The sequence below is a fragment of the Solidesulfovibrio carbinolicus genome, from assembly GCF_004135975.1.
GTDB classification, from domain to species: Bacteria; Desulfobacterota; Desulfovibrionia; order Desulfovibrionales; family Desulfovibrionaceae; genus Solidesulfovibrio; species Solidesulfovibrio carbinolicus.
The window spans coordinates 4,357,844-4,412,654 of record NZ_CP026538.1 but is presented as its reverse complement, the minus strand read 5'-3'; the positions used below and the strand labels follow the sequence as shown (position 1 = coordinate 4,412,654).

Below are 54,811 nucleotides of genomic sequence, written 5' to 3'. Positions count from 1 at the left end.
TATGCGCTTTACCTCGCGGTTCGCTGTATTCGGCTGCCAAGACTGCAAGGCGCGTACCCGCTCCTGGTCCTGTTGCTGGCGCATCACCCTTTTGGCGGCGCTCGTCCCGATGAAACGAATCTCCATGCCTATCACAATTGGTTTCGTGAGGAGCGCGAGGCGGTCGTCCAAGCCTTTTGCGACAAGCGCCTTTCCTTGCCGCCGCAGGAGACAAGGCATGATTACGTCTTGCCGCGCGAACTTCGGCATCTGTCTGTTGTCGGGAACGGCGCTTACCTGAAGTGCGACTGGAACCGGAATACGGCCGTATTTGCCACGCGCCACGGCTTTCTGGGCTACTGGGAAGGCTTGGTGCACAGTTCTGACGGCACGTATCCCGATGACGACGCATTCGAGAAGCCCATCCTGGTCGAGCGCCTGGGGCAGGGGTGGTTTTACGTGTCCATGTGAGCGCCATTCATTTCGCAGGGCGGGCCTTTGGAGCCATTTCGTCTCTCAGGTTAAACGGGCAGCCCTGTTTTGTGCTGGGGGTGGGCGAACTTTCCGCATGATCGACGCTGGCGCGGATCATCCCTTCGATATATGGTTCCCGTAAGCCGCCGTCGAAACAACGCCTTACGGCGCGGCCATGACGACACGGCAAGGGGAGAAGCGGCATGTTGGAGCTTGGCGTCTGGCTGGCGCGACGTTTGACGGCGAAAGACCCGCCGCCCCCCAGGACGCCGCCTGCGCCGCTGACCGAAGCCGAGAAAAAAGCCCGGGCCATCCGGCATTGCCGCCGCGTGTTGTGGGTTGTCGTGGGGTTGGAACTCGCGAAAATCCCTCTATACTATTTTGAATTTACGGTTTTTGCCTTCCTGCCTGGGGTTTTTTACGACGTCGTTCCCCTCCCGTTTATGCTCATCAGCTTCCTTGCGGAAGCGTATGCCTGCTTCGTCGCCATACGCTATTTTCGGCTTCCCCGCTTCCAGAGCGTGTATCCGCTGCTCGCGGTGCTGCTCATGTATCAGGTCGTCAGCCTGATAAGTCCGACTGCGGTTAATTTTCGGACGTACCACCAGTGGTTTCGCAAGGATCGGGAAACATTCGTGCAGGCGGTCTGCGACAAGCGGATCGTGCCGGAAGGATATCCCGGAAATGCGTGCTTCAAGTTGCCTAAAGGGTTGCAATATCTGGCTGTTGATAACGGATTTTCTTGCGTGTGGTGCGAACCAGGTAGGGCTGAAGCGCTGTTTTATACAAATCGTGTTTTTCCTGATTCTCGGGAATATCTTTTGTATCGTTCTGATGGAGTAGTTCTAGAAGAAGTTAAAGGCAAACGAGCAAGTGGTGTTCTGTCACTCGACGAAAAATGGTCCTATGAATGGCGATAGAATCTTGTTCTTGGTATGAGCTATGGGTCTATCTGCTCGATGAGATGTCGAGCATAAAATCCAAGGGCCGGGTGTTTGTCTACAATTACTTTTTTATACATATTGAGAAGAAAATCTTTTTGCTCGTGGGTGCCGTCCCCAAACCTATTTAGGTATACTTCTTTATAGTATCTGAACCCGTTTTTAATCATGTCCTGGTCTTTTTGCGAATCACCATACGGAGGGCCTTGGAATGACACTTTGAATTCTGAAATACCATTGATGATTTCTCCATTTTCGAACATTTTTTTGCTTTTGTTTGTAAACACATGGACAATGCCAGCTGCGCGTAACGCTACTTTTTCTGGAATTCCAAAGGCGAGAGCCGTTGCGCCATAGTTAAAATTCCCAAAGCCTTCATAATTAAGTGTTTGTGTCTTGAAATCCCATGGGCCTCTAGGTCGAACCATTTCTATAAACCAAAAAGGATTAAGGCTTTCTTGTGCTTGTCGGATGTTCATGTCAATGGCTGTGCCAGGAGGGCTTTGTGGAATAGAAATAATTGGCGCTCGGAAAGTTGAGCTTTGTTTAGTCTCGGGCGCTTGAAAATATGTTCCATTGGCAATTTGCGTGAGCTTGTTTTGTATGGCGTAGAAACTCGCGATTTCCAACGTTGTTTCCGCTTCCATCTGCTCCCAGCGAAGCCTCTGCTCCGGAGTACCGTAATCGCTGTTGCCCATGTCGTGTCCTCCGCTCCCCTTGCGACGGGGCGTTTTCATGTTGCTCTGACCGTAGCCCCTCCCGCCTACTCCCCCGGGCCGTCCTCCGGCTCCTCCGGCGGCGGCGCGTCCGGAAACGGAACCCAGGTGACCACCGTCAGCGGCCGCGCCCCCTCCCCGGACGCCGCGTCCGGCCCGGCGTCGCCGCGCCCGGCCCCCTTGCCGCCGCCCTCGCGCAACCCCAAATGCCGCGCCAAGGCGGCCAGGGCCGGCTGCTTGCCGAAAAGCTTCACCCGCACCCCCTTGCCCGGCGTCTCCACGATCTCCGACACGCAGGCCGCCTGATCCTCGGTCAGCTCCTCCGACGGCCGCAGCCGCACGCAGCCGTCCCCCCAACTGGCAAAATCCCGCATGTCGGCAAACGCCAACCGCGCCAACTCCAACACCACCCGGTCCTGGCTCACCCCCAGCCGGTCGCTGCGCGCCGCCATGGCCGCCTCCAGCGCCCGCCGCACATGGGGCAACGCCCGCAGCCGCGCCCCGGCCTGCCTGGCGCTGCGCGCGCTGTAGCCCGCCCGACCGGCCGCCAAGGTGGCGTTGCAGTCCACCAGATACTCCTCCACAAACCGCCGCTGCTGGTCCGTCAACGTCTGTTCGGCGGCAGCGGGGGTAGCGGCAGGGGAGATGGACGGGGCAGGAGAGGTGGAAGGGGAGGCGGAAGGCGAAGGTGAGGTGGTAGGGGGCGCGGCTTTGTCGGACATGGCGACGGCTCCTTGGCGCAAGGCGGCATGGTTGGCAGGCGGACAGCGAGATCGGTGGACAGAAGAGAAGAGGCCTCCGGCGGCCCAAGGGGGTGACCCCCTTGGGGAACCCCGAATGGGCACGGTCGGGGAAGGGCGTGTTGCGGCGGGCGGTTGGGCGGGAAGACCGCCTGGCGGCGTGCGCCAAGGCGCTGGCGGCTGCGCCGCGTGGGGCGTTGGAATTCCCGGACCGTCGATGCGCCCGGCTACCGCCGGGTGCTCGACGGCCCGGAAATTCCAACGCCCCGGTTCGCCCGGGAAAGGCAAACAGCATGATGAGTGTGTTGGCCCTTGCCCAAAACCCGGTTTGGGGGTCCGGGGGACTAAGTCCCCCGGCGGGCGCGGGCAGAGCCCGCTCTTCGTCTTCCCTCTTCCCTCTTGCCTAGTGCAGCCGGCGCGAGGGGCCGGACCAGTGCCACAGGGCGAGGATATCGGCCAGGGTGAGGTGGGGATTGAGGGCCAGGAGTTTGTCGAGGGACATGGTGCGGCTCCTTGTGGTGGTTAGGCGGCCAGGTCGCGCTCTTCGAGGATGACGAGGCGGGTGGCGTGGTTGTCGAGGCGTTCGGCCAGGCGCAGGGTCTCCTCGCGGGTGGGGTAGCCCTTGGCCAGTTCCAGGCGGCAGTCGATCTGGGCCTTTTCGTAGGCCCGCATCCGTTCTTCGAGCTTGTCGATGGCCCGGGCCACGTCGCTGATCCATTTGCGGGCGAAGAACAGGGCCATGCCGACAAGCAGCGAACTCCAGGCCGGCAGCACGAGGGCGTCGGGATTCATGGCCGGGGCTCCGTGGGCGTTTGGGGTTTGGCCAGAAGCGGCAGGGCTTTTTCGGCCAGATCGATGCCGGCCTGGGAGCCGATGGCCGTGAGCGCAATGTCGGTGATGGCCTGGATCTCGTCCGGGGTCAGCCCCAGGCTGTACTTGCGGCTAAGGGCCACGGCGGCGATGGCCAGGCCGGCGGCCCAGAGCTTGCGCGAGGCGGCGGGGGACGCGGCGTTCATGCCCAGCCCGCCTCGGGCAAGGGCTTTGAGGCCAGGCCCCGGCAAAACGGGCAGGCCGGACCGCCGCCAAAGGCCAGACGGCTGGCCGAGCCGGTAAAAACGGTGCCGCAGTCCGGGCAATTGCGATGCACCTTGTCCGCGACGTAGCACAATGTGCCGTCTTCGCTGAAAGTGGTGTAGTGGGACAGGACCGCGTTTCGCAGGTCGGCCGGCATGGCCGGCAGGGCCGAATGCGTGTTCATGTTGCACCATCCTTGGTTCCAGAAAGACCATGGAAGGCGGACACGTACCAGTCAGTCTATGTCATAAATCTTTTATTTAGTATTGGCGAATAGTTGTGTCGGTTGGCAAATCGCTTTACACGAAGCCGGCTGTTGGGCAGAGTGTTACGCTGCAACCCTTAACGATTGGAGCGGCCATGGCGGTGCGGACGAGTTTTTGGGCGGCGGTGTTGTTGATGCTTCTGGCGGGCTGCGCCGGGCAGGGCGGCGGGCTTGGCGGCGACAAGCCGCCGGTGATGACGGTGACGGACTATTTCGAATACTGTTCGGCCTTGCCCGGGCCCAATGCCTGTCTTTCCGATCCCATCTGCAACCGGTTCAAGCAGGAACTCAGCCAGCCGCCGACGGCGTTGTCGGCCTGTCTGACCATGTGCCGCAAGACCGGCGACGACTTGTACGTGGCCAATCTGACCAACGGCTGCGCCGGCATCCTGGATCGGGCCATCGATTTGTGCGACCAGTTCTGCCGGCGGCGTGACCGGTCGTAGCCGTTTTTTTAAGGCCCGTGTTGCGATGGGCCGCCCTTGGGAGTAGGCTCGGCGGTACGACAACCCGTTCGCATCGAAGCGTTGGAACGGCGAGGGTTAAATGGCCGGAGACGAAACACGCGCGCCGGATGCAGCGGCAGGCGGCCAACAGGAGGACGGGAGTCCTCTGGAGAGTTCCTGCGCGAATCAGTCCTCGTCCCGGAACCCGGATGAGGTGGCCAGCCAAGCCGTAGCGGCGCAGGCACCTCGCCCGACCCTGGCCCAGGCCCTTCGCGAGATGGAGACCATCTTCGAAAACGCCCTGGTCGGCATGGTCCTGGCCCGGGACAACCGGTTCGTCAAGGTCAACGCCCGGGGCGCGGAGCTGCTGGGCTGTCCGGGCGAGCAACTCATCGGCCGCACGGCCGAGGCGCTGTTCGATGCTCCCGAGGCCTATCAGGCCTTCGTGCGCCAGGCCTATGACGACATGCGCCAGCACGGCCTGCATGTCGGCGAGCACCAATTCCTGCGCCCCGACGGTACGCGCCTGATCCTTCGCACCGCCGCCCGGCAGATCAGCCCGGGCAACGCGGCCGAGGGCGTGGTCTGGGCTTTTGACGACATCACCGACCAAAAGCGTCTGGCCGAGGAACTGCTGGCCTCCAAGCGAGCGGCCGAGGCGGCCAGCCGGGCCAAGACCCAGTTTCTGGCCAACATCAGCCACGAACTGCGCACGCCCCTAAACGGCATCCTCGGCATTGCCCAGCTCCTGCTCGACAAGGGCGGCGACGAGGAGACCCGGGAGTATCTGAGCGTCATCCGCCAGTCGGCGGCCACGCTGACCAACATCGTCGGCGAGCTGCTCGATCTCTCCAATGTGGAGGCTGGCCGGCTGCGCCTGGCCCCCCGCGAGTTCGAGCTGGCCGCCGAACTCACGCCCCTTTTGCGCAATTTCATGGCCCAGAGCCTGCCGCGTTCGTTTGAATTTTCCTACTTTTTCGACCCGGGCCTGCCCGAGCGGATCATCGGCGACGCCAACCGCATCAAGCAGATTCTCATCAATCTGGTGGGCAACGCCTTCAAGTACACCCGCCGGGGCCACGTGACGGTGCGCGTCGCGCCGGGGGGCGAGGCCGCCGGCCCGGGGGCGGAGGGCTTTGCCTCGCCGGAGGGGCGCGCGCGGCTGCGTCTGGTGGTGGAAGATACCGGCATCGGTATTGAGCCGGGCCGGGAGCGGTCCATCTTCGAGCCTTTCGGCATCGGCGAGGATTACCTGACCAAGAAGTACAGCGGCGCGGGCCTGGGGCTGGCCATCGCCCGCCGGCTGGCCCGGATGATGGGCGGCGACGTGACGTTTGTGTCTGAGCTAGGCCGGGGCAGCACGTTTACGGTCACCCTGGAATGCGGCCTGCCGCTCCCGGCGCAAAAGCCGCGTCGGACTCGGCCGGCGCGTCGCGGTCTGGAGAGCGAGAAGCCGGCGCAGCCCGGCGGTGGCCTGCGCATCCTTTTGGCCGAGGACGAGCCGGTCAACCGTATTTTCACGGTGCGCGCGCTCCAAAAGCTCGGCCATGCCGTGGACGCGGCGGCCGACGGCCGCGAGGCCCTGGCCATGCTGGAGCGCGGCGCGTACGATCTGGTGCTCATGGACATTCAGATGCCGCGTTTAAACGGCCTGGAGGCCACCCGGCGCATCCGTTCGGGCCAGGTGGAGGGCGTGCCCCCGACCATGCCGGTGGTGGCGCTGACGGCCTACGCCATGGAGGGCGACCGCCAAAAGGGCCTGGAGGCAGGCATGGACGAGTACGTGACCAAGCCTTTCGAGCCGGCCGAGCTGACGGCGGCCATGGAGCGGGCCCTGGCCAAGTAGGGGCAGGCCTCCTGCGGCAAAACGAAAAAAACCGGCCCATGAGCCGGTTTTTTCATGGCCGCGCCGGAGGTGTTCTACCGGCAATGGTCGGCGATGTACCGCTCCAGCCGGGCCAGGCCTTCCTCGATGTTCTCCAGGGAGTTGGCGTAGGAAAACCGCAGATGTCCCTCGCCGCCCGGGCCGAAGTCGATGCCCGGGGTGACGCCCACGTGGGCTTTTTCCAAGATGTCGTAGGCCAGGGCCAGGGAGTTGGGGTGCAGGTGGTCGGCCCGCACGAACACGTAAAACGCGCCGGTGGGTTCCACGCGCGGCGAGAGTCCCAGGCGCGACAGGCCGGCCAAAAGGACCTTGCGCCGGGCGTCGTAAGTCTGGCGCATGGCCTCGGCCGCGGCCAGCCCGTCCGGGGACAGCGCGGCCAGCCCGGCCCATTGGGCCACGGACGAGGCGCAGATGAACAGGTTTTGCTGAAGCTTTTGCAAAAGCGGCATGAGCGAGGCCGGCGCGATGAGATAGCCCAGACGCAGCCCGGTCATGGCGAAACGTTTGGAAAAGCCGTTTAACACCAGGGCGTCGTCGGAAAATTGCAGGGCGCTGCGGGCCGGGCCGGCGTAGGTCAGGCCGTGGTAGATTTCGTCGGACACCACCGGCGCGCCGCAGGCGCAGGCTGCCTCCACGGCGTCGTCGGACAGCAGCGTGCCGGTGGGGTTGGCCGGGGAATTGAGCAGGATGGCGGCGGTGTCTTCGCTCACCGACTCCCAGATACGCTGGGGCGTCCACTGGAAGCCGTCTTCTTCGTCCACGGCCACATAACGCGGCGTCAGTCCGGTGAAGCGCAGGAAATTGGGGTAGCAGGCATAGGCCGGATCGGTGAGCAGCATGTGCTTGCCCGGCCGGGCCAGGACGCCGAAGGCCAGCAGCATGGCCGGCGAGGTGCCGCCGGCGACCAGAATCCGCTCCGGACTGATCTTCACGCCGTATTCGTCGGCGTAAAGGGCGCACAGGGCCTCGCGCAGCTCGCGGATGCCCAGACTATGTGTATAGTGGGTGCGGCCCTCGGCCACGGCCTTTTGCGCCGCGTCCTTGACGCACTCGGGGATGTCAAAGTCCGGTTCGCCGATCTCCAGGTGGATGACGCGGTTGCCGGCCGCCTCGATGGCCTGGGCGCGTTCGAGGATGTCCATGACGAGAAACGAGGTGATGTCCTTGCAGGCGGGGTTCATGGCAGTGGTCCGGTTGGTGGTTGAGGCGCGTTCCCGAACGCTTGGCGCGCAGCCGGCCGTCGTTGGCCACGGCCGCGCCGGTTTCGGCCGCATCCAGGCCGGTGAGGAAAAAAGGCGTCGGGGCAGGAAGATGTAGCCCGGGGGCGGGCGGCAGGCAAGGACGGCGGGCGGCGGAAGCCGAAATTACTTCTTGCCGATGAGGGCGATAACGGCCTGGAAGCACTCTTCCAGGCTTTGCCGTTCGGCCACGTCCTGGCGCAGAAAGGTGTTGATGGGGCCGATCATGTCGATGGCCCGGTCGATTTCCGGGTTGGCCCCCCGGGCGTAGGCCCCGATGTTGACCATGTCTTCCACCCGCCGGTAGGTGGCGAGCAAGCGGATGAGCTCGCGCGAGGCGGCAAGGGCGTCCTTGGGCGTCACGTCGGAGCGCAGGCGGCTGATGCTTTTCAAGACGTCGATGGCCGGGAAATGGCCCTGGTCGGCCAGATCGCGGGTCAGGACGATGTGGCCGTCAAGGATGGAGCGCACGCAGTCGGCGATGGGTTCGTTGAAGTCGTCGCCATCGACCAGCACGGTGTAGATGCCGGTGATGCTGCCCAGGCCGTTTTTTCCGGCCCGCTCCAGCAGCTTGGGCAGCTGGGCGAAGACCGAGGGCGTGTAGCCGCGCGTGGTCGGCGGTTCGCCGGCGGCCAGGCCGACCTCGCGCCCGGCCATGGCGAAGCGGGTGACGGAGTCCATCATGAGGATGACGTCGTTGCCTTCGTCGCGGAAAAATTCGGCCATGGCCGTGGCGGCGTAGGCGGCGCGCATACGGATCAGCGGACTCTGGTCCGAGGTGGCGACCACCACCACCGACCGGGCCATGCCCTCGGGGCCGAGGTCCTTTTCAATAAATTCCCGCAGCTCGCGGCCGCGTTCGCCCACCAGCCCAATGACGTTGACGTCGGCCACGGTGTTGCGGGCGATCATGCCCATGAGCGTGGATTTGCCCACGCCCGAACCGGCCATGATGCCCACGCGCTGGCCCTTGCCCAGGGTCAGGCAGCCGTTTATGGCCCGCACGCCCACGTCCATGGGGTCGCAGATGCGCGGCCGGTCCATGGGCGAGGGGGCCGGGGCGAAGATGGGATTGAAGCGGCGCGGCACGACGGGCTCGCCGTTGTCGATGGGATTGCCGAAGGCGTCCACCACCCGGCCGAGGTAGCGCCGGCCCACCGGAAACAGCGGCGGCGTGCTGGTGTTGCGGATAAGGGTTCCGGGCGCAATGCCGCGCAGGTCGCCGTAGGGCATGAACAGACAGGCCCCGTCGCGAAAGCCCACCACCTCGGCCGGCACTTCCGTGCCCGGGGCTTCGCCCTGGGGCAGCATGTGGCACACCGACCCCACCGGCGCGCGGATGCCGCGTCCCTCGGCGATAAGCCCCACCACCTTGGAGACCTTGCCGTAGGTCTTCATGGGCTGCATGGCCGACAGCAGCGAAATGGCCCCGGCCGCGTCAACCGTGGGCATGATCGTCCCCGGGCGCTCCCGGCCTCACGTCGCCAGGGGCGGCGTCGGGGGCCGCGTCGCCGGCCTCGCCCGGGGCCGGGGCAGCGGCCAGATGGGCGAAAATCGCTTCGACTTCGGCGAACCGGCTGGCGATGGTGTTGTCCACCAGGCCTTCGGGATATTCGAGATAGAGGCTGCCGGGAACAAGGGCGGGGTTGACGCGCACGGACACCCGGTCCAGGGCCGGGCGTTCGGCCTTGGCCCGGGTGAGCAGCTCGCGCAGCAGGGCCTCGTCCTCGGGGTGGACGGTGAGGGTGGGTTCGGCCTTGGCGTCGATGGCTTCCAGGGCTTCGTGCAGCAGCGCCGCGAGAATTTCCTCGCGCCGGGCGTCGATGGCCACGTTGACGGTGCGCTCCACGGCCAGACGCAGCAGCGTCAGAAATTCGTCGCGCTGGAGATCCCACAACCGGACGCGCTCGCCGGTCAGGGCCTCGGCCATGGCCCCGAAGGACGCGCCCAGGTGGTCCAGGGTCGCTTCGTGTTCCGCAGCGGCGGCGGCGGCGGCTTCGGCGGCGGCCGCGTCGGCGTCGGCCCGGCCTTCGGCGTGGCCGGCGGCGTAGCCTTCCTGGCGGGCCGTCTCGCGCAGGCGCTCGGCCTCGGCCATGGCCTCGGCGAGGATGGTCTGGGCCTTGGCCGTGGCCTTGGCCCGCAGGCGTTCCCAGAACCGGAGCTCGACCTTTTCGAGTTCCTCGGGGGAGCGGTGGGCTTCCAGCTCGGCCACGGTGGTCTCGCCCGGGCCGGCCAAACCCGCCCCGAGGATGACCCGGCCAGTCAGGACGCCGGTCGCCTCTTCATCAGACAAAGACATCGCCGCCTCCGCGGCCTATGGCGATCTTGCCCTCGGCTTCCAGGCGCCGCACGGTCTTGACCACGTTTTGCTGGGCGCCTTCGACCTCGGCCAGTCGGATGGGGCCCATGATTTCCAGGTCTTCCTGGATCATGTTGGCGGCGCGTTCGGACAGGTTGCGGAAGAACTTGTCGCGCAGTTCCTCGGAAGCGCCCTTTAAGGCCTGGGTGAGCTCCTCGTTGGAGACTTCCTTGAGCAGTTCGCGGATGGCCCGGTCGTCCAGGGCCTTGATGTCCTCGAAGACGAACATGAGGTTGCGGATGTCCTCGGCCGTCTGGGCGGATTCTTCCTCGATCTCGGAGAGGACTTCCTCTTCGGTGGCCCGGTCCACGGCATTGAGGATTTCGGCCACGGCGGTGATGCCGCCGACCTTCTTGCCTTCCTTGCCGCCCATGGCGATGAGCTGGTTTTGCAGCACCTTGTCCACTTCCATGAGCATGTCCTCGGCCACGGCTTCGAGCTTGGACAGGCGCATGAGCACCTCGGCGCGCACGCCCGAGGGCAGGTTTTGCAGCAGCTCGGCGGCCTGCTCGGGGTGCAGGTGGCCAAGGATCAGGGCCAGGGTCTGGGGATGCTCGTTGCGCAGGATCTGGGCCAGGATGCGCGGCGAGACGTTGCCCAGTTCCTGGAACGGGGTCGGGCCGGTATCGAGTTCGAGGGTTTCCATGATGTACTTGGCCGTGTCCGAGTCCAGGGTCTTGGACAACAGCCGGCGCACCTGGTCCGCGCCGCCCGTGACCATGTCGCGTCCGGTCTGGAGGGCGTCGTTGAACTCGTGGACCACTTCCTCGACCTGTTCCTTGGGCACGGTTTCGATGTCCAGCATGGCCTTGGAGATGGCGGCGATTTCGCGCCGATCCAGGCGTTTGAACACCTCCCCGGCGAACTTTTCGCCCAGGGCCAGACAGAGAACGGCGGTCTTTTGCGGACCGGACATCATGGCGGGCATGGGGGATTAGGCCTCCTGCTTAAGCCAGGTCTTGAGCAGCGAAATGGACTGCTCCATGTTTTCTTCGAACAGTTGCAAGGCCAGGTGCTTGGCCAGCTCGAACTGGCGGCCGGGTTCCAGCATGGCCGCCGCCTCTTCGCTTTCCACAGCCTCGGCCAGGGCCAGCCGGGCTTCGCCTTCGGGCAGTCTTTCCAAGGTTTCGATCTCCTCTTCGGTGACCCGCGGACGAATGAGCGCCAGCACCACCGGCCGCACGACCAGGATAAGGAACAGGAAGATGAGCAGGCCGTTGATGAAGGGCTTGCCCAGCCGCTGGGCGTATTCCAGCATGGTCTGCACCAGGCTCGGCTCGGCCGATCCGTCCGGCGCGCCGAACTCAAAGCTCGACACCTGGATCTCGTCGCCGCGGGCCGGGTCCAGACCGGCGGCCCGGGCCACGATCTGCTTGATGCGTTCCAGTTCCTCGGCCGAGCGGGGCACGAACTTCCAGTTCTTGGTCCCCTCGACCTTCTCGTAGGTCCCGTCCACGATAACCGCTATGGACTGGCGCTTCAAGTCGCCAACGGGGGTGACGACGTTTTGCTCTTCCTTGTTGATTTCGTAGTTGGTGGTCTTGTTTTCCCGGCTGGACTTCTGGGTGGACTCGGTGCCGGAATAGCCTTCGCCCCGGAAATTGGTGTTGGGCACGGCCTGTCCGCCGCCGCGCGGGGTGGTGGTGACGCCCGAGGCGTCCACGGCCGCCGTGCCGGAAGTGGATTCCTCGTTTTTCTGTTCGCTGCGCACCACGGTGGCGTTGGGGTCGTAGAGTTCCTTGCGGATGGTGCGCTGGCTGAAATCGAGTTCCGCGTTGACCTTGGCCAGGGAGCGGCCCGGGCCGAGGATGGGGGTGAGGATCTGTTCGAGGCGGTTTTCGAGGTTGGATTCGAAGGTGTTCTTGTATTCGAACTGGGTGGTGGTCAGGCCGTCGAGGCCGCCTTCGCCGCGCGGCTGGTACAGGGACTGGCCGGTGGTGTCGGTGACGGTGATGTGGTCGGGGGTGAGGCCTTCCACGGACATGGCCACGAGGTTGACGATGCCCTGGAGCTGCTTGGCGTCAAGTTTTTGGCCCTTGCGCAGGGTCAGCACCACCGAGGCGGTGGCCTTCTTTTGTTCCTCGATAAAAAGGCTCTTGTGGGGCAGCACCAGGTGGACCCGGGCCTTTTCGATCTGGGGGAATTCGGAAATGGTGCGGGCCAGTTCGCCTTGCAGCGCCCGGGTGTAGTTGATGCGCTGGACGAAGTCGGTCTGGCCGACCTTGAGTTCGTCAAACAGTTCGAAGCCGATGCCCTGGCCGCGCATGACGCCTTCGCCGGCCACCTTGAGGCGCTGCTCGTAGACGGCCTCGGCCGGCACCAGCACGGTGCCCCCGTTGTCGCGCAGCTCGTAGGGGGTCTTGGAGGCCTTGAGGAGCTCCACCACCCGGGAGGCGTCTTCCTGGGGCATGTTGGTGTAGAGCACGCGCATGTCGGGCTGGTTGAGAATAAACAGCATGACCACGAAGGCGGCGACCAGGGAAGCGGCCAGTCCGGCCAGCATGATGCGCTGGGCGGCGGAACGGTTGGACCAGTACTGGATGAGCTTCTCGAAGTTTTGCTTGAGGAAGTCGGGCATGGCGGGTCTCCTGGCGGTCTTCGTTTACGGTCGCGCGGGCTAGAACTGGATCTTGACGAGTTCGCGGTAGGCCTCGATGACCTTGCCGCGCACGGCCGTGGTCATCTGCATGGCGGAGCTGGCCTTTTGCAGATTGATCATGAGTTCGTGGACGTTTTGGGTCTGGCCCGAGGCAAAGGACTGGACCATGGCGTCCTTGCCGTTTTGCATGTCGTTGACGCGCTTGACGGAGTCGGTGAGCATCTGGCCGAACCCTTCGGCCGGGGCGGCCGGCTTGGCCAGGGAGCGCGACACCTTGGCTTCGATGGCCCCGGACTGGGACAGGGCGTTCTGGTAGGCGGCGAGGGCGAGGGAAGGGATGGCCATGACGCGTCTCCGTTAGCGGCCGATTTCCAGGGCCTTGTTGAACATGTTCTTGACGGTGCCGATGGACGAGCTGGAGGCTTCGTAGCTGCGCATGGCCGTGATCATGTTGGCCATTTCCTCGACCACGTTGATGTCGGGGTAGGCTACGTAGCCGTCGGCGTTGGCGTCGGGGTGGCCGGGCTCGTACTGCATGCGGAACGGGCGGTTGTCGTTGACCAGGCTTGTGACCTTGACGCCGGCCAGGTCGCGGTCCTGGGCCGACTGCATGGCCTTGGAAAACGGGCTGTCCACCGGGGTCGATTCGAGCATGACGGACTTGCGCACGTAAGGGCCGCCGCCGTTGACCGTCCGGGTGGTCTTGATGTTGGCCAGGTTCATGGAGATGGTGTTCATGGTGGTCCGCTGGGCCGACATGCCCGACGAACCGATGTCCATTGCGGTGAAGAGGTCCATATTACTTGCCTCCGTCCATGATGACCTTTTGCAGGCCTTCGAAACTCTTCTTGGTGATGTCGGTCAGGGCGTTGTACATGAGCGTATTCTTGGCCATGACCGCCATTTCCTTATCCATGTCCACGCTGTCCAGGCCCTGGACGACCCGGGGCTTCCAGCCCATCTCCAGGTTGCCCTCGAAGCCGGCGGCATTAAACACCGTGGGCATGTGGCCGCCGCTGGTGCGCGTCATCTTGCCCCGGCCGTCGATATTGAGCGCGGCTTGCAGTTCCTGCTCGAACTCCAGGGTGCGGGCCTTGAAGGCGGGCACGTCCTGGTTGGCCAGGTTGGACATGACGACATTCTGACGCTCCTGGTGCAGGTCCAGAACCTTGCCGAGAAGCCCGAGATTACTTGAAAAAATGGTTTTCATGGTCTTTTTCCTCCGCTTGGGAGAGCTGTCCCCGGGCTGGCCGCCCGTTTTCGCAAGCCTATTGGGCAAAAAGCGTTCCAGCCTGAACGGCCCGGGGCCACGCAGGGGCATTTTTTGCCGCCTATTCGTTTCACTTTCTAATAAAGCCGGACGAATTTCCCAAAAGCGTCATTTGCCGCAGGCCCGTGGAGCCGGCCGGCAGGCGCATCGGAGTGCTTGGCACGAGGATTGCTTGTGAAGAAAACGCCCGGCAGCCCTGGCCGCCGGGACAACCGAGCACCAGCCTGCGCCGTCAAGGCGCGAACCGGCCAGGCCCGAAACCAGCACCCGACGGGCCGCCAACGGAGGGGATGTCATGAGTGGGCAACTCGACTACGAAATCAACAAGGAACTCGGCGAATGCTATCTGTTCATGGGCGACCTGGACAAGGCCGAGGAATATTACGGCAAGGCCATGACCAGCAACGGCGTGCACCCCGACCCCTATCTGGGGTTGGCCACCATCGCCGTGCAGCGCGGCAAGCTTGACGAGGCCATGACGCTGTACCGCAAGGCGTCTTCCATTGAGGCCGACGACCGGTCCCTGTCCGGCATGGCGCTTATTGAGATGGAGCGCGGCCAGTCGGCCGAGGCGTTTACCCATTTCAAGGGCGCGCTGTCCAAGAACCCGGAAAACCTGGTGGCCCTTTTCGGCCTGGTCCGTCTGGCCCATGCCGACGACCGCCTGGACGACGTCCTGCCCTATCTGCAGGACTATCTGGCCCTGGACCCGCTCAAGCACGAGGTCCGCTTCACCCTGGCCGGTTGTCTGGTGAGCCTTGGCCGCCATGGCGAAGCCGGGGCGGAGATCGACCAGATCCTGCTCCAGGACCCGGCCAACGACGCCGCCCGGGAACTGGCCGACGAGCTCAAGCGCATCGCGGCCTAGCCGGCGAAGCGGTCCGGGCCTTGGCCGGACAGCCTTGTCCTGAAAATTTGCTCCTTGGCCAGGCTTTGCCTGGCTTCAGGGAGACGATGCAAGCCGCGTCGATCCGGTCCGTGGACACCCCTCCGCGACGTCCGGCCCGGGCCGCCCAGCCCTGGCCGGACGTTCCGGCCCTGCATTTCGGGTCGTGTTCACGAGAGGCGCGCAGGGCGTTTTGCGCCGCGCGCCCCTTGCACCCTTGCCAAGCTGGCCGCCATGTGGCACCTCGCCTGAAAAAGCGAGGTCCAGCATGGATTTTCTGCCTGTCAAACGGGCGCTTTTAAGCGTCACGGACAAGTCCGGCCTGCCCGAACTGGCCCGGTTCCTGTCCGCCGCCGGCGTCGAACTCGTCTCCACCGGCGGCACCCGCAAGATGCTCGTCGAAGCCGGCCTGCCCGTCACCTCCGTCAGCGACGTGACGGGGTTCCCGGAAATTTTAAACGGCCGCGTCAAAACCCTGCACCCCAATGTCCACGGCGGCATCCTGGCCGACAAGGACAATCCCGAACACGTCGCCACCCTGGAAAAACACGGCATCGTCGCCTTCGACATGGTGGTGGTCAATCTCTACGCCTTCGGCAAGGCCCTGGAAAAGGGACTGCCCCTGCCGGAGATGGTGGAGCAGATCGACATCGGCGGGCCGACGCTGCTGCGCGCTTCGGCGAAAAATTTCGCCTCCATCCTGGTGGTGCCCGATCCGGCCTTCTATCCCGAGGTCATGGACGCCCTGGCCCAAAACGGCATGAAAGCGCCGTTGGCCCTGCGCCAGAAAACCGCCGCCGCCACCTTCCGCCAGACCAGCGTCTACGACGACGCCATCGCCACCTACCTGGCGGGCGCTTAAGTCCTTCCATCTTCCCGTCGTCGGCCGGGAGCCTTTTGGGCTTCCGGCCGCCAAGCCGCCAAGCCTGCGTCCCTTGGATATCCAGTCGTATTTTTGGGAATAATCCCTGGTTTTCTTGTAGGCCCGGCGTCAATCGCCAGGACCTTTGAGGCCGCGACGCTCGTGTCGCCGGGGCCGGTTCAGCCGGCCGGCCGGGAAAGCTCCCGCACGCCGTCCGGGCCGGCGATAAAGGCCGTCTGGGCCAGGCCCACGAAAAGCCCGTGCCCGGCCACGCCGGCCCGGGCATCGAGGAGCGCCGCCAGCCCGGCCGGATCGGCCAAGGGGCCGAAGGCGCAGTCGCAGATGAGGTTGCCGCGCTGGGTGCGCATGGGGTCGCCGTCGGGGCGACGGCGAAGCGTCGGCGCGCCGCCCACGGCCGCCAGGAAATCGACGGTGGGGGCCAGGGCAAAGGGCGTGACCTCCACCGGCAGGGCATGGCGCGTCCCAAGGACCGGCGAACACTTGCCGTCGTCGGCCACCAGCACGAAGCGCTCGGCGGCCTGGGCCACGATCTTTTCGTATAACAGCGCGCCGCCGCCGCCCTTGATGCAGTCGAGGTTGGGGGCGATCTCGTCGGCTCCGTCGATGGCCAGGGCCAGCCGGGGAAAATCGTCGAGGCCGGCCACGGGCAGGCCTGCGGCGCGAAGCGCCTCGGCCATGAAGCGCGCCGCCGGCACGAAGGCCGTGCCGGCCAGTTCCCCGCGCCCGGCCCGCGCGGCCAGAAACGGGACCACGGCCACGGCGGTGGAGCCGTGCCCCAGGCCCACGGCCATGCCCGGGCCGACCAGGTTCGCGGCGGCCTGGGCCGCCGCCCGTTTGCGGGCGTCGATGCTGTCGGCGTTCGTCATGTCTGCCTCCCGGAGCCGTGTCGCGGCCGAGTTGTCAGGAAAAGGGGCTTGGCCCGTCTGGAGCGTCCCGTCTTGGGGCGGGGCGCAAGGCCGCTTTCCTGTTTCCTGCCGTGTTTCCCTCCGCAAGCGCCCCGCGTCAACAGACTGTTTGCCTTTTGTTCGCAAAAGGTGTTTAGTTTCCGTCATTATCTCGTGCCGGGGCAAGTTTTGGCCCCGGGCCGGCGGCCTATACTCTTTTTTGCCGCCAGACGAACCAAACTGCTGCGAGGCCCCTATGCGACCCGACACGCTCAAAACGCGCATTTTTCTCGACGGCGCCGATCCCCAGGAAACCCGGCAGGTCATCGCCGCCCTGGGTTTTCTCGACGGCCAGACCACCAATCCAAGCCTTCTGGCCAAGAACCCCGAGGCCGAGGCCCATAAAGTCGCCGGCAACAAATTCAGCAGCACGGCCATCTACGACTTCTATAAGGCCCTGTGCCAGGAGCTGTCCGCGCTGTTGCCCAAGGGGTCCATCTCCATCGAGGTCTACGCCGACGCCGACACCACCGTGGCCGACATGCTGACCCATGCCCGGGAGTTCGACGCCTGGATTCCCAACGCCCACATCAAGCTGCCGACCACCACGGCCGGCCTGGAAGCCGCCGCCGTGCTCACCGGCGAAGGCCGGCGCGTCAACATGACCCTGGTCTTCAGCCAGTCCCAGGCCGCCGCCGTCTATGCCGCCACCCGGGGGGCCGGACGCGGTGACGTGTTCCTGTCGCCCTTTGTCGGTCGCCTGGACGACCGGGGCGAAGACGGCATGGACCTGATCAAGAACATCGTGGCGCTTTATGGCCAAAGCGACGGCCATGTGCAGGTGCTCTCGGCCAGCGTGCGCACCATGGACCATTTCCTGTGCTCCCTGGCCTACGGCGCGGACATCATCACCGCCCCGGCCAAGGTGCTCCTGGCCTGGGCCGAGGCCGGCAAGCCCATCCCCGGTCCCAAATACGGCTACAACGCCAAGGGGCTGGCCCCCATTCCGGCCGAAGCCCTCTCCCTGAACAAGAACTGGCGCGAGTACGACATCCGCCATCCGCTCACCGACGCGGGACTTAAAAAGTTTGCCGACGACTGGAATTCGCTCATCGACATGAATTCTTAGGCCTGTCGCGACTATAGCGACGCCATCGAGCCACAAACCCGTCTCCGCTACTCAACGGGGCGACGGGAAAAAGAATGTCTGCTAACGCCCCAATGCTTCATTGCTTTTGCGGACCGCCGGCGCAATCCGGCGGTCTGTTTGCTTTGGTCGGCATTGACAAAGGGCCGGGGCGGGGCCATGAAAAGAGTAGACGGCTTATTTTCGTTGCCCAAGGAGCTGTGAGCATGATTGCGGCGCGCGTGATGATCGTCGAAGACGAGGCGATAACGGCCATGGCCACGGGGGCCATGCTCAAGCGGCTGGGCCATAAGGTCCTGGCCGCCGTGGGTTCGGGCCAGGAGGCGATAAACGCCTTCCGTCGCCAGCGTCCCGATCTCGTGCTCATGGACATCCGCCTGGACGGCGACCTTGACGGCATCGAGACCGCCAAGCTCCTGCGCCGGGACAGCGACGTACCGGTGGTGTTTGTCTCGGCCTTTGTCGATGACGGCACCCGCAACCGGGCCGCCGAGGCCAAGCCCTTCGATTTCCTGCCCAAACCCTTGGACGAGTACGATTTGCAGGCGCTGCTAAGTCGCCTGTTGCCGGAAGCCTCTCGTTGACCGGACCAGGATTTGCCGCCTACGGCCTGGACGGCGATTTCACCGCCGCCTATCTGGCCGCCCGCCGTCTGGCCGATCTGGCCGAGCGCGACCCCGGGGCGCTGTGTCCGGCCTGTCTGACCGCCCTGGAACGCCTGCTTGTCGCCGATCCCCATGCCCGCCGGACCCAGGCCCGCATCCTCTACCGCGACGCCGCCGAGGCCCTGGTGCATGTGCTGGCCAAGGGGCCGGCCGAGCTGGCCGCCGCTTCCAGGCAAGCCCTGGACAAGGCCCTGTCCACGCCCGGCAAGCCCCGGCTGGCTGCGGCCGAGGCCGTGGGCGCGCTGCCGCTGGCCGGCCTGGGCGGCCGCGAGGTCGCCGTGCCCGAACCCGAGGCGGGGCGGGCGTCCTTTGCCGCCTTGGGCCGCGCCGCAGGTGTTCCGGCCGACGCCGTGGCGGCCCGAGCCGGGCGCAGCCTGATCCTGCCGGCCGGCCAACCGGGCACGCTTTTGGTGGTCAAGCGGCTGCGCCGGGGCGAATCCCCGCTGGGCCTGGCCCGGGAAGCGGCCTGGATGCGCGCCCTGGCCGAGGAACCCTTTCCGGTTCCCTGCCATGTGCCGACGCCGCTTGCTCACGGCGACGCGCCCTTGTGGGCCGTGCCGGACGCGCCCTGCCCCTTGCCCGGCCTTGACCCGGACGGACGCTGCCTGGCCTACTTGGCCCGGGCCGACTATTTCGCCTACCCCAACGCCCCGGCCGGGCAGGGGGGGCTGACTGCCGAGGCCTTTGCCGAGGTCATGTCCCGGGCAGCGTACCTGCTTGGCTGGCTGGCCGGCCGGGGCATCGTCCACGAGGCGGCCATTCCGCTTTTCCACAACCGGGTGCAGCAGGGGCGACGCGAGGACGGGGGGCTTTACGACTGGCGGTTGCCGGGCCGGCTGGACCGCTGGCTGGCCAGCGCCCTGCATCCCAATTTCGGCCTGTCGGGCCTGCGCGACTTCGAGCATTTCGCCTCGGTCGGGACCCGGCCGGCCCGGCTCTACCGCCAGATGGGCGACCATCTGATCAGCCTCTATCTCGTGGCCGGCAGCTATTTCCGGATGCGTGACCCGGCGCTTCGCGGCCATGGCCCGGGCGGCGCGCCGGCCGACGCCCGCCATCTCTTCGACGAAGCCTTGCTGGCCCGGGTGGTGGCCGAAACCACGGCCCGGTATCATGAAGGCTTTGCCGGGGCGGCCCCGGGCCGCGCGCCTTTTGACGCGGCCGCCTTGGCCCGGCGCATGGTGGAGGAGATGGGCGTGGACCGCCACATGGACGAGCTGCTGCGGGTGGACGACCAGGCGGCCATGACCGACGCGGCGTTCCGGGACTTTTTGATCGGGCGCGGGATGTCGCCCGAGGCGGCGGCGGGCCTTACGCGCGGCGAGGCCGACGTGGCCATCGCCACCGGCCCCCATCTCGGGGCCTTCAACGACCGCACCAGCCTGCCCGAGCTTGGCGAATGCACGGCTGCCGCCGTGGCCGCCTGCCTGGCCGCGCGCCACGAACGGGAACGGATTGCCGCCTGAGGCGGCCAGGGCGCACAACCTGCTGTTTTTAAAAAATACTCTCGTATTTTTTGGGAGGGCCTGGCCGCCCCCTGAAGCGGGCAGGGCAGGCAACCTGCCCTTTGACAAGACGTTCGTATTTCTTACGGAGCGGGATCGCGCCGCCCTCTAGGCCGCGCTGTCGCCCTGGCCCCGGCGTTCCCACAGGCGCAGTTCGCGCATCTTCTTGCGGCGTTCGCGCTGCAAGGCCTTGCACACCAGCGGCATGTCCCTGGCGTAGCCCCACTTGGCCCGGTACTCGTCCGGGGTGAGCCCGTACTTGGCCAGATGCTTGCGGGTAAGGATCTTAAACGGCTTGCCCGATTCCAGACAGGTGATGGTGCGTTCCTTGATGGCCCGTTTGGCGTCCAGGGGCATGGCCGGGCCGGTCGCCGCCGCCAGGTCCATGCCGCGTATGGTGGCCGACAGCCTGGACACCATGGCCCGTATCTCGTCTTCATGCATGTTGCGGACCTTGGCCTGGGCTTTGACGATCTCAATGGCCATGGTGAGATGATCTTCCATACAGGTTCCTCCTGGATGCTTCATTGCGCCGGTGCAGGCTGAAAACGCGCCGGCGTCCCGTATGTCGCGCGCCATGGGAAAAAGGTTGCAGGTTGTCTGCCGACAAAATATCCAGACCATAAATCCGACCGCAAAGGACGTTCCATGACCGTGATTCCGCGCCCGGCGATCCGCGCCGCCCTGCTGGCCCTTTTGGCTCTCGGCCTTGGCGGCTGCGGCCCTGTCTACTACAATCCCAATCTGGTCGATCAGTCCGAGTCCAAGGCGCGACTGGCCCAGGACACCACCCTTTGCACCAACGAGGCCAATTCCCAGATACCGCCCACCTACGGCCGGGAACGCTTCGAGACCGATCCCACCATCGAGGCCCAGGCCACGCGCTGGGTGGCCAACGTGGCCGAGGACGACGCCAACCAGGACGTGTTCGCCACCTGCATGCAGGCCCGGGGCTGGGTGCTCAAGAAGAAGCCGTAGCCGGGACATGAAAAAAGCCCGGAAGATCGACGCCTTGTCGATCTTCCGGGCCAAAAGGCCTGTTTAGTGCCCGAATTAATGCACCGCGCCGCTGCCCGGGGTGGCCGGATTGCCGGCCTGGGCCAGGCTGGCGGCGAAGCGGGCCACGGCCGGGTCTTGCCGCCAGGCGGTAAAAAGCCGTTCCCATTCGGCCAAGGGCAAGGGCTGCGCGTCGAGCATGGCCTCGTGGCCGGACAGCCAGACCGTGAAGAGCTTGAGCAAAAGCCCGAGCTGGGGGCCGTCAAAGGCCTTGCCCACCAGCCCCGGCGGGTACTGGCCGCCTTCCATGGTGCGGAACACGTGTTCGCCCACGGCCCGGCGCGAGGATTCCATGTCGATGCTCTGGCCGTTGACCCCGGCCACGAACTCGGCCAGGCCCGCGTCGTGGGCCTTTACGGCTTCAATGGCTTCGTCCGGCACGTCCAGAAACACCACCTCGCCGTTTTGCATGGCAAAATAGTAGCGCACCCAGTGCTCGGCCATGAACACCCGGAAGATTTCCTGGCTGGCTTTTTCGATGTGGTCCATCGCGGTTCTCCTTTTATGTGAGGCGCAGGCAGCGCGCAAAGTGTCCGGGGGCGATCTCGGTGAGCGCCGGCGACTGCTCGGCGCAGCGCGGCTGGGCCTGGTCGCAGCGCGGATGAAAGGCGCAGCCCGTGGGCACGGCCGCCGGACTGGGCGTTTCTCCGGCCAGGCCGGCCGGCCGGCGGCGGCCGGGATCAAGCCCCGGCACGGCCGCCAGCAGCGCCCTGGTATACGGATGCGCGGCCCTGGCGTAAAGGGCGGCGGCCGGCGCCAGCTCCACGATGCGCCCGAGGTACATGACGGCCACCCGGTCGCTTAAATGCCCGACCACGGCCAGATCGTGGGAAATGAACAGATAGGCCAGCCCGTGGCGGGCCTTGAGGTCGGCCAGAAGGTTTATGACCTGGGCCTGGACCGAGACGTCCAGGGCCGAGACCGGCTCGTCGCAGACGATAAGCTCCGGCGACAGGGCCAAGGCCCGGGCAATGGCCACCCGCTGGCGCTGGCCGCCGGAAAACTGGTGGGGAAAGCGCCGGGCGTGCTCCGGGGCCAGCCCGACCTGGGCCAGAAGCTCGGCCACCCGCTCCCGGCGCCGGCCGGCCGAGAGTCCGCCGGCCGCCCGCAGCCCTTCGGCCACGGTCCAGCCCACGGGCAAGCGCGGGTTGAGCGACGAGTAGGGGTCCTGGAAGATCATCTGGGCCAGCCGCGGCAGGCGCTTGCGCTCGGCGGCCCCCCCGTCCCAGGGATCGAGCCCGCCCAGGCGCACCGTGCCGGCGCTTGGCGGCAAAAGCCCGATGGCCATGCGGGCCAGGGTCGATTTGCCGCAGCCCGACTCGCCCACAAGGCCCACCGTCTCGCCCGGGGCCACGGCCAGGTCCACGCCGTCCACGGCCCGAACGATCCGCTCGCGGCGGCGAAAGACGCCTTCCCGGGAAACAAACGAGCGGGACAGGCCGGCCAGCTCCAGCACCGGGACGTCGCTACGCGCCATGAAGCCAGCACCTCGCCTGTCCGCCGCCGGGAAGTTCGAATACCGGCGGCGCGTTGTCGGCGCAGGGGGCAAAGGCCTCCCCGCAGCGCGGATGGAAATGGCAGCCGGTAGGCAGGGCGGACAGGCTCGGCACCATGCCCGGAACCGGCGTGAGCCGCCGGCCCGGGTCGTCCAGGCGCGGCAGCGAGGCCAGAAGACCTCGTGAATAGGGATGGGCCGGCCCCCGGAAAAAGGCGTTCACCGCCGCCTCTTCCACCAGCCGGCCGGCGTACATGACCGCCACCCGGTCGGCGGTCTGGGCCACCACGCCGAGGTTGTGGGTGACCAGCAGGATGGCCGTGCCGGCGTCCCGGGCCAAATCGAGCATCAGCGCCAGGATCTGCCCCTGGACCGTGACGTCCAGGGCCGTGGTCGGCTCGTCGGCGATGAGCAGCTCCGGGCGCAACATAAGGGCCATGGCGATCATGACCCGCTGGCGCTGGCCGCCGGAAAGCTCGTGGGGATAGCGCCCAAGCTGTCGGCCGGGATCGGGCAGCCCCACCCGGGCCAGCATGGCCTCGGCCGCGGCCAGACTCTCCCGGCGCGAGGCTCCGGCATGGACGCGCAACGGTTCGGCCACCTGCTCGCCGATGGTCAGCACCGGATTGAGCGCCGTCATGGGCTCCTGAAAGATCATGGCCGCTCGCTTGCCCCGCACCCGCCGGCGCTGGCCCTCGGGCAGGGCCAGCACGTCGGTGTCGCCCAGGGCGGCCCGGCCCGAAACTATGCGCCCCGGCGGCGGCACAAGCCCCAGGATGGACAGGGCCAGCATGGTCTTGCCGCAGCCCGATTCGCCCACCACGGCCACCACTTCGCCGCGCGAAACCGTGAGATCCACGCCGTCCACGGCCGTAAGCGGCCCGGCCGGCGTTTCAAAAACCGTGGAAAGCCCTTCCACCCGCAACAGCGTCTGCCCCATGCGTCTCCTGCGTCGCGCCGCCGCCGCGCCGGTTCGGTTCCCCTTGCCAGCGGCCTCGCGGCGCGTTATAGACTAGGGATAGTCTACTATTATTTCCTTGAGGAGGATGCTCATGAGCTACCAATATCGCTCGATGCAGACAACCCAAGCCCGCGTCGAAGTTGTAAACGCCTTCATGCGCGGCGTCTACGGCTGGATGTGCCTCGGCCTTCTGGTCACGGCGGCGGCCTCGGTCTTCGTGGTGTCGAGCCCGGCCCTGATGCAGACCGTTTTCAGCAACCAGATCCTCTTTTTCGGCCTGATCATCGCCGAACTGGCCCTGGTCGTGGGCCTGTCCGCCGCCATCAACCGCCTGTCGGCCGGCACGGCCAGCGGCCTGTTCATGCTCTATAGCGCCCTAAACGGCGTGACCCTGTCGGCCATCTTCGTGGTCTACGCCCAGGCCACCATCTTCAAGGCCTTCCTGGTCACCGGCGGCATGTTCGGAGCCATGAGCCTGTATGGCCTCATGACCAAGCGCGACCTGACCGGCATGGGCAGCTTCCTGTTCATGGGCCTTATCGGCATCGTCATCGCCTCCCTGGTCAACATGTTCACCAAGAGCGCCATGGCCGATTTCATCATCTCCTGCGTGGGCGTGCTGGTCTTCACGGGACTGACCGCCTACGACACCCAGAAGCTCAAGGTCATGGGTGAGATGGCCCCGGCCGACGACGCCACGGCGGTGCGGCGGGGAACCATCCTCGGCGCGCTGACCCTCTACCTCGACTTCATCAACCTGTTCCTGATGATGCTGCGCCTTTTCGGCGGCGGCAACAGGAACTAGGCCAGCCTGCCCCAACGGCCCGCCCCCGGCCCATCCGGCCCGGGGCGGGCCATTTTTTCCGCCATGGCCAACGCCCGTCGCACCCGGCGGCGAAGGATCGAACCTTCGCGCCGCCCCCTTGCTTCGTCGCCGTCGCTGACGCCCAAGGACCTCCTGCGCCGGCTCCTGGCCGGACTGCTCGTCGTGCCCGGCCAGGCCGTGGCCGGCTATCGCCGGCTGGAAGCCCGGGCCTTTGGCCTAGGCCTGGGCAAGGTCTGCCGGCCGGCGGCGGCCACCGTGGCCGTGGGCGGCATGTCCCCGGACTGCCGGGGTCGGGTGATGCTGACCTCGTGGCTGCTGGGCTGGGCCGCGGCCCGGGGCGTGTCCACGGCCGTGGCCGGACCGGTCGGCGACGGCTGCCCGCCGGCCAGTCCGTTTCAGGTATTGCCCGGCTCCAGCCTCGACGAGGCCGGCATCGAGGCGGCCCTGCTCGCCCGCTACAGCCCGGACGGCCGCTTCCTCATCGACGCCGACCCGCGCATCGCCGCCGCCGCCGCCGTGCGCGCCTTCGCCCCGTCCATGCTGGTGCTCCAGGACGCCCTGGGCGAACCCCGGCTGCGCCGCGACCTCGAACTGGCCATCCTCACCCCCGACGACCTCGGCCCGGGATTTGGCCGGGTTTTCCCGGCCGGTTCCTGGCGGCGCGGGGCCGATGCCCTGTCCCGGGCCGCAGCCTTTATCATCCATGCCGGCCCCCAATCCCTGGACGCGGCCATGGCCGCGGCCGAGCGCCGGCTGGCCGGCTACGGCAAGCCCATCTTCGGCATGACCTTTTCCCTGTGGCGCTGGCGCGGTCCCGATGGCCCGGCCCCGGCCCCGGCCGGCCAGCCATATGTCGCCATCCTCGGCGAAACCGACCGCGACAGCCTGCCCGACCTCATCCGGGCCGACCTCGGCGCCCAGCCGCGCATGGCGTTTTTCGTCCACGACCGCCACCGCTTCACCCGCCAGGACTTCGAACACCTGCGCGCCGACGCCGTGCGCCTGCGCACCGCCGTGGCCGTCACCAGCCCCCGCTTCGACCTCAAGCTGCGCCAGGGCGGCAGCCAATTAAGCGGCCTGTCCGTATGGACCTACGACCCCGAAGTGGTCTTCGGCCCGCGCCTGCTCACCGACCAGCCCTTCCTGGCCTGGTGGGAAACCCGCCTGGCCGAGGTATTGACCGAGCGCCTTGGGGCGTAAGGACGGGGGAGAAGGAAGAGGGAAGAGGGGAATGCCTCCGGCGGCCAGGAGAGGCTCTGCCTCTCCTGGACCTCTCCGCTGGGGGCCTGAGGCCCCCAGACCCCCACCTGGGAAAAGGGTTAAGGGGGACGGAGTGGATTGGCTTTGGGGTCGGCGGGGAAGCCCTAAAGGGTGACACCTTGTCTGTGCCGACACGCGCTGCTTCTCTGGCAGCAGGCGATGCGCGCTTGGCCGTTGGTCAGGCGGCCAGGGACTGGCGGGCTTTGGCCAGGACATGCAGCGCGGCCGGATCGGCCGGCAGAGTCAGGCCGGCGGGCGTGGCCGCGTCGGGATGTGCGATCAGCCCGGCTTCGATCAGCGCCAGCAAAAGCGCCATGGCCCCGCACTGGCGGCTTACCGCCGTCGCCGACCAGACGCCGTCAGCCACATATTTTCCCGACGCGTAGGCCGTGGTGAAGCTCCACAGATACGGGCTATTGATGGCCGGACTGCGGCGGCGGTAGCCAAAGCCGTTGTAGCCCTCGAACACGTAGGCCGCACCAGCCAGACTCCAATCCTCCCAAGCGTCCAGCCCGGCCAGGACCAAGGCGTCCACGGCGCTTTCCTCCCAGGAAAAGGGCGGCTGCCCGGCCGCCGGACGGCCCTTGGGCACGCGCACGGTACGCCCGGCCAGCGGATCGCCGTTGTGCAGATGGCGCGTGAAATCCCCGCCCGATTCCAGCAGATGCAGTATGCCGACCACATGCCAGGGCACGCCAAGGCCTGCCCCCACGGCCGCGTAGCGGGTCTTTCGGGCCGTCTCGGCCAGCCGGTGGGCCAGCCGGGCCGTCTCGGCGGCCCGTTCGGGGCGGATGGGGGACATGCGAAACAGGTCGCGGTACTCGGCGGCCAGGGACGCGGTCAGGGGAAAGGCTTTGGCCATGGGACGCTCCTTGCGTTGCGGGTTCTGCAACACAGAAGTCCACGCAAACCGGACAACGTCCAGCCACTAACGGTCCGGGACGTCAGCCCTCTAACCCTTTCGTCCAGATGGGGGGGGCCGGGGGCCTCAGGCCCCCGGCCGCCGGAGCCATTCTTCAAGCGGAGATGTTGACGAAGCGACTAAACGGCCCAGGCCGTGGCCGTGCGGCGGCCGGCGGAGAAGCGCATGGCCATTTCGTAGGCCACGTTGACGTCCTTCATGGCTTCCTCGTCGCCGCCGAGGTCGGGGTGGTGCAGGCGGGCCATGTGGCGGTAGGCGTTTTTGATCTCGTCCACCGAACAGGGGTAGTCCAGGCAGAGGATCTCGTAGGCGCACTTGAGGTTCATGCCGCTGCGGCGGGCGATCTCCCGGGCGCGGTGCTGGCGGTCGTCGTCGGGTCGAAATCCCTGGGCGGTCCGCTCGGGGCGCGGCCGGGCATGGGGACGTGACGCGCCGGTGCTGCGGCTTTGGCCCGCCGCGCCGGTGGCGCGGCTTTGCGAGGACGCGCCGGTGGTGCGGCTTTGCGAGGCGTTGCCGGCCGTGCGATGCTGGGACGACGCGCCGGCCGTGCGCTGTTGGGAGGAGGCCCCGGCTCCAGCCGTGCCTTGGCCGGCCGAGGCTTCCCGGGCCGTGTCCCGGCCGGCGCTGCCGGCGCTGGTTCCGGCAAAGCCTGGCTGCTGGCGGAAATGCGTACGGGATTCCGTGCGGGCTTCGGCTTGGGGGCCGGCGGCCTGGGCGCGGAAGTTGCCTTCGGGGCGGGGGCGTTCGCGGTGGGTTCCGGCCTGGGCGCGAAACGTGCTTTGGCCGGTCCGGTCCGTACCGGCGCTGGCGGTTCCGGCGCGTCCGGCCGTGCTGCCGTTGAAGGCGGCTCCCGGGCCGGTCGCTCGTTCCCGCGAACCGGCTCCGGCTCCCGCAGCGGCGCGCGCTCCAAATTCGCTCTGGCCGGCGTTTGGGGAGGCGGACGGGCCGGCTCCCTGGCAATGGGTCTCGTGATGGGGCCGGGCCTTGTGCCGGAAACGTTCGGAAGTCCCGGTTGCCGAGGCTCCGGCGGCGGATTGGGCGCGGCCGGCGGAAAAACGGTCGGACGCGCCGGCGGCCTGGGCCGTCTGAGCGCGATGTCGGGCATTGGCGCCGGTCGCTCCCGGCCGGGCACCGGCGGATTCAGGCCGGCCGGCGAACCCGGTCGCTCCGGGCCGGGTCGTGCGCAGGCTTTTGAGCACTTCCTGGAGATGGACCAGGATTTCCTGGAGCAGCACGCGGGTGCGACTCAGCTGCAGTTCCAGGGCCTGCCAGTCGGTCACGCCGCCGGCTGCCCTGGCCCCGGACGCGCCAAATCCCTGGGCCTGCCTAGGCATGGCGTCCTGTCCAGCCCTGGCGCGGGAACTGGCAAACTGCTGGGGCAGCTGGGCCGAAGTTGCGGCAACTCACTGGATTCATATGTATTTTTGTTAACAAAACAGCACCTTTCCTTATTGAAACTACGCAATCCACTGGTCCCTGGCAAGGCGTATTTCCGCGGGCCAGCCTGCTCCTCTTGCTAGTGACAGAGGCGCGGGTTTTGATGTAATGCCGGAAGCGATACGGATATCGCTGCCGCGCCGACCGCGCGCCATCCGCCCGAAGGCAACCCGAGGACACGCATGAAACCGACCGACGCCGAAGTAGCCAAGCCATTTGTTGACGCCACCAAGCACGTGCTGACCATGATGGCGCAGCTTGATCCCAAGCCCGGCAAGCCTTATGTCAAAAAAGTGTCGGCCGCGGCCGGCGACGTTTCCGCCGTGGTGGGCCTCACCGGCGACCGCAACGGCAGCATCTCCATCAGCTTTTCCAAGAAGTGTGCCGTTGCCGTGGTGAAAAACATGCTTGGCGACGACATTTCCGACATCATCCAGGACGCCAAGGATGCCGTGGGCGAGATCACCAACATGATTTCCGGCCAGGCCCGGGCGGGGCTGAGTCAGCTTGGCCTCAACCTGTCCTCGTCCACGCCGACGGTCATCTTCGGCGACAACCACACCATCAGCCACATCACCTCCGGGCCGGTGGTGGCCATTCCCTTTTCCACCGAACACGGGGACTTCACTTTGGAGTTTTGCTTCGAGTGATCACGCGCGCCGCCCGCCGCTCCCGGGTCTTGCGGCCGGGGGACGCGGCGCACCTGGCCGACATGGCAGCAACCCGCGTCCCGGCCTTTGGCCGTCCTGACCAAGCGGTCGCCCCAGGGGCCGCATCCCGGCCGCCCTGGCCGGCGTTGGCCCTGTTTGCCCTGCTGTGTCTGGCCCTGGCCGGGCTTTCCGTCCGGACGGCCGCCGCCGCCGGCGCGCCGGGCAAGGAGGACTTGCCTGCCGCTGCCGCGACCCGGTCTGCGGGCAAAGCCACGCCCTCGGCTGAAGCCGTTGTTCCGGCATCCGCCCCGGTCGCCAGCCCGGACGCTGTTGCTTCGCCCACCCCATTGGCCGGCTCGTCGTCGCCTGACGCCCCCGCGCCGGAGCAGCCTTTGTCGCCGCCCTCGGCCGTCGCGCCGGTTGTCGCCGCGCCCGAAGCAGCCGCGTCGCCGTCGGCCGTCGGCCCGGACGCCGCGTCCCAGGAGCAATTGCCGGCCGCCCTGGAAACCGCACTCTACCGGCTGCCCAAGGGCGATCCCTCCGGTCCGCTGCTGGCCGTGCTGACGCTGGTTTCCGCCCCGGGGTGGCACGCCTACGCCGTGGGGCCGGCCGAATCCGGGCAATCGGCCCGGGCCGCCCTGGCCGCCGGCGGCGCGGCGGCGGCGCTGTTCCCGCCGGGCGCGCCCACGCCCGATCCCTTGGAACCGGACAAGACCGTGCTGGTCTACGAGGGCCGCACCCCGATTTTCGTGCCCCTTTCGGCCGAGGCGGCGGCCGCGCCGCTGCTGTCCGGCGAGGTGCGGGTCTTTTCCTGCTCGGAAACGAGCTGCTGGCCGTCGGCCCTGGCCGTGTCCCTGCCCCTGGCCGGCCTGGACCCGGCCTCCCTGCCGCCGGCCGAGGGCCAGCCCTGGTGGCCGCTGTTTTTGGCCTTGCGAAACGCCTCCCTGGCCTCGCCCTTGACCGCCTGCCCGGACCCGGGGCTCACCGCTTCCCTGCATCCGACGCCCCCGGTCGCCCCGGCCGCCGCCGCCCCGGCCCCGGAAACACCCAAACTCGCCCCCCGGTCCTTCACCCCGGCCCTGGAGGTCGGCGGCCTGCTCAAGGCCGCCTTGCTGGCCTTTGCCGCCGGTTTCGTGCTCAACTTCATGCCCTGCGTGCTGCCCGTGGTGAGCCTTAAGCTTTCGGGGCTTTTGGCCATCAGCGGCGAGGAGGGCCGCCAGGAACGCCGCCGGATCCTTCGCGAGCACAACTTCTTTTTCGCCCTGGGCATCGTCACCTATTTCCTGTGCCTGAGCCTTATCCTCGGGGCCTTCGGCATGGCCTGGGGCGAGATGTTCCAATCGCCGTCCCTGGCCATCGTGGCCGCCGTGGTGCTGTTCGCCCTGGCGCTCAGTCTTTTCGGGGTGTTTCATCTGCCCGTGGTCGATCTCAAGATTACCTCCGGCGGCCGGGGCCACACCCGGCGCGGGGCCTTTTTGACCGGCGCCCTGGCCACGCTTTTGGCCACGCCGTGCAGCGGCCCGTTTCTTGGGGGCGTGCTGGCCTGGACCCTGCTCCAGCCCCAGCACGTCATCATGACCGTGTTCGCCGCCATCGGCCTGGGCATGGCCTCGCCCTACGGCGTGCTGGCCATCTGGCCCAGGCTCGTGCGCCTCCTGCCGCGCCCCGGGGCCTGGATGCAAAGCCTGGAGCGGGTCATGGCCTTTTTGCTGGCCGGCACCTGCCTGTATTTCCTGGCGCTCCTGCCGCCCGGGCGCATCCTGCCGACCTTGGGGGCGTTTTGGGCCACGGCCATCGGGGCCACGCTCCTTGGCCGGATGCACCATGCCCAGTCCGCCTTTCGCGGCCTGGTCATGGGCGTCGCCGCCCTGGCCGTGACCGGCGGCGGCCTGGCCTTTGCCCTGACCTACGCCCCCCAGGCCGAGGCCGAGTGGGAGGCCTACTCCCCCGAGGCCTTTGCCGCGCGCCTGGGCAAGGACAACCTCGTGCTGGACTTCACGGCCGACTGGTGCCCTACCTGCAAGCTCCTGGAGCGCACCGTCCTGACGCCGCCCCGGGTGGCCCAGTGGGGCAAGCGCCACAAGGCCGTCTTCATGAAAGTGGACCTCACCCGCCAGACTCCGCCGGCCATGGCCCTTTTGCGGGCCCTTGGCAGCCAGTCCATCCCCGTGGCCGCCTTCTTCCCGGCCGGCGAGGCCGCCTCCCGCCCCCTGGTCCTTCGCGACCTCTTTACCGCCGGCCAGTTCGAGCAGGCCATGGACGAGGCCTTTGGCCCGCCAAGCGCCCTGCCGGCGGCGACCGGCGGCCAGTAGCCGTCGGGTCCGGCCTCGGCCCCGGGTGGGCAGGGTCCGGGGAGGTGTCGAGGAGTCGCCAATCCGGCGGCATGGATTGACAAAAGCGGACAATTCGCGCAGGCTCAGGCATTCCGGGTGCGTCTTGCCGTTTTGCCTTTTGCCGCTGCGGCAGGGCGTCAAAATCCGTTTTGCCCGAGAGGAATTGCTGCCCTATGGCCATGATCGAATTTCATAATGTTCAGAAGTGGTACGGCGACTACCACGTGCTCAAGGGCATCACGGATTCCGTGGACCAGGGCGAAGTGCTCGTCATCTGCGGCCCGTCCGGGTCCGGCAAATCGACGCTTATCCGCTGCGTCAACCGTCTGGAGGAATACCAGCAGGGCCACATCCTGTTCGACGGGCACGACATCCACGGCGACGACGTCGACGTCAACAAGCTGCGCTGCGACATCGGCATCGTGTTCCAGCAGTTCAATCTTTATCCTCACCTGTCGGTGCTCAAAAACATCACCCTGGCCCCCGTCAAGGTCAAAAAGACGCCCCGCAAGGAAGCCGAGGAACTGGCCCTGGCCCTGCTGGAGCGGGTGGGCATCCACGAACAGGCCAAGAAATTTCCGGCCGAACTCTCCGGCGGCCAGCAGCAGCGCGTGGCCATCGCCCGGGCCCTGGCCATGCGGCCCAAGGTCATGCTCTTTGACGAGCCCACCTCGGCCCTGGACCCGGAAATGATCAACGAAGTCCTCAATGTCATGAAGGATCTGGCCCGCGACGGCATGACCATGCTGTGCGTCACCCACGAAATGGGCTTTGCCCGGGAAGTGGCCGACCGGGTGGTCTTCATGGATTATGGCGAAATCGTCGAAAGCGCGCCGCCGCTGGAATTCTTCCGCAATCCCCGGCACGAGCGCACCCGGCTTTTCCTCAAGGAAATCCTGTAGTCCGTCCGCGGGCGACGCCCGCAAACCATCAAAACGCCTGAAGGAGGCTTCCATGCGCAAAGCAGCCCGGCTTACCGTCCTCGCCTGCCTGTTCACCCTCGTTGCGGCCATGCCCGCCCTGGCCGGCAAGCTCGACGACATCAAATCCCGCGGCACGCTTGTCGCCGGCGTCAAGGACTCCCAGCGCCCCTTCGGGTTCGTGGATGAAAAGACCAACCAGATCGTGGGCTTTGAAATCGATCTCATGCAGGCCCTGGCCACCCGCTTAAACGCCAAGCTGGAGCTCAAGCCCGTCACCTCCTCCACCCGCATCCCCATGCTCACCCAGGGCGCCGTGGACATCGTGGCCGCCACCATGACCCACAAAAAAGAGCGCGAAGACCAGATCGACTTCTCCATCACCTACTTCATGACCGGCCAGAAGCTGTTGGTCAAAAAAGACGGCGGCATCAAGTCCGTGGCCGATCTGGCCGGCAAGAAAGTCGGTTCCGTCAAGGGCTCCACCTCCGAGCAGAACGTGAAAAAGGCCCAGCCCGACTGCACCGTCATCTCCTTTGAGACCTACCCCGAGGCCTTCCTGGCGCTGAAGCAGGGCAAGGTCCAGGCCGTGACCACCGACGAGTCCATCCTGGTCGGCATCAAGAACAGCGACGACAAGCCCGAAGCCTGGGACATCGTGGGCGAGTACATCTCCCCCGAGCCCTACGGCCTGGGTGTGGCCGAGAACGATTCCGACTTCCGCGACTTCGTCAACGCCGCCCTCATGGATATGTGGGAAAAGGGCGAATACCAGAAGATCTACGACAAGTGGTTCGGCAAGGACACCAAGGACTATCTGCCCCTGACCTGGAAGATGGAGCTTTGGCCCTAGTCGGCGACACGCGTTTCCTGAGTGACCTGCGGCCGGGAGGAATCCTCCCGGCCGCACTTGCGCCGGGGTCCGCCCCGGCCGCCAAGCGGGGATGAGTCTTTGGCGTACCAATTCGATTTCGGCCAGGTGGTCAGCGGGGAATACGGCCAGTGGATCCTGTCGGGTCTGGGCGTGACCCTGCAGATTTCCGGCATCTCCATCGTGCTGTCCCTGGCGCTGGGCACGGTGATCGCCGTGATGCGGCTGTCCAAGGTGAAGCCGCTGGTCTGGTTCGCGGCGTCATTCACGGAATTTTTCCGCAACACGCCATTGCTGGTACAGATATTTTTCTGGTATTTCGGTTCCTACAGCGTGCTGCCTGAAGCGGTCAACCAGTGGCTCTACGCCCGCGACTTCGAGTTCGCCTGCGGCGTCATCGCGCTGACCGTCTACACCGCCGCCTTTATCGCCGAGGAGATCCGCTCCGGCATCTTTTCCATCCCCAAAAACCAGCTCGAAGCCTCGCGCGCCTGCGGTCTGTCCTTTCTCCAGGCCATGGCCTACGTCATTTTGCCCCAGGCCTTCCGGGTCATCATCCCACCTTTGATTTCCCAGTTCTTAAATCTCATCAAGAACTCGTCCCTGGTCATGACCATCGGCGTCATGGACCTGACCTACATGGCCCGGCAAATCGAGGCCCACACCTTCCACGGCTTCGAGGCCTTTACCGTGTCCACGCTGATTTACCTGACCATTTCCCTGATCGTGTCCCTGGGCGTCAACCTCTACAACCGCCGCGTGCTGCACGTGCGGTCACGGTAGGAGGCGCGCCATGCATTGGGACATCGTTTTTCGCAATTTCGACTACTTCCTGATCGGGGCCTATCCCCAGGGGCCGCTGGGCGGTCTGGCCATGACCGTCATCCTGGCCGTGGGCGGCATTTTCGGAGCCTTCTGGCTGGGCCTTGGCGTGGGGCTCATGCGCATTTCCAAGAAACCGTCCCTGCGCTGGCCGGCCATGGGCTTTATCGAGATCATCCGGGGCACGCCGCTTTTGATGGTCGTCTTCTGGTTCTACTTCCTGGCTCCGGTGGTCTTCGGCCACACCCTGCCCGAGGCCGAAAGCGCGCTTATCGCGCTTATTGTCTTCACCAGCGCCTACATCGCCGAGATCGTGCGGGCCGGGGTCGAGGCCCTGCCCAAGGGCCAGATGGAGGCGGCGCGCGGCACGGGCCTGTCCCACTTCCAGGCCATGACCCACATCATCCTGCCCCAGGCGCTGTTCAACATGATCCCGTCTTTCGTCAACCAGTTCGTTTCCTTGACGAAAGATACCTCCCTGGCCTTTATCATCGGCGTCAACGAGCTGACCAAGGCGGCGACCCAGGTCAACAACCGCACGCTCACCGCGCCAACGGAAATCTTCATCACCATCGCGGTGCTCTATTTCATCATCTGCTACTGTCTGACGGAATTTTCCCGCTATCTGGAGCGGCGCATCAACCGCTACCAGGCCCGGGGGCGGTAGGCCACGTCGGCTTAGGCGCGGGCGATTATTCGCTCTCCCGGCCTCGGGGCGGGGCGGGGCGCGGCAAAGGCGACGCGCGCTGGGCGCTGGGCGGGATTTTCCAAGCGACCTGAGTCGCGATCATGACGGCACGAAGGCCGGCCGGTACGCCATGGGCGGCCGGCCGGCTTTTTTTGTCAGGCCCGGCACGGCAAGCGACGGCCGGCGGGGCGAACTTCGGCGGCCGAGCAGCCAGCGAGCCATTTTAGCCGAAACCCCTTACCCCTGTTTCCCATGTGGGGGGTCTGGGGGCCTCAGGCCCCCAGCGGAGAGGGTAAGGCAGAGGCAGAGCCTCTTCTGGCCGCCGGAGGCACAAAAAAACATGTCTCGGCCGCGTATTAGGGCTTGAGGCTCCGGGGGATGTGCGGTCATATGACCCCATGAAGAAAACGGGGATCGCCATGAAAATCGCCGCCGTGGTGGGCCTGGCCGCCATGCTCGCCTACTTGGGCTATTGCGTCATGCTCTATCTGGCCCAGGACGGTATGGTCTTTCCGGGACGGACCGCCGACCCGGCCCGGGTCGCGGAAATCAAACGCTATTATCCCCGCCTGGAACCTTTCACGGTGACGGCCGGGGACGGCACGGCGCTTACCGGCTACTATCTGCCGCGTCTGGCCGACGGCAAGCCGTTGCCGGCGGTGCTGTATTTCGCCGGCAACCTCGAAGATCAGACCGGCTTTTTCCTGTGGTCGCCAAATGAACTGCGGTTCGCGACCATTGCCGGCGTGGACTACCGGGGCTACGGCGGCTCGGCCGGCAAGCCTAGCGAAGCAAGCGTCAAGGCCGACGCCCTGGTGATCTACGACGCCCTGGCCCAGAAGCTCGGCCCGGACGGCCGCATCGTGGTCATGGGGCGAAGCCTGGGTTCAGGCGTGGCCGCCTATGTCGCGGCCAACCGGCCGGTCGCCGGGGTGATTCTCGTCACGCCCTACGATTCGCTCCTGGCCGTGGGCCAGGAAGGCCATCCGTATGCCCCGGTGCGGCTGCTGATGAAACATCCCTTCGACACCACGGCCGACGCGCCCAAGATCTCGGCCCCGGCCCTATTCCTGGTGGCCGGCGACGACACGCTGATCAAGCCCGTCCGGTCCGAGCATCTGGCCGCCGCCTGGCCCGGCCCCAAGACCTACGAGGTCATCCCCCACGCCACCCACAACAACATCATCGACAATCCCCAGTATTGGAAAGCGATTCGGGAGTTTCTCAAGGGCTGCTTGGCGCAGTAAACGGGCGGCCTCGCCACGAATGCCTATTATAAAACATAACGGCAGTTGTGTTTTCTAAATAGACAATCATATCAATACATCATTTATGATGGAGTTTTGCTTTGGCAAAAGCATTGGAGTAAGCTGTTGGGCGGCAAGCACGCCAACGGGCCCAGGCCGCAGGGGCGGTCTTGGACACGGCGCTCAGGCGGTCTTGACGTCCTTGACTTCCTTCACCGTGGCCATGGCCGCGCCGATCATGCCGGCGACATCGGCGACGTTGGCCGGCATCAGGATGGTGTTGTTGGTCTTGGCCAGGTTGCCGAAGGCCGTGATGTATTGTTCGGCCAAGCGCATGTTGACCGCCTCCATGCCGCCGGCCTCCTTGAGGGTGAGCGCGACCTTGCGGATGCCTTCGGCCGTGGCCGTGGCGATGAGGTCGATCTTTTTCGCCTCGGCTTCGGCGATCAGGGTCACCTGCGCGGCCTGTCCCGTGGCTTCGTTGATCTTTTTTTGCTTTTCGCCTTCGGACTGGTTGATCATGGCCTGGCGCAGGCCTTCCGAAGCGGCGATGTCGGCCCGCTTTTGGCGTTCCGCGGTCATTTGCGCTTCCATGGCCCGCTTGACCGACTCCGGGGGCGTTATGTCCTTGATTTCGTAGCGCAGGACCTTGACGCCCCAGGTCATGGCCGCTTCATCAATGGCCGTGACGACTTCCACATTGATCTTTTCCCGTTCCTCAAAGGTCTTGTCCAGATCGATCTTGCCGATGGCGGAGCGCAAGGTGGTTTGCGCCATTTGCGTGGCGGCGCGCAGATAGTTGTCGATGCCGTAGGCGGTCTTTTGCGCGTCCTGGATCTCCAGGTACACGATGCCGTCAATCTCCACGCTGACGTTGTCCTTGGTGATGCAGACCTGGGGCGGGATGTCGATGACTTGTTCCTTGAGGCTGAACGTGTAGGCGGCGCGGTCGATAAATGGGATAAGGATATGGAAGCCGGCCTCCAGCTTGCGGCTGAATTTTCCGAGGCGTTCGATGATGACCTCGCTTTTTTGCGGCACGATGACCGCGCCTTTGAGCAGGACGACGACGACGAAGACGGCGACGGCGGACAAGGCAAAAAGCGAAGGCGTCATGGGAGAGGCTCCTTTCAAGATGGTTTGAGGGCCTTCAGGACAAGGCAGGACTTGTCGGCGGAGTCAAAACCCGCAATGGCAACTTCCGTGTTGGCTGTAAGGTGTTCCGCTGCGCGGGCTCTCCAGACGGACCCGCGATACCGGACCTGGGTCTCCTGGCCTGGGGCGAGGTCTTGGTCGATGACGACCCGGGCCTTGACGAAATTCTGGTCCCGTTCCTCCCCTGGGGCCGCCTCGCTTTTTCCCACGAAGACGCGCATGGCCATTTTGCGCAGGGTCGCCAGGGAGAGGATGGTGACCACAATAAACGTCGCGACCTGGGCCGTATAGGCCTCAGGAAGGACCGCCGCGAGGGCGGCGGCGCCGAAACATCCCAGGCCGAAAAACAGGATGACAAATCCGGGGAGTACCAGCTCCGACAAGGAAACGGCAAGGCCGACCACAAACCAGATGAGCCAGGGAGGGAAGCTTGTCGCCATGGAGGGTCCTTTCGCGAACAGGAAGTTGGGGGAATCACCAACGGTAGCGAGTGTGGCGTTCACGCTTGGTTCGGCGTTGGCGATACGTTGCGTCCGAGTTCCGTGGAAAAAGGCCTGCTGTCCACTGCGATGTTTACGGCAGGTGCAGGCCTATTTCGAGAATATGTTGTCCGTCCGCGAATGTGGCAGGTTCGGCCAACCCTGGGGAGGCATGGCCGACGCTTGCAGGGCCGCGGCAGCGGCTTCTCGCCGATCAAGCGAACGACGTTTCAGTCCTATTGTTGGAATTTACGCGGAAACTGTTCTTCGGGCAAGAGAGGATGCCAGCCTGGACGCCACTTGGCCCGGCCTCAAAACCTATGAGATCGTCCTCCACGCCACCAGCAACAACATCGTCGATAATTCGCAGTATTGGAGAGCGGTTCGGGGATGCATCAAAAGGGTTATGGCAAATAGTTGCGGCGGCTGGTTTCTGACCGGCAAAGCGATTGACATGTTTCGTATTGGCCTATAAAAAATACACTAGCGAAACAGCTCTTGCGGCGCTGCCTGCTCCTGCTCCCGTTCTTGCTCCGGTTCCGAGACCATCCGCGCTCACGCCGCACAGCGTTTGTCTGCACCCGTTTCGGCGGGATCTCCAAGGCGTTGTCCGAAACGGTAACGTTTTTCGGAGGTTGACCATGTCCATGATCACGTCATCCTATGTGGCGGAACGAAAGAACATGAAACCTGGAGACGTTATCGCGTTTAGCGGCAAGGGGGACGTGTCGCAGATCATTAAGAGCGTGACGCGTTCCAACGTGTCCCATGTCGGCGTCATATTGCAAACGACGGAGCGTGATCAGCACGAGGAGTCGGGACGTTTTTTTAACCAGATAATCGAATCGACTTCGATTCAGAAATTCAATGGCGTGATTGTCAATCGGCTCAGCAACAGGATTGACATGTATGATGGGGAAATATGGTGGCTGCCGCTGCGGGAAAATCTGCGGAATGCACCGCAGCGGATGAAGAATTTCTACAATTTCCTATTCAGCCAAGTAGGCAAGGGTTACGACACCATTCAGGCCATCAAGAGCGCCCTGGATGCATTGGACCAGTTGCCGATTTTTGGTCATGGTCCGACCTACAACAATGAGGATTTCAGCGAGTTCTTCTGTTCGGAACTCGTCGCGGCCGCTTTGGAGGAAGCGTCAGTGGTGCCCAAGCTCAACGCCTCGGAAGTGACTCCCATTGATTTGTGCCGCTGGAATATTTACGAGGAAAAATACTATTTGCTCAAATGCGATCCTGGAACGCCTGAGGAAAAGAAGTGCATTGGGCGTTACAACACCATTGACCCTGCCTTCTGGAATTATTGATTCATTTCCTTCCGGCCGGCCGGGCGCAAGCCCGGCCGGTCAGGGGGTGTCGTCGCCGGAAGCCGGTTCCTCGGCCACGCCGTCGGCGATGCCGTTCGTTCGCTCCACCCGAACCCCCGGCCCGGAACGCACCCGGGACAAAACGGCGTCGGTCAGCGTGGCAAGGCCGTCGCGGGTCTTGGCCGACAGCGCGATGGCTTCGGGAAAGAGGTTTCGCAGCTCCCACCGGCGCTCCTCTGACACGGCGTCCCATTTGTTGAGCACAAACAGGCGCGGCGTGTCGCCAAGCTCCATTTCCTGGAGAATGTCGGCCACGGCGGCGGCTTGGCCTTCCACCTCGGGGTGGGAGGCGTCGGCCACGGCCACCAGCAGGTCGGCCGCTTCCAGTTCCTCCAGGGTGGCCCGGAACGCTTCTTTCAGTTCCTTGGGCAGTTCGCGGATAAAGCCCACGGTGTCGGTCAGGATGATCTCGTGGTCGCTGGGGAAGCGCAGCCGGCGGCTGGTCGGGTCCAAGGTGGCGAACAAGCGGTTCTCCGCCAGCACGGCGCTGCCGGTCAGGGTGTTGAGCAGGGTGGATTTGCCGGCGTTGGTGTAGCCCACCAGCGACACCACCGGCAGACCGGCCCTGGCCCGGCCGGCCCGGGCGGCGGCCCGGCGCTTGCGCAGTTCCTTCAGTTCGTCCTTGATGCGGCCGATGCGTTCGCGGATGCGCCGCCGGTCCACTTCCAGCTTGGTTTCGCCCGGTCCCCGGCCGCCGATGCCGCCCATGAGCCGCGACATGGCCCGATCCTGGCGCACCAGACGCGGTTGCAGGTACTTGAGCTGGGCCATCTCGACCTGCAGCTTGCCCGAGCGGGTGGCCGCGTGCTGGGCGAAGATGTCGAGAATGAGTTGGGTGCGGTCGATGACCCGCAGCTGGGTCACCTCGGCCAGGTTGCGGATCTGCGAGGGCGAGAGTTCGCCGTCGAAGACCAAGAGCGACGCCCCGGCCCGCAGGGCCACGATCTCGATTTCGGCCAGCTTGCCTTTGCCGAGCAGGAACTTGGGATTGATGGCCGACACGCGCTGCACCACCCGTTCGGCCACGTCCAGCCCGGCCGTGTCGGCCAGGGCGGCCAGCTCGTCAAGGGAAGCGTCCTGCACCGGCTTGGGGGAGGTGGCCACGCTGACCAGCACCGCCTTTTCCCGGCCCGAGGCCGCCTTGCCCGGGGCGTCGATGCGTTCGCCCTCCCGGGCCAGCTCGGCTTCCAGGGCCTCGGCCAGGGCATTGAAATCTTCCTCCACCCGGTCAAAGGGCTGCGGCGGCAGCACGTCATAGGGCGCGTCGCCGGCGCCGGGCGGCAGCAAATGGGCCATGTGCAGCGTCGCCGGCTGGGCCATGCCGTCCACGGTGAGCGCGACCACGGAGTCCAGGCGCAGAAACAGCATGTCGGTCAAGTCTTCTTCGTTAAGCCCCTCGCCGGCCAAGTGGGTGTGGAGCAGGCGAAGTCCCCGCAATCGGCCGGCGCTCAGGCGCGCCCGGTCGAGTTCCGGGATGAGGATGCCCTTTTGGCTGCCGACGATGATGTGGGCCGGCCGGCCCTTGCGGTCGATGAGCAGGCCGACCTGCCGGCCGATGCCGTAGGAGATGGCGGCGAGTTCCCGGGCCTGGTCCACGGTGTAGCCGCCCATGGACGGATAGCGGCGCGTGCCCAGGCGTTCCAAGGCCTTGAGCTGGCTGGGCTTGAGGCCCACGATGTTGCCTTCGACTTTGGCGGCGATGACGGAATCCTTTGGTTAACGGGGTGACGGGGACGCGGCGCGCGACGGCGCGGCCGGCTGCCGACATGTAGCGCGGCAGGGAAGGGCGAGGCAAGGGGGCGCTTGACGTCGGCAGCTGTCCGTTTTAGCTAATACGTCTAGAATGACTTCTGTGCGAGGGCGGTATGAAAACCACGGCCACGGTGCTCAAAAATAATCTTGGCGAATATTTGCAGGCGGCATCCCGGGAGCCGGTGACGATCACGCGGCAGGGCAAGGCCTATGCGGTGTTGTTGTCGGTGGAGGAATACGAGCGGCTGCTGGAGCTGGAGGACGCCTGGTGGGCACGCCGCGCGGCCGAAGCCGAGGCGGGCGGCGAGTTCTTGGGACCGGAGGCGTCGTTGGCCTTTATGAGGGACCGCCTGCATGGCCCTGAAGCTTGATCTGGAGCGCCGCGCCCGGGATTTTCTGGATGGCCTGCCGGCCAAGCAATTCCGGCAAGTGGCGGTGCGGCTTTTCGATTTGCTGCGCGACCCGGATGCGCCGGACACGTCGGCCTTGAAAAATTCGCCCTACCGACGGGCCGACGTCGGGGAATACCGCATCGTCTACCGGGTGGCGGTGGACGTGTTGATCGTGCCGCTCGTTGGGAGGATATATGGGGGATAAGGATATGAATCTAAGGTTCGTGGCTAAGTCCAATTTCTGACTAATTAAAATTTAAAAAATCATTGCATTTCATGGTGTTAAGATTTCTAAAGACAATTTCTAATGACAATGTCCGCATAATTCGGCCCAGATTTGACTTTAGGAAAGTGTGGCAAGCCAATACCGCCGCCAGCGTTTATCCCCCTGGAAATTGACTTCCCCCGAGTCGATAAGGCGTTCGAGGATTTGACGTATACTGCGCAAGGGGATCTCCTGGCCAATGCGTTTATGGATGTCGCCAGATGATGATTTGGGATAGCGAGACAAGTCTTCTATTACAAGGGCTTTTAGTCTGTGAGGTTCGATTCTCCTTAGAGTGGTTTGAGGGATAAATTCAATGTTTCTTAACAGATTAGGGTCTACGAAAAAAGACATTGCTTGAGTTTTTCCTCGTTTTTGTATGATAGATGCTGTGATGAGTTTGTTGACCCAGTTCTTTGTGCTCTCCGTCGTTTCTAGGCCTAGCGCGCGGGCCAACTCAGTAGATGAAATTGATTCGTGCTGTATTATAATGCCGAGGGCAATTTTCTCGCGTTGTGTGAGATAGTACTGCGAGTCTATTTTTGCTATGAAATCAATAAGTTCTGGTTTGATTATGGACTTTGAAACGGTCACTTCGACTCTGTCGTGCTTTTCGGTTACACAGGGAGGGGCTTTCCCTTGCGAGAGAAGAATTTCGTATATCTTATCAAATCCGCTGCCCTCGCGTTCCATAAGGTTCAAGTCGTGGAAAAGTCTTGCGAGGTGTTCGTTGCGTCGAATAGTCGTGTGTAGGATGTTCTGTGCTGTAACTCCAATGGGCAGAGCTCCAGGGTTGACGATAGTCATTTCTTTAGGGTGGCTGTTGATAAATATGTCGCCACGTTGCGTGTAGGGTCTGTGCACAATGGCATTGACTAAGAGTTCGCGAATGACGGTTCGGTCATATGACGGAATTTGCTGGCGGAATAGGCCGTGAGGAAATTCAAAAAATTCCTTAAACTCTTGAATTTCATTCCAAATAGCGTCAATGAGAGCTAGCGGGTTGAGTGAATGATCGTCCCAGGATGTTTTGCCAATCTTGTCGCCTTGGTCGTCGTATTTTAAGTACTGAATAACGGGTGCTACGCCAAGCCTGCCTCTATCTTCTGGTCTGCCGATGCAAAGAATGCCAAGGTTTGTTAAAAGCCCATCCCTAGAAAGCATATAGTGTGCCATAAGTTCATGGCCGGTTTTTTCTTTAATAGATGGCTTTACTCTGTCAGAATTCTTTAGCGCCGCGACTATGTTAGTCCATGCAATTAGATCAATTTGTTCAACGGGTATGTCGAATAAGCACTGAGTTTCCCAGGAAAAAGAATTTCGGTCGGTCGCCAGTCTCAGTATCTCGTCGCCAACGACAGGCTTGATTGAGTCACTAACACGAATAAAGAAACGCCCGTCTGTTGTGGAAGGGATGCTTTGAGAGCGTGGTATCTTTACCTCAAGGACTTCACCTCCGTTGGCATGGGCCGTTATTGTTGGAAAAAGTATGACGTTGACTGTGATCTCGGCGATTTTTCTGCGAAATCTATCCGGCAGCGATTTGTCAATGAGTTGGTTGGGAGGTGGCGCTTCTTCCTTGTCTTCGATGCCAAAGCAGATAGTGCCATTTCCGGATGTGGCAAAAGCAATACAGTCCTTGGCGACCTCTGCCCAGTTCGCCGTTGTCCCTGTGATAGCTTTCAGAGATTTTTTCTCGTAATTTTGGCCTTCGCGCTGCATGTACTGCTCTGCCATTAGAAAATGATTTCGTAGGTTGCGAAAAAGCGTCTGCCCGCTAGCAAATCTCCCCGTACGTCAGCCGCTCCGCATACTCCGCCTGCTTGCCCTTGTTCCACAAGGACACCGGCCGGTAATAGCCCACGATGCGCGTGAACACTTCCGAGGGCGCGCCGCACTGGGGACACTCGAAATGCTCGCCCTTGACGTAGCCGTGCTCCTTGCACACCGAAAACGTCGGCGTGATCGACAGATACGGAATCTTGGTCATGGTGAAGGCCTTGACGATAAACGACTTGAGCGCCTCCACGTCGGCCACGGCTTCGCCCAGGTAGGTGTGGAACACCGTGCCGCCGGTGTAGAGCGGCTGGAGCTTGTTTTGATGCTCCAGGGCGGCGAACACGTCGCGCGACAGCCCCACCGGCAGGGTCGTGGAATTGGTGTAGTACGGCGTGCCGTTGCCCGAGGCCTTGATGTCGGCGTACAGCGCCTTGTCGATTTTCGCCAGCCGGTAGCTCGTGCCCTCGGCCGGCGTGGCTTCGAGGTTGTAGAGGTTGCCGGTCTCTTCCTGAAAACGCGAGGTCACCTCGCGCAGATGCTCCAGCATCCGGGTCATGAGCCGCACTCCGGCCTCGGTCTCGATGCCCTTGCCGAGCAGGTTCAGGCAGGCCTCGTGGCCGCCCACCAGCCCGATGGTGGAGAAATGGCCCTTGAAGCCGTTTTTGAGGTAGCGCTTGGTCCAGGGGAACAGCCCCCGCTCCAGGTTGTCGCTGATCATCTTACGCTTGAATTCCAGGGCCGTCTTGGCCAGCTCGGCGTACTCGCCGACCAGATCCAGGAAATCCTCCTCGCCCTGGGCCAGAAAGGCCAGCTTGGGGAGATTGAGCGTCACCACGCCCACCGACCCGGTCAGGTCGCCGGCTCCGAACAGTCCGCCCACCTTGTTGCGCAACTGCCGCAAATCCATCTGCAGCCGGCAGCACATGGAGCGCACGTCCTCGGGCGAGAGGTCGGAATTGATGAAGTTCTGGAAATACGGCGCGCCGTACTTGGCGGTCATCTCCAGCAGCAGCGTGCCGATCTCGGAATCCCAGGGGAAATCCTTGGTGACGTTGTAGGTCGGGATGGGGAAGGAGAAGATGCGGCCGTCGTAGTCGCCCCCGGCCATGACCTCCAGGAAGGCCTTGTTGATCATCGCCATTTCCGGGGCAAAGTCGCCGTAAACGGCGTCCTGCATCTTGCCGCCGATGATGACGGCCTCATTGGCCAGGTGTTTGGGCGGGGAAAGATCGAAGGTGAGGTTGGTGAACGGGCTTTGGCCGCCCCAGCGCGAGGTGGTGTTGAGGTTGAAGACGAACTTCTGCATGGCCTGCTTGACCTCTTTATAGGTCAGGCCGTCCTGGCGGATGAAGGGGGCCAGGTAGGTGTCGACGTTGTTGAACGCCTGGGCCCCGGCCCATTCGTTTTGCAGGGTGCCCAGAAAATTGACCATCTGCCCCAGGGCCGTGTCGAAGTGGCGGGGCGGTCCGGCGCAGGAGCGGCCGGCGAGGTTGAAGCCTTCGAGCAAGAGGTCGCGCAGGCTCCAGCCGGCACAGTAGCCGGCCAGGCCAAAGGACAGGTCGTGGATGTGGAAATAGCCGTGCTCGTGGGCGGCGCGCACTTCCTCGGGATATTTTTCCAGGGCGTACCGGGCCTGCACCGTGCCCGACAGGTGGAGCATGAGGCCCTGGAAGCTGTGGTTCATGTTGGCGTTTTCCGCCACCCGCCAGTCGGTCTTGGCGATGTAGGTGTCGATGACGTCGGCGATGTCGAGGAAGGCGGCTTTCTGCTCGCGCAGCTCCCGGCGTTTCTCGCGGTAGACGATGTAGCGCCGGGCCACGGCGAAAAGCCGCGACTCCATGAGCACCAGCTCCACCGCGTCCTGGACATGCTCCTGCTCGGGCACGTCGTTGCCGAGTTCCTCCAGCTTGCCCTCGACCTTGCCGGCCAGTCGGGTGGCCAGGATCGGGTCCTGGACGCCGCTGGCCTTAAGCGCTTTTAAGATCGCCTGGGCGATCCGCTGGCTGGACCAGGTTTCCAGGCATCCGTCACGCTTGCGAATCTGCTTGGGCATCGGCCTTCTCCTCCCCGCGGCGCGGCAGCGGTCGAAACGGTTGGATGGTCAGCGCGTGTCCGGGCGGCAGCAGCGACTCCACCTCCCTGATGTCGTCGTCCGTCAGTTCGGGCACGCGGGTGGCGCGAAACTGAATGCGCCCGGGATGGGCCGTCGCCAGGGCAAAGACCTGGCCCAGGCGCTCGGCGGCTTCGAAGGCCTGGGCCAGGCCGCCGGTGACCAGCGGATACTTGGCAAAGGGCGCTTTGACGTCCACGGCCAGGTAGATGTCGGGATGGCTGTCCAGAAGCGTGGCCAGGACGTCCGGGCGCAGGCCGTTGGAATCGACCTTGACCGGCAGCCCCGAGGCGGCCACGGCGGCGGCCAGGGCCGGCATTCCCGGGGTCAGGGTGGGTTCGCCGCCGGTGATGACCAGCCCGTCGAGCCAGGGGCGGCGGGACGTGACGAACCGGCGCACGGCGTTCTCGGTCAGGGGCGCGGCGCCGGCTTGCGGCGTCCAGGCCAGGGCGGCGTTATGGCAGTGAGGGCAGCGCAGGTTGCAGCCGCCGAAAAACAGCACGGCGGTCAGGCGTCCCGGCCAATCGCAAAGGGACATGGGCTCGATGCCACGCACGAGCTCCCAGGCGGATGGATAGGTCATTTTTTAACGATGCCAATAGGATAACGAAGTTGCGGACCCCCGCGCGCTCCCCAACGCGCAGGGCAGGGACCACCCCGACACTTCCCCAAGCCGCATCCGTCATACGCCCGGGGCAAACGATTGCAAGAGGGGTCGGCGGGCGGGAAATCGCCCTCCCCGGCCAAGGCCGCGCCATGGCGGGCGATATTTTTTTTGCTGGCTGTCCAGGCAAGGAGGCAGGAACAAACGTTCGGAGGCCTATCGCTGTAGATATCTGGAATAGGTATGTTATTTAGGTATGTTGCTTGAATCATTTGCCCGTCGACTTGACGACGAGGAGCAGCGGAAAACGACATCTTCGGGAAATTGCGCCAAGAAATCCGCACCACGGCCAGGGATGCCACTCCTCCTAAAACAGCGCCGCGTCGCCCAGGGTCCACAGCTGGGCCCAACGGCCGGTGAGTTCGATTTCCAGCTCGGTCTCCCGGTCGCGCAGCCACGGCGGCACCACCAGTTCGTAGCGGGCGCTGACGGGCGTCCATTTCTCGCCGGTGTTTTGCAGGGCAAACAGGAGTTCGCGCACGCCATCGGGTCGGAAACCGTAGACCCGGACCATGCCGTCCCGGCCGACCCTTGGGAACAGCAGCAGCCTGTCCCGTTTGGCCGTCAAAGGCAGGCGCAGGACGCCCGGCCGGGACGGATCGGCCGGGGACAGGGCGGCCCAGGGAGCCTCGCGGTGGTCATCCACCGCGGCGATGTTCTCCCGTACGGCCAGGAGGGCGGCTTGGCCGATCTCGCCGGGAACGGCGAAGCGTTCTTCCAGGTAATTGCCGAGCACCGAAGCGGTCAGATGGCGCTGCGCCGCGTCCAGGCAAGGGCCGGCCGCGTCGGCCGGACAGAAAAAGGCTTCGATGCCGGTTAAGCGCAAGGTCTGGAGATTGCCGCCGGCCAGGGTCGGGGTGCGGGAGGCGCAGCGCAGGATCAGCTCAACGTCCATTCTGGCGTAGGGCGCCTCGCGTTTGAGGGCAATCTGGCGCTGGCGGGTGGCGTCGTAGCCTGTGGACAAGGGATAAATCAGGGGCGGCTCGTCGTCGAAGCGCACCAGGGCCTGGAGCTGGTTGTCCTGGCCGAGGTTGTCAAAAAGCACGTTGATCCGGATTTCCTGGGGCTGCGGCGGGGCGTGGTTGGCAAAGGCCAGGCGCGCTGCGGCGTCGACGTCGTTGCGTACGGGGATGAGGGCCGGCCCCCGGGCGTTTTGATGAAAGCGCAAGCCCGACAGGGCGCTTATTGCGGCAAAGACCCGGTCATAGGCCATGGGCAGGCTGTAGCGGGCCGGCAGGGCGTCGATGCGGCGCACCGGCTCGCGGGGCACGGCCAATTCCAGGACGGTGGAGGTTTCGATGTCGTGCCGGACCACGTCCGGTCCGAAGCGGGCCAGGAAGGCCGCCGCATTCGGGGCCATATACCCCCAGTGGGCCCCTGCGGCGAAAAGAAGGCGGGCTTCCCGGTCCTCGGGGGTCAGCCGGGGATTGGCCAGGGCCAGGGGCGGGGTATGCTGGTCCAGATACCAGGACACGGTGTTGGCGTAAAAATCGTTGCCAAAGGACAGGATCGTTCCCGGCCGGTCCAGGGCGGCGAGGCCGGCGGCGGCCAGCTTGTAGTTGTTGCCGATGACCGGGACTTGATAACTGGTCACGGCGTAGAACTTGTCGTGATGGACGGCCAGGGGCAGCAGCACGGCCAGGGCCAGGGCGGCCAGGGTCACGGCCGGCAGGCGCGGGGCCAGGCGCGGCCAGGCGGCCGCGCCGCCGGCCAGGGCCAGGGCCAGGGGAATGCCCAGGCTCGACAGATGGCGGGCGTACAGTCCGGTGCTCCGGCCCATGGCCAGCAGGACCAGGGGCGGCACGGCCGTCAGCAGGGCCAGGACCAGGAAGTTTCGCCGGTCCCGCCGGGCCAGAACGGCAAAGGCGGCCAGGGCAACCGCGCCCACGGCCAGACGCGCCGGCCAGACGTCGAAACTGTAGAGCACGCCGCCCAGGGCCGCCCCGAGGGCCAGGGCGGCGTCGGTGACGGTCTCGTTGGCGTCGGCGATGAGCTGGGGGGTGTGACTCTGGGCTATAAGCCCGAAGTAGGCGGCGGTGGCGATGCCGGCGCAGCCTGCGCCAAAAAGGCCGGTGGCGGTCAGCCGGCCGGGCCAGCCCGGGCGATTATCAGGCGCGACGGCGAGCAGGCAAAGGCCCATGGCGGCCAGCAGGGGAAAGGATAGATAGTGGCAGGCCGTCATCAGGGCGGCGGCGGCGAGCATTCCGACAATGTCGCGTTTACGCCCCCGGCGCAGCCAGCCGGCCAGAAAGTACAAAGCGCCCAAAAAAAAGAGCAGCCACAAGGAATAGGGCCGGGCCATGCGGGAGAGCAGCAGGTTCTGGGGCATGGCCAGCCAAATGGCGGCCGCCGCCGTGCCGGCTGCCGGTGAAAAAAGCCGCGTCCCCAAGGCAGCCAGGAGTCCCACGCAACCCAATCCGCATAGGGCGGGCAGCAGACGCACGGTGAAGTCGTTATGTCCCAGGCGCAAAAATCCCTTGAGCAGGATGTAGAACAGCGGCGGATGTTCTTCCAGGGTACGCGAGAGCGTGACGATATAGTCCAGGGGAAAGCGGGCGTTGAGCGGCGAAGCGGCCTCGTCGAGCCACAGGGATGGCCGGCCAAGGCCGTAAAAAATCACAAAGGCGGCGACGCCAAGGAGCGCAAGCCGCAAAGGCGGCATGGGCCGGGGGAACTGCACGGGCGCTCCTAGACTGGAAACGTTACATCTTGTGAGCCGTTTGGTCATATGAGTTGAGACCTTCCATGAGGTCAATGCATTGGCGGCATCGTTGCGGAAATGTCATGCAAGCCGGCCGGGCTGGCCGTTGGCCCGTGTCTCGCACCGTCTCCTTCCCGTTGCTCCCTGCCCCGGCGTCGGCTAGTGTGGCCCTATGCAACGAGCCGGATTTTCCTTTCTCGCCTGCCCGGACCCGGAGATCGTGCGGGAGCGGGTGGAGCGCCTTCTGGCCGACAGCGGCCAGCCGTTTTCCCGGGAGGTGTTCTGGGGCGACGAGGAGCTTGGCGCGCCGTTCTGGAGCGCGCTCACCGTGGGCAGCCTGTTCGCCGGCCGCCGGGCCGTGATCCTGCGCCGGGCCGAGGCGGCCCCCCCGGATTTCTGGCCCAAGCTCACCCCGGCGCTGAAGGGCTTTAACGACGCGGTCTGGCCCTTTTTCTGTTTTGAAGGCCCCTTGGATAAAAAAGGCGGCCCCAAATTCCCCAAGACCCTGACCGAGCAGCCCTATTTCACGGTGGCCGAGAAGCGCAAATGGATCTTTGTTTCGCCGGGCCTGACTCGCCGCGACATGGGGCCGCGTCTGGCCGATTGGGCCGGGCGGCGCGGGTTGGTGCTGGAGCCTGGCGTGGCCGAGGCCCTGGCCGCCGCCTTGCCGGCTTCCCTGGCCCATGCCGACAACGAGCTGGCCAAGCTGGAGCTGTCCCTGGGCGACCGCACCAGCCTGGAAATGGCCGATCTGGCCCTTTTGTCCCACCACGAGGGCATGGACGGCTTCGCCTTCCTCAATGCCTTGTCCGAGGGGCGCGATCCGGCCAAGGTCTGGCAGGAGATCTTCGACAAGGAGCTGGCCGGGGAGGAGATGATCTTTCCCTTTATCGGGCTTTTGCTCTACGAAGCGAGGATGATGTGGCGTCTGGCCGTGGGCGAGGCCGACGACGTGCGCCTGCCGCCCCAGGTGCGCCGCCAGAAGGAGGCCATGGCCCGGCGGCTGGGCTCGGCCGGGCTGACCCGGCTTTTTGAGGCGGCCTTTGCCGCCGAAGCCGGCATCAAGACCGGGGCGCGCAAGCCCGATCAGGCCATGGAGTTCCTCACGGCCGAACTTTTCCGGCTTTTTGGCGGCCAGGGACGGCAAACGGGCCGGGTGGGACCGTGATCGGTCCGGTTTTTCGCCCCTGTCGGGCCTTTGTGACGGATTATTCCCTCCCAAAAGGCGGTAAACGCCTTGCCCGGACCCGAAACCATGCTTAATAAGAAAGAACCGCCCCATTACCTCGGCCACCGACGCCGTCTCAAGGACCGGCTTTTGGACGATCCCCGCGCCCTGGCGGAATATGAGGTGCTGGAGCTTGTGCTGGGCTACGTCAACGCGCGGCGCGACACCAAGCCCTTGGCCAAGGAGCTCTTGGCCCGCTTCGGCAGCCTGCGCGGGGTGCTCACGGCCCGTTTCGAGGAGCTCCGGGGCGTGCCCGGGTTTGGCGCGGGAGCCGAGGAGTTCCTGACCCTGTGGCGCGAGGTTTGGGCCAGGTTCCACGAACAGCCCATGCGCGACCGGGCCGTGCTTGGCAGCCCCGACGTGGTGGCCGAAATGGCCCGGGCCAGGATCGGGGTCAAGGAGCACGAGGAATTCTGGATGGCCCTGGTGGACACCAAGAACCGGCTGGTTGGCTGGGAGCGGGTGAGCAAGGGCACGGTGGATCAGGCCGCGGTCTACCCGCGGGAGGTCATCGCCATGGCGCTTCGCTACAACGCCAGCGGCGTGATCCTCGTCCACAACCACCCCGGGGCCGACCCCAAGCCCTCGGCCGAGGACATGGCCTTTACCCGCCGCATCGTGGCCGCTGCCCGGGAAATGGATATCCGGGTGCTCGACCATCTGGTGGTGACGGAAAACCGGTTTTTCAGCTTTCAGGCCGAAGGCATGATCTAGGGTCGCATCCACGAAAAGCGATCCGGTGTTTCTCAGGCAACAGGCGCAAAAGACGAAGTTTCAGCCGCAAAGGCTATCGTATTTGTTACAGGACGCGACACGAGCCAAGGAGGCGGCCATGACGACCGAAAAAACGACGCCAAGCCTGCACGCCACGGTCTCCGGCAAGGTTCAGGGCGTGTATTTCCGGGCCTGGGTCTACGACCAGGCCGCAAGCCTGGGGCTTCGCGGCTGGGTGCGCAACCTGGCCGACGGCAAGGTCGAGGTGCTGGCCCAGGGCGACCCCGAAGCCCTGGCCGCCCTGAAGGAGCGCCTGCCCCAAGGGTCGCCCCTGTCCCGGGTGGATGCGGTGGCGGCGACAATGATCGACCACGACAAAGCTTACGACGCCTTCGCCATTCGCGGCTAAGGACGTTTTCGATACCGACAAGGAGCACATGCATCATGGATGACAAGGAACGCGAACTGCTCGCGGCCGCCGATGGCGCGCCGACCGAAGCGGCCCCGGTTTCCGCCGGCGAGGGCGAGGAAGCCGCGCCGCCCGATATCCCGTCCGAACTCCCGGTGTTGCCGGTGCGCGACATCGTGGTCTTCAACTACATGATCCTGCCGCTGTTCGTGGGCCGGGACAAGTCGGTCCAGGCCGTGGACGCGGCGCTTAACGGCTCGCGCTATATCCTGGTCCTGACCCAGAAGGACGAGAAGGTGGACGAGCCCGGTCCCGACGACCTCTACCGGGTCGGCACGGTGGGCATGATCATGCGCATGCTCAAGATGCCCGACGGCCGGCTCAAGGTGCTGGTCCAGGGGCTGACCCGGGCCAGGGTGACGGATTTTTCCTCCTCCGACCCCTATCTGGCGGCCAAGATCGAGGTGCTGGCCGAGCGCGACCCCAAGGAAGCCACCCTGGAGCAGGAAGCCATGATGCGGGCGGCCCGGGAGCAAAGCGAAAAGATCCTGTCGCTTCGCGGCATGGCCTCGGCCGACATCATGGCCGTGCTCAACAGCGTCAACGAGCCCGGACGGCTGGCTGATCTCGTGGCCTCCAACCTGCGCATGCGGGTGGAGGAAGCCCAGCGGCTGCTGGAGTGCGAGGACCCGGTGGAGCGCCTGCGGCTGGTCAACGACCAGTTGGTCAAGGAAGCCGAGGTCGCGGCCATGCAGGCCAAGATCCAGAACATGGCCAAGGAAGGGATGGACAAGGCCCAAAAGGACTTCTTCCTGCGCGAGCAGTTAAAGGCCATCCGCCGGGAACTGGGCGAGGGCGGCGAGGAGTCCGACGACCTCGACGAACTCAAGGAAGCCCTGGACAAGGCCGGGATGCCTAAGGACGTCAAGAAGGAAGCGGACAAGCAGCTGAAAAGGCTGGTGTCCATGCACCCCGACTCCTCCGAGGCCGGCGTCATCCGCACCTACCTCGACTGGATGGTGGAGCTGCCCTGGAAGAAGCTGTCCAAGGACCGGCTCGACATCAAGGAAGCCAAGCGCATCCTGGACGAGGACCACTTCGACCTGGAAAAGGTCAAGGAGCGCATCCTCGAATACCTGTCCGTGCGCAAGCTCAACCCCGGCATGAAGGGCCCCATCCTGTGCTTCGTCGGCCCTCCGGGCGTGGGCAAGACCTCTCTTGGCCGCTCCATCGCCCGGGCCCTGGGGCGCAAGTTCGTGCGCATGTCCCTTGGCGGCATGCGCGACGAGGCCGAGATTCGCGGCCACCGGCGCACCTACATCGGCTCCATGCCCGGCCGGGTCATCCAGAGCATCAAGCAGGCCGGCACCCGAAACCCGGTCATCATGCTCGACGAGATCGACAAGGTCGGTTCCGACTTCCGGGGCGACCCGTCCTCGGCGCTTTTGGAGGTGCTCGACCCCGAACAGAACAACTCCTTCTCGGACCATTACCTGAACGTGCCCTTTGACCTGTCCAAGGTGATGTTCATCTGCACGGCCAACATCCTGGACACCATTCCGCCGCCGCTGCTCGACCGCATGGAGCTCATCCGCCTGCCCGGCTACACCGAGCAGGAGAAGGTCAAGATCGCCCGGCGCTACATCCTGCCGCGCCAGATCGAGGAAAACGGCCTGGCCGCCGAGGACGTGTCCCTGTCGGATCAGGTCGTGGCCAAGATCATCCGCGACTACACCCGCGAGGCCGGCCTGCGAAACCTCGAGCGCGAAGTCGGGTCGGTGTGTCGCAAGCTGGCCCGGCGCAAGGCTGAGGGCGAACAGCCGCCATTTCGGGTCACGGCCTCGTCCCTGGAAAAGTTGCTGGGGCCGGCCCGGTTCATGGACGACGAGCGCGAGGCCGATCTGCCGCCGGGCGTGGCCGTGGGCTTGGCCTGGACGCCGGTGGGCGGAGCCATCCTGCACATCGAGGCGGCCACGCTGCCGGGCAAGGGCGGGCTGCAGCTCACGGGCAAGCTGGGCGAGGTCATGAAGGAGTCGGCCCAGGCCGCGCTCACCTACGCCAAGTCCCGGGCCAAGGAGCTGGGCATCGCGCCGGAGATGTTCGAGAAAAACGACATCCACATCCACGTGCCGGCCGGGGCCACGCCCAAGGACGGCCCCTCGGCCGGCGTGACGCTGGTCACGGCGCTTATCTCGCTTTTGACCAACACGCCGGTCTGCAACGATCTGGCCATGACCGGCGAGATTACGCTTCGCGGACGGGTGCTGCCCGTTGGCGGCATCAAGGAAAAGATCCTGGCCGCCGTGGCCGCCGGCATGAAGCGGGTCATCATCCCGGCCAAGAATATGAAAGACATTCACGACATCCCCAAGGACCTGCGCGGGCGGCTCAAGATCATGCCCGTGGAGCGCATCGACGAGGTCTGGCCCTTGGCCTGCGCCGTGGAAGAGAAACAGTCCTGAAGCAGGAAGCGGCAATGCCGCAAAGCCGGGGCGGGCGACCGTCCCGGCTTTTTTGATCCGCCTGCCCATGTCCCGTGGTGGCAATCCGCCCTGATTTGATGTATCCCCCAAGGTGGGGAGAGGAGGCCTTGCGGCGTTTCGCCGGAGTGCTATCCTGCTTATATCTTTTGGCAAATTTTCAGCCGCCATCTGGCGGCCGCCCTTTTTTCTTGCAATCGAAAACGGTTAGGAAAGCCCGCCTATGACCCACCTGCCACTGCCCGCCGATCTGCCCGAGGCCGACGTCAACGACAACGCCATGGTGGTCTTGTCCAAGCGCTATCTGAAAAAAACGCCCGACGGCTCGCCCGAGGAAGACGTCCAGGGCCTGTTCTGGCGGGTGGCCGGAGCCATCGCCAGCGAAGAGGCCAAGTACGCCGCCTCGCCCTGGCAGCCCGAGGCCCTGGCCCGCAAATTCTACGACCTCATGGTCGGGATGCGCTTTCTGCCCAATTCCCCAACGCTGATGAACGCCGGCACGCCCCTGGGCCAGCTGGCCGCCTGCTTCGTGCTGCCGGTGGGCGACTCCATGGACGAGATCTTCGACGCCGTGAAGTTCGCCGCGCTGATCCACAAATCCGGCGGCGGCACGGGCTTTTCCTTCTCCCGGCTGCGCCCCAAAAAAAGCCGGGTCGGCTCCACCGGCGGCGTGGCCTCGGGACCGGTCTCCTTCATGCGGATTTTCAACACCGCCACCGAACAGGTCAAACAGGGCGGCACGCGGCGCGGGGCCAACATGGGCATCCTGCGCATCGACCATCCCGACATCCTGGAATTTATCGCCTGCAAGGAGCGCGAGGGCGAGCTGACCAACTTCAACATCTCGGTGGCGCTCACCGAACGCTTCATGCAGGCCGTGGAAAAGGGCGAGGACTACGACCTCATAGACCCGCGCGACGGCTCCAAACGGGGCAGTCTGTCCGCGCCCGAGGTCTTTTCGCTGCTCGTGCGCAAGGCCTGGGAATCCGGCGATCCCGGCATCGTCTTTCTCGACCGCATCAACCGCGACAACCCCACTCCGGCCCTGGGAGCCATCGAGTCGACCAATCCGTGCGTCACTGGCGACACCTGGGTCATGACAGCAGACGGCCCCAGGCAGGCCCGGGAGCTGACCGGCCGCACCGTACCCCTGGTTCTTGACGGGGCCGTGCATCCTTCTACCACCGAAGGCTTTTTCGTCACCGGCGTCAAGCCTGTCTACCGTTTGACCACCCGTGAAGGCCACAGCCTGCGCCTGACCGGCGACCATAAGATGTTGCGGGCCGCCGGCGAAACCGGCCGCCTCGGCGCGACCTGGGTCGAAACGGCAAATCTCGTCCCCGGCGACAAGCTGGTCCTGGGCGACCATCGTTCCCTGGCCGCCTGGCCCGGCAAGTACGGTCTGGCCGAAGGCTATCTGGTCGGCCTGCTTTTGGGCGACGGCACGCTCAAGCAGGACAAGGCCGTCCTGTCCTTCTGGACTCCGGCCGCCGTGGCCAACGGCGACCCGTTTCCCCGCAGTGGCGTCATGGAAGCGGCCTTCGCCTTTGCCAAAACCCAGCCCCACCGGAGTGATTTCACCGGCTGGGTGGGCGTCGCCGGCCGCGACGAATGGCGCATGAGCCTTGGGGCGCTCAAATCCATCTGCCACGATCTGGGCATGTCGCCGGGCAACAAGCGTCTCACTCCCGAGGTGGAACGCTGCTCCAGCGAATTTTCCCGGGGTTTTCTCGGCGGCCTGTTCGATGCCGACGGCTCGGTCCAGGGCACGCGCCAAAAGGGCGTCAGCATCCGCCTGTCCCAGTCCGACCTGGCCACCCTTGAGGCCGTGCAGCGCATGTTGCTGCGCCACGGCAT

Annotated in this window: 54 protein-coding genes (2 of these 54 cut by a window edge); 27 read left to right on the top strand and 27 right to left on the bottom strand. The window is 65.0% G+C overall.

Going from position 1 to position 54,811, the window contains the following annotated elements; all coding sequences use genetic code 11:
* A protein-coding gene (locus C3Y92_RS19730) for a hypothetical protein (RefSeq protein ID WP_129355550.1) crosses the window boundary here: on the top strand, window positions 1-450 show its 3' portion. It extends 255 nt beyond the left edge of the window; only the last 450 of its 705 coding nucleotides appear in the window; its start codon lies beyond the left edge, outside the window; it ends in the stop codon at window positions 448-450.
* Window positions 451-656: 206 nt separating this feature from the next.
* Complete coding sequence (locus C3Y92_RS19725) at window positions 657-1,373, top strand: hypothetical protein (protein WP_129355547.1); 717 nt, start codon at window positions 657-659, stop codon at window positions 1,371-1,373.
* A 20-nt stretch (window positions 1,374-1,393) separates the two neighbouring features.
* On the opposite strand, the gene C3Y92_RS19720 is transcribed toward C3Y92_RS19725, so the two are convergent.
* The 5 genes from C3Y92_RS19720 to C3Y92_RS19700 all read right to left on the bottom strand — a co-directional run bounded on the left by C3Y92_RS19720 (window position 1,394) and on the right by C3Y92_RS19700 (window position 4,108).
* Window positions 1,394-2,092: a polymorphic toxin type 44 domain-containing protein gene (locus C3Y92_RS19720; RefSeq protein WP_165352146.1), complete on the bottom strand. Its 699-nt coding sequence runs from the start codon at window positions 2,090-2,092 to the stop codon at window positions 1,394-1,396.
* Window positions 2,093-2,157: 65 nt separating this feature from the next.
* Window positions 2,158-2,832 carry a terminase small subunit gene (locus tag C3Y92_RS19715; protein ID WP_235669549.1) on the bottom strand — a complete coding sequence of 225 codons (675 nt, stop codon included), beginning with the start codon at window positions 2,830-2,832 and terminating at the stop codon, window positions 2,158-2,160.
* A gap of 540 nt (window positions 2,833-3,372) precedes the next feature.
* Complete coding sequence (locus tag C3Y92_RS19710; protein ID WP_129355543.1) at window positions 3,373-3,642, bottom strand: hypothetical protein; 270 nt, start codon at window positions 3,640-3,642, stop codon at window positions 3,373-3,375.
* Window positions 3,639-3,866 carry a hypothetical protein gene (locus C3Y92_RS19705; RefSeq protein WP_129355541.1) on the bottom strand — a complete coding sequence of 76 codons (228 nt, stop codon included), beginning with the start codon at window positions 3,864-3,866 and terminating at the stop codon, window positions 3,639-3,641. The genes C3Y92_RS19710 and C3Y92_RS19705 overlap by 4 nt, the downstream gene beginning before the upstream one ends.
* A complete protein-coding gene (locus C3Y92_RS19700) occupies window positions 3,863-4,108 on the bottom strand; it encodes a hypothetical protein (protein WP_015863118.1) in 246 nt (81 codons plus the stop codon). Before C3Y92_RS19700 ends, C3Y92_RS19705 begins: the two co-directional genes overlap by 4 nt.
* Before the next feature lie 176 nt (window positions 4,109-4,284).
* Between C3Y92_RS19700 and C3Y92_RS19695 the strand changes: the two genes are divergently transcribed.
* Both C3Y92_RS19695 and C3Y92_RS19690 read left to right on the top strand, forming a co-directional pair.
* On the top strand, window positions 4,285-4,635 hold the full coding sequence (locus C3Y92_RS19695; RefSeq protein ID WP_129355539.1) for a hypothetical protein: 351 nt from the start codon (window positions 4,285-4,287) through the stop codon (window positions 4,633-4,635).
* A 214-nt stretch (window positions 4,636-4,849) separates the two neighbouring features.
* Window positions 4,850-6,481 carry a response regulator gene (locus tag C3Y92_RS19690; RefSeq protein ID WP_235669548.1) on the top strand — a complete coding sequence of 544 codons (1,632 nt, stop codon included), beginning with the start codon at window positions 4,850-4,852 and terminating at the stop codon, window positions 6,479-6,481.
* A 74-nt stretch (window positions 6,482-6,555) separates the two neighbouring features.
* Here the strand turns inward: C3Y92_RS19690 and C3Y92_RS19685 are convergent, their stop codons facing one another.
* From C3Y92_RS19685 to flgB, 8 genes are all read right to left on the bottom strand, one after another.
* A complete protein-coding gene (locus C3Y92_RS19685) occupies window positions 6,556-7,701 on the bottom strand; it encodes a pyridoxal phosphate-dependent aminotransferase (RefSeq protein WP_129355536.1) in 1,146 nt (381 codons plus the stop codon).
* Between the two features lie 183 nt (window positions 7,702-7,884).
* A complete protein-coding gene (locus C3Y92_RS19680) occupies window positions 7,885-9,210 on the bottom strand; it encodes a FliI/YscN family ATPase (protein WP_129355534.1) in 1,326 nt (441 codons plus the stop codon).
* Window positions 9,197-10,057, bottom strand: coding sequence for a FliH/SctL family protein (locus C3Y92_RS19675; protein WP_129355532.1), 861 nt, complete (start codon window positions 10,055-10,057; stop codon window positions 9,197-9,199). The genes C3Y92_RS19680 and C3Y92_RS19675 overlap by 14 nt, the downstream gene beginning before the upstream one ends.
* Window positions 10,044-11,045, bottom strand: coding sequence for a flagellar motor switch protein FliG (gene fliG, locus C3Y92_RS19670; RefSeq protein WP_015863112.1), 1,002 nt, complete (start codon window positions 11,043-11,045; stop codon window positions 10,044-10,046). The genes C3Y92_RS19675 and fliG overlap by 14 nt, the downstream gene beginning before the upstream one ends.
* A gap of 6 nt (window positions 11,046-11,051) precedes the next feature.
* On the bottom strand, window positions 11,052-12,695 hold the full coding sequence (gene fliF / locus C3Y92_RS19665; RefSeq protein ID WP_129355530.1) for a flagellar basal-body MS-ring/collar protein FliF: 1,644 nt from the start codon (window positions 12,693-12,695) through the stop codon (window positions 11,052-11,054).
* A 39-nt stretch (window positions 12,696-12,734) separates the two neighbouring features.
* Window positions 12,735-13,061, bottom strand: coding sequence for a flagellar hook-basal body complex protein FliE (gene fliE / locus C3Y92_RS19660; protein WP_129355528.1), 327 nt, complete (start codon window positions 13,059-13,061; stop codon window positions 12,735-12,737).
* A 12-nt stretch (window positions 13,062-13,073) separates the two neighbouring features.
* A complete protein-coding gene (flgC, locus tag C3Y92_RS19655; protein WP_006919149.1) occupies window positions 13,074-13,514 on the bottom strand; it encodes a flagellar basal body rod protein FlgC in 441 nt (146 codons plus the stop codon).
* 1 nt (window position 13,515) lies between these two features.
* Complete coding sequence (gene flgB / locus C3Y92_RS19650; protein WP_129355526.1) at window positions 13,516-13,926, bottom strand: flagellar basal body rod protein FlgB; 411 nt, start codon at window positions 13,924-13,926, stop codon at window positions 13,516-13,518.
* A gap of 355 nt (window positions 13,927-14,281) precedes the next feature.
* Here flgB and C3Y92_RS19645 point away from each other — a divergent pair, with 355 nt between their 5' ends.
* Together C3Y92_RS19645 and C3Y92_RS19640 are read left to right on the top strand one after the other, a co-directional pair.
* Window positions 14,282-14,854 carry a tetratricopeptide repeat protein gene (locus C3Y92_RS19645; RefSeq protein WP_129355524.1) on the top strand — a complete coding sequence of 191 codons (573 nt, stop codon included), beginning with the start codon at window positions 14,282-14,284 and terminating at the stop codon, window positions 14,852-14,854.
* Between the two features lie 286 nt (window positions 14,855-15,140).
* Window positions 15,141-15,734, top strand: a complete 594-nt coding sequence (locus C3Y92_RS19640; RefSeq protein ID WP_129355522.1) for an IMP cyclohydrolase — start codon at window positions 15,141-15,143, stop codon at window positions 15,732-15,734.
* Between the two features lie 179 nt (window positions 15,735-15,913).
* On the opposite strand, the gene rpiA is transcribed toward C3Y92_RS19640, so the two are convergent.
* Window positions 15,914-16,621: a ribose-5-phosphate isomerase RpiA gene (rpiA, locus tag C3Y92_RS19635; protein WP_129355520.1), complete on the bottom strand. Its 708-nt coding sequence runs from the start codon at window positions 16,619-16,621 to the stop codon at window positions 15,914-15,916.
* 274 nt (window positions 16,622-16,895) lie between these two features.
* Here rpiA and C3Y92_RS19630 point away from each other — a divergent pair, with 274 nt between their 5' ends.
* The 3 genes from C3Y92_RS19630 (at window position 16,896) to C3Y92_RS19620 (ending at window position 19,917) form a co-directional block, all read left to right on the top strand.
* Window positions 16,896-17,768, top strand: coding sequence for a transaldolase family protein (locus tag C3Y92_RS19630; protein ID WP_129355518.1), 873 nt, complete (start codon window positions 16,896-16,898; stop codon window positions 17,766-17,768).
* A 224-nt stretch (window positions 17,769-17,992) separates the two neighbouring features.
* On the top strand, window positions 17,993-18,370 hold the full coding sequence (locus C3Y92_RS19625; protein ID WP_129355516.1) for a response regulator: 378 nt from the start codon (window positions 17,993-17,995) through the stop codon (window positions 18,368-18,370).
* Window positions 18,367-19,917 (top strand): SidJ-related pseudokinase, encoded by a 1,551-nt coding sequence (locus tag C3Y92_RS19620; RefSeq protein ID WP_129355514.1) that lies wholly within the window; start codon window positions 18,367-18,369, stop codon window positions 19,915-19,917. The genes C3Y92_RS19625 and C3Y92_RS19620 overlap by 4 nt, the downstream gene beginning before the upstream one ends.
* A 147-nt stretch (window positions 19,918-20,064) precedes the next feature.
* On the opposite strand, the gene C3Y92_RS19615 is transcribed toward C3Y92_RS19620, so the two are convergent.
* On the bottom strand, window positions 20,065-20,460 hold the full coding sequence (locus C3Y92_RS19615) for a MucR family transcriptional regulator (protein ID WP_129355512.1): 396 nt from the start codon (window positions 20,458-20,460) through the stop codon (window positions 20,065-20,067).
* A 144-nt stretch (window positions 20,461-20,604) separates the two neighbouring features.
* Between C3Y92_RS19615 and C3Y92_RS19610 the strand changes: the two genes are divergently transcribed.
* Window positions 20,605-20,934, top strand: coding sequence for a hypothetical protein (locus tag C3Y92_RS19610; protein WP_129355510.1), 330 nt, complete (start codon window positions 20,605-20,607; stop codon window positions 20,932-20,934).
* A 75-nt stretch (window positions 20,935-21,009) separates the two neighbouring features.
* On the opposite strand, the gene C3Y92_RS19605 is transcribed toward C3Y92_RS19610, so the two are convergent.
* From C3Y92_RS19605 to C3Y92_RS19595, 3 genes are read right to left on the bottom strand one after another with little or no spacing between them, the layout of a single operon-like run.
* Entirely contained in the window at window positions 21,010-21,501 is a 492-nt protein-coding gene (locus tag C3Y92_RS19605; RefSeq protein ID WP_129355508.1) for a hypothetical protein, read from the bottom strand.
* Between the two features lie 13 nt (window positions 21,502-21,514).
* Window positions 21,515-22,489 carry an ABC transporter ATP-binding protein gene (locus tag C3Y92_RS19600; RefSeq protein ID WP_129355506.1) on the bottom strand — a complete coding sequence of 325 codons (975 nt, stop codon included), beginning with the start codon at window positions 22,487-22,489 and terminating at the stop codon, window positions 21,515-21,517.
* On the bottom strand, window positions 22,479-23,447 hold the full coding sequence (locus C3Y92_RS19595) for an ABC transporter ATP-binding protein (protein ID WP_129355504.1): 969 nt from the start codon (window positions 23,445-23,447) through the stop codon (window positions 22,479-22,481). The genes C3Y92_RS19600 and C3Y92_RS19595 overlap by 11 nt, the downstream gene beginning before the upstream one ends.
* 112 nt (window positions 23,448-23,559) lie before the next feature.
* Between C3Y92_RS19595 and C3Y92_RS19590 the strand changes: the two genes are divergently transcribed.
* Complete coding sequence (locus C3Y92_RS19590) at window positions 23,560-24,273, top strand: Bax inhibitor-1/YccA family protein (protein ID WP_129355502.1); 714 nt, start codon at window positions 23,560-23,562, stop codon at window positions 24,271-24,273.
* A 63-nt stretch (window positions 24,274-24,336) separates the two neighbouring features.
* Window positions 24,337-25,494 (top strand): tetraacyldisaccharide 4'-kinase, encoded by a 1,158-nt coding sequence (locus tag C3Y92_RS19585; protein WP_129355500.1) that lies wholly within the window; start codon window positions 24,337-24,339, stop codon window positions 25,492-25,494.
* Window positions 25,495-25,732: 238 nt separating this feature from the next.
* On the opposite strand, the gene C3Y92_RS19580 is transcribed toward C3Y92_RS19585, so the two are convergent.
* Both C3Y92_RS19580 and C3Y92_RS19575 read right to left on the bottom strand, forming a co-directional pair.
* Window positions 25,733-26,416, bottom strand: coding sequence for a peptidoglycan-binding protein (locus C3Y92_RS19580; protein ID WP_129355498.1), 684 nt, complete (start codon window positions 26,414-26,416; stop codon window positions 25,733-25,735).
* A 179-nt stretch (window positions 26,417-26,595) separates the two neighbouring features.
* Entirely contained in the window at window positions 26,596-27,810 is a 1,215-nt protein-coding gene (locus C3Y92_RS19575) for a DnaJ domain-containing protein (protein ID WP_129355496.1), read from the bottom strand.
* A gap of 285 nt (window positions 27,811-28,095) precedes the next feature.
* Between C3Y92_RS19575 and C3Y92_RS19570 the strand changes: the two genes are divergently transcribed.
* The 7 genes from C3Y92_RS19570 (at window position 28,096) to C3Y92_RS19540 (ending at window position 35,444) form a co-directional block, all read left to right on the top strand.
* Window positions 28,096-28,563: a chemotaxis protein CheX gene (locus C3Y92_RS19570; protein WP_129355495.1), complete on the top strand. Its 468-nt coding sequence runs from the start codon at window positions 28,096-28,098 to the stop codon at window positions 28,561-28,563.
* Window positions 28,560-30,875 carry a cytochrome c biogenesis protein CcdA gene (locus tag C3Y92_RS19565; RefSeq protein ID WP_129355493.1) on the top strand — a complete coding sequence of 772 codons (2,316 nt, stop codon included), beginning with the start codon at window positions 28,560-28,562 and terminating at the stop codon, window positions 30,873-30,875. The genes C3Y92_RS19570 and C3Y92_RS19565 overlap by 4 nt, the downstream gene beginning before the upstream one ends.
* Before the next feature lie 194 nt (window positions 30,876-31,069).
* Window positions 31,070-31,798, top strand: a complete 729-nt coding sequence (locus C3Y92_RS19560; RefSeq protein ID WP_015863091.1) for an amino acid ABC transporter ATP-binding protein — start codon at window positions 31,070-31,072, stop codon at window positions 31,796-31,798.
* Window positions 31,799-31,850: 52 nt separating this feature from the next.
* The gene (locus C3Y92_RS19555; RefSeq protein WP_129355491.1) at window positions 31,851-32,669 is read left to right on the top strand and encodes an ABC transporter substrate-binding protein; all 819 of its coding nucleotides are present in this window, start codon (window positions 31,851-31,853) and stop codon (window positions 32,667-32,669) included.
* 99 nt (window positions 32,670-32,768) lie between these two features.
* Window positions 32,769-33,470: an amino acid ABC transporter permease gene (locus C3Y92_RS19550; protein WP_129355489.1), complete on the top strand. Its 702-nt coding sequence runs from the start codon at window positions 32,769-32,771 to the stop codon at window positions 33,468-33,470.
* A 10-nt stretch (window positions 33,471-33,480) separates the two neighbouring features.
* On the top strand, window positions 33,481-34,176 hold the full coding sequence (locus C3Y92_RS19545) for an amino acid ABC transporter permease (protein ID WP_129355487.1): 696 nt from the start codon (window positions 33,481-33,483) through the stop codon (window positions 34,174-34,176).
* Window positions 34,177-34,616: 440 nt separating this feature from the next.
* The gene (locus C3Y92_RS19540; RefSeq protein ID WP_129355485.1) at window positions 34,617-35,444 is read left to right on the top strand and encodes an alpha/beta hydrolase; all 828 of its coding nucleotides are present in this window, start codon (window positions 34,617-34,619) and stop codon (window positions 35,442-35,444) included.
* 183 nt (window positions 35,445-35,627) lie between these two features.
* On the opposite strand, the gene C3Y92_RS19535 is transcribed toward C3Y92_RS19540, so the two are convergent.
* Complete coding sequence (locus C3Y92_RS19535) at window positions 35,628-36,560, bottom strand: SPFH domain-containing protein (protein WP_129355483.1); 933 nt, start codon at window positions 36,558-36,560, stop codon at window positions 35,628-35,630.
* 14 nt (window positions 36,561-36,574) lie between these two features.
* On the bottom strand, window positions 36,575-37,039 hold the full coding sequence (locus C3Y92_RS19530; RefSeq protein WP_129355481.1) for an NfeD family protein: 465 nt from the start codon (window positions 37,037-37,039) through the stop codon (window positions 36,575-36,577).
* Window positions 37,040-37,719: 680 nt separating this feature from the next.
* Between C3Y92_RS19530 and C3Y92_RS19525 the strand changes: the two genes are divergently transcribed.
* Window positions 37,720-38,400: a hypothetical protein gene (locus C3Y92_RS19525; RefSeq protein WP_129355479.1), complete on the top strand. Its 681-nt coding sequence runs from the start codon at window positions 37,720-37,722 to the stop codon at window positions 38,398-38,400.
* Between the two features lie 39 nt (window positions 38,401-38,439).
* On the opposite strand, the gene hflX is transcribed toward C3Y92_RS19525, so the two are convergent.
* Window positions 38,440-40,137 carry a GTPase HflX gene (gene hflX, locus C3Y92_RS19520; protein WP_456242913.1) on the bottom strand — a complete coding sequence of 566 codons (1,698 nt, stop codon included), beginning with the start codon at window positions 40,135-40,137 and terminating at the stop codon, window positions 38,440-38,442.
* Window positions 40,138-40,325: 188 nt separating this feature from the next.
* Here hflX and C3Y92_RS19515 point away from each other — a divergent pair, with 188 nt between their 5' ends.
* Entirely contained in the window at window positions 40,326-40,583 is a 258-nt protein-coding gene (locus C3Y92_RS19515; protein WP_129355477.1) for a type II toxin-antitoxin system Phd/YefM family antitoxin, read from the top strand.
* Complete coding sequence (locus tag C3Y92_RS19510; protein ID WP_129355475.1) at window positions 40,567-40,809, top strand: type II toxin-antitoxin system RelE family toxin; 243 nt, start codon at window positions 40,567-40,569, stop codon at window positions 40,807-40,809. Before C3Y92_RS19515 ends, C3Y92_RS19510 begins: the two co-directional genes overlap by 17 nt.
* Before the next feature lie 138 nt (window positions 40,810-40,947).
* On the opposite strand, the gene C3Y92_RS19505 is transcribed toward C3Y92_RS19510, so the two are convergent.
* From C3Y92_RS19505 to C3Y92_RS19490, 4 genes are all read right to left on the bottom strand, one after another.
* Window positions 40,948-42,591, bottom strand: a complete 1,644-nt coding sequence (locus C3Y92_RS19505) for an ATP-binding protein (RefSeq protein ID WP_129355473.1) — start codon at window positions 42,589-42,591, stop codon at window positions 40,948-40,950.
* A gap of 55 nt (window positions 42,592-42,646) precedes the next feature.
* Window positions 42,647-44,701 (bottom strand): ribonucleoside triphosphate reductase, encoded by a 2,055-nt coding sequence (locus C3Y92_RS19500; protein ID WP_129355471.1) that lies wholly within the window; start codon window positions 44,699-44,701, stop codon window positions 42,647-42,649.
* Window positions 44,676-45,341, bottom strand: coding sequence for a radical SAM protein (locus tag C3Y92_RS19495; protein WP_129355469.1), 666 nt, complete (start codon window positions 45,339-45,341; stop codon window positions 44,676-44,678). Before C3Y92_RS19495 ends, C3Y92_RS19500 begins: the two co-directional genes overlap by 26 nt.
* A gap of 388 nt (window positions 45,342-45,729) precedes the next feature.
* Window positions 45,730-48,102, bottom strand: coding sequence for a glycosyltransferase family 39 protein (locus tag C3Y92_RS19490; protein WP_129355467.1), 2,373 nt, complete (start codon window positions 48,100-48,102; stop codon window positions 45,730-45,732).
* A gap of 193 nt (window positions 48,103-48,295) precedes the next feature.
* Between C3Y92_RS19490 and C3Y92_RS19485 the strand changes: the two genes are divergently transcribed.
* From C3Y92_RS19485 to C3Y92_RS19465, 5 genes are all read left to right on the top strand, one after another.
* A complete protein-coding gene (locus C3Y92_RS19485; protein ID WP_129355465.1) occupies window positions 48,296-49,291 on the top strand; it encodes a DNA polymerase III subunit delta in 996 nt (331 codons plus the stop codon).
* An 87-nt stretch (window positions 49,292-49,378) separates the two neighbouring features.
* Complete coding sequence (gene radC / locus C3Y92_RS19480) at window positions 49,379-50,065, top strand: RadC family protein (RefSeq protein WP_129355463.1); 687 nt, start codon at window positions 49,379-49,381, stop codon at window positions 50,063-50,065.
* Window positions 50,066-50,183: 118 nt separating this feature from the next.
* Entirely contained in the window at window positions 50,184-50,474 is a 291-nt protein-coding gene (locus tag C3Y92_RS19475) for an acylphosphatase (protein ID WP_129355461.1), read from the top strand.
* A 35-nt stretch (window positions 50,475-50,509) separates the two neighbouring features.
* The gene (gene lon / locus C3Y92_RS19470; RefSeq protein ID WP_129355459.1) at window positions 50,510-52,936 is read left to right on the top strand and encodes an endopeptidase La; all 2,427 of its coding nucleotides are present in this window, start codon (window positions 50,510-50,512) and stop codon (window positions 52,934-52,936) included.
* Window positions 52,937-53,177: 241 nt separating this feature from the next.
* Window positions 53,178-54,811, top strand: partial view of a ribonucleotide reductase N-terminal alpha domain-containing protein gene (locus C3Y92_RS19465; protein WP_165352145.1) — the start only. It continues 1,714 nt past the right edge of the window; only the first 1,634 of its 3,348 coding nucleotides appear in the window; its start codon is at window positions 53,178-53,180; its stop codon lies beyond the right edge, outside the window.

Bases quoted from the DNA above. Each gene is read 5' to 3' on its own strand.
- C3Y92_RS19725 (WP_129355547.1), top strand. From the start codon at position 657: ATGTTGGAGCTTGGCGTCTGGCTGGCGCGACGTTTGACGGCGAAAGAC.
- C3Y92_RS19720 (WP_165352146.1), bottom strand. From the start codon at position 2,092: ATGGGCAACAGCGATTACGGTACTCCGGAGCAGAGGCTTCGCTGGGAG.
- C3Y92_RS19715 (WP_235669549.1), bottom strand. From the start codon at position 2,832: ATGTCCGACAAAGCCGCGCCCCCTACCACCTCACCTTCGCCTTCCGCC.
- C3Y92_RS19710 (WP_129355543.1), bottom strand. From the start codon at position 3,642: ATGAATCCCGACGCCCTCGTGCTGCCGGCCTGGAGTTCGCTGCTTGTC.
- C3Y92_RS19705 (WP_129355541.1), bottom strand. From the start codon at position 3,866: ATGAACGCCGCGTCCCCCGCCGCCTCGCGCAAGCTCTGGGCCGCCGGC.
- C3Y92_RS19700 (WP_015863118.1), bottom strand. From the start codon at position 4,108: ATGAACACGCATTCGGCCCTGCCGGCCATGCCGGCCGACCTGCGAAAC.
- C3Y92_RS19695 (WP_129355539.1), top strand. From the start codon at position 4,285: ATGGCGGTGCGGACGAGTTTTTGGGCGGCGGTGTTGTTGATGCTTCTG.
- C3Y92_RS19685 (WP_129355536.1), bottom strand. From the start codon at position 7,701: ATGAACCCCGCCTGCAAGGACATCACCTCGTTTCTCGTCATGGACATC.
- C3Y92_RS19680 (WP_129355534.1), bottom strand. From the start codon at position 9,210: ATGCCCACGGTTGACGCGGCCGGGGCCATTTCGCTGCTGTCGGCCATG.
- C3Y92_RS19675 (WP_129355532.1), bottom strand. From the start codon at position 10,057: ATGTCTTTGTCTGATGAAGAGGCGACCGGCGTCCTGACTGGCCGGGTC.
- fliG (WP_015863112.1), bottom strand. From the start codon at position 11,045: ATGCCCGCCATGATGTCCGGTCCGCAAAAGACCGCCGTTCTCTGTCTG.
- fliF (WP_129355530.1), bottom strand. From the start codon at position 12,695: ATGCCCGACTTCCTCAAGCAAAACTTCGAGAAGCTCATCCAGTACTGG.
- fliE (WP_129355528.1), bottom strand. From the start codon at position 13,061: ATGGCCATCCCTTCCCTCGCCCTCGCCGCCTACCAGAACGCCCTGTCC.
- flgC (WP_006919149.1), bottom strand. From the start codon at position 13,514: ATGGACCTCTTCACCGCAATGGACATCGGTTCGTCGGGCATGTCGGCC.
- flgB (WP_129355526.1), bottom strand. From the start codon at position 13,926: ATGAAAACCATTTTTTCAAGTAATCTCGGGCTTCTCGGCAAGGTTCTG.
- C3Y92_RS19645 (WP_129355524.1), top strand. From the start codon at position 14,282: ATGAGTGGGCAACTCGACTACGAAATCAACAAGGAACTCGGCGAATGC.
- C3Y92_RS19640 (WP_129355522.1), top strand. From the start codon at position 15,141: ATGGATTTTCTGCCTGTCAAACGGGCGCTTTTAAGCGTCACGGACAAG.
- rpiA (WP_129355520.1), bottom strand. From the start codon at position 16,621: ATGACGAACGCCGACAGCATCGACGCCCGCAAACGGGCGGCGGCCCAG.
- C3Y92_RS19630 (WP_129355518.1), top strand. From the start codon at position 16,896: ATGCGACCCGACACGCTCAAAACGCGCATTTTTCTCGACGGCGCCGAT.
- C3Y92_RS19625 (WP_129355516.1), top strand. From the start codon at position 17,993: ATGATTGCGGCGCGCGTGATGATCGTCGAAGACGAGGCGATAACGGCC.
- C3Y92_RS19615 (WP_129355512.1), bottom strand. From the start codon at position 20,460: ATGGAAGATCATCTCACCATGGCCATTGAGATCGTCAAAGCCCAGGCC.
- C3Y92_RS19610 (WP_129355510.1), top strand. From the start codon at position 20,605: ATGACCGTGATTCCGCGCCCGGCGATCCGCGCCGCCCTGCTGGCCCTT.
- C3Y92_RS19605 (WP_129355508.1), bottom strand. From the start codon at position 21,501: ATGGACCACATCGAAAAAGCCAGCCAGGAAATCTTCCGGGTGTTCATG.
- C3Y92_RS19600 (WP_129355506.1), bottom strand. From the start codon at position 22,489: ATGGCGCGTAGCGACGTCCCGGTGCTGGAGCTGGCCGGCCTGTCCCGC.
- C3Y92_RS19595 (WP_129355504.1), bottom strand. From the start codon at position 23,447: ATGGGGCAGACGCTGTTGCGGGTGGAAGGGCTTTCCACGGTTTTTGAA.
- C3Y92_RS19590 (WP_129355502.1), top strand. From the start codon at position 23,560: ATGAGCTACCAATATCGCTCGATGCAGACAACCCAAGCCCGCGTCGAA.
- C3Y92_RS19585 (WP_129355500.1), top strand. From the start codon at position 24,337: ATGGCCAACGCCCGTCGCACCCGGCGGCGAAGGATCGAACCTTCGCGC.
- C3Y92_RS19580 (WP_129355498.1), bottom strand. From the start codon at position 26,416: ATGGCCAAAGCCTTTCCCCTGACCGCGTCCCTGGCCGCCGAGTACCGC.
- C3Y92_RS19575 (WP_129355496.1), bottom strand. From the start codon at position 27,810: ATGCCTAGGCAGGCCCAGGGATTTGGCGCGTCCGGGGCCAGGGCAGCC.
- C3Y92_RS19570 (WP_129355495.1), top strand. From the start codon at position 28,096: ATGAAACCGACCGACGCCGAAGTAGCCAAGCCATTTGTTGACGCCACC.
- C3Y92_RS19560 (WP_015863091.1), top strand. From the start codon at position 31,070: ATGGCCATGATCGAATTTCATAATGTTCAGAAGTGGTACGGCGACTAC.
- C3Y92_RS19555 (WP_129355491.1), top strand. From the start codon at position 31,851: ATGCGCAAAGCAGCCCGGCTTACCGTCCTCGCCTGCCTGTTCACCCTC.
- C3Y92_RS19545 (WP_129355487.1), top strand. From the start codon at position 33,481: ATGCATTGGGACATCGTTTTTCGCAATTTCGACTACTTCCTGATCGGG.
- C3Y92_RS19540 (WP_129355485.1), top strand. From the start codon at position 34,617: ATGAAAATCGCCGCCGTGGTGGGCCTGGCCGCCATGCTCGCCTACTTG.
- C3Y92_RS19535 (WP_129355483.1), bottom strand. From the start codon at position 36,560: ATGACGCCTTCGCTTTTTGCCTTGTCCGCCGTCGCCGTCTTCGTCGTC.
- C3Y92_RS19530 (WP_129355481.1), bottom strand. From the start codon at position 37,039: ATGGCGACAAGCTTCCCTCCCTGGCTCATCTGGTTTGTGGTCGGCCTT.
- C3Y92_RS19525 (WP_129355479.1), top strand. From the start codon at position 37,720: ATGTCCATGATCACGTCATCCTATGTGGCGGAACGAAAGAACATGAAA.
- C3Y92_RS19515 (WP_129355477.1), top strand. From the start codon at position 40,326: ATGAAAACCACGGCCACGGTGCTCAAAAATAATCTTGGCGAATATTTG.
- C3Y92_RS19510 (WP_129355475.1), top strand. From the start codon at position 40,567: ATGGCCCTGAAGCTTGATCTGGAGCGCCGCGCCCGGGATTTTCTGGAT.
- C3Y92_RS19505 (WP_129355473.1), bottom strand. From the start codon at position 42,591: ATGCAGCGCGAAGGCCAAAATTACGAGAAAAAATCTCTGAAAGCTATC.
- C3Y92_RS19500 (WP_129355471.1), bottom strand. From the start codon at position 44,701: ATGCCCAAGCAGATTCGCAAGCGTGACGGATGCCTGGAAACCTGGTCC.
- C3Y92_RS19495 (WP_129355469.1), bottom strand. From the start codon at position 45,341: ATGACCTATCCATCCGCCTGGGAGCTCGTGCGTGGCATCGAGCCCATG.
- C3Y92_RS19485 (WP_129355465.1), top strand. From the start codon at position 48,296: ATGCAACGAGCCGGATTTTCCTTTCTCGCCTGCCCGGACCCGGAGATC.
- radC (WP_129355463.1), top strand. From the start codon at position 49,379: ATGCTTAATAAGAAAGAACCGCCCCATTACCTCGGCCACCGACGCCGT.
- C3Y92_RS19475 (WP_129355461.1), top strand. From the start codon at position 50,184: ATGACGACCGAAAAAACGACGCCAAGCCTGCACGCCACGGTCTCCGGC.
- lon (WP_129355459.1), top strand. From the start codon at position 50,510: ATGGATGACAAGGAACGCGAACTGCTCGCGGCCGCCGATGGCGCGCCG.